The 57,671-nt window shown below is 69.9% G+C and carries 47 protein-coding genes and 1 pseudogene (1 of these 48 cut by a window edge); 28 read left to right on the plus strand and 20 right to left on the minus strand.

Translation table 11 applies throughout. The annotated features are described in order from the left end of the window. Positions 1-74: 74 nt before the first annotated feature. The 3 genes from AQI70_RS14600 to AQI70_RS14605 form a co-directional block, all read right to left on the minus strand. Entirely contained in the window at positions 75-1,475 is a 1,401-nt protein-coding gene (locus AQI70_RS14600) for a YcaO-like family protein (RefSeq protein WP_159042661.1), read from the minus strand. 66 nt (positions 1,476-1,541) lie between these two features. Next, entirely contained in the window at positions 1,542-1,676 is a 135-nt protein-coding gene (locus tag AQI70_RS38515) for a YM-216391 family RiPP peptide (RefSeq protein ID WP_107116988.1), read from the minus strand. 129 nt (positions 1,677-1,805) lie between these two features. Continuing rightward, positions 1,806-2,633: a cupin domain-containing protein gene (locus AQI70_RS14605; RefSeq protein WP_244181632.1), complete on the minus strand. Its 828-nt coding sequence runs from the start codon at positions 2,631-2,633 to the stop codon at positions 1,806-1,808. 385 nt (positions 2,634-3,018) lie between these two features. Here AQI70_RS14605 and AQI70_RS14610 point away from each other — a divergent pair, with 385 nt between their 5' ends. Beyond that, positions 3,019-4,488: a 3' terminal RNA ribose 2'-O-methyltransferase Hen1 gene (locus tag AQI70_RS14610; protein WP_062148890.1), complete on the plus strand. Its 1,470-nt coding sequence runs from the start codon at positions 3,019-3,021 to the stop codon at positions 4,486-4,488. Next, a complete protein-coding gene (locus AQI70_RS14615; RefSeq protein WP_062148893.1) occupies positions 4,485-7,061 on the plus strand; it encodes a polynucleotide kinase-phosphatase in 2,577 nt (858 codons plus the stop codon). The genes AQI70_RS14610 and AQI70_RS14615 overlap by 4 nt, the downstream gene beginning before the upstream one ends. A gap of 16 nt (positions 7,062-7,077) precedes the next feature. On the opposite strand, the gene AQI70_RS14620 is transcribed toward AQI70_RS14615, so the two are convergent. Further along, a complete protein-coding gene (locus AQI70_RS14620) occupies positions 7,078-7,977 on the minus strand; it encodes a diacylglycerol kinase catalytic domain-containing protein (protein WP_062148896.1) in 900 nt (299 codons plus the stop codon). Then, positions 7,974-9,044, minus strand: coding sequence for an SPFH domain-containing protein (locus AQI70_RS14625; RefSeq protein ID WP_062148899.1), 1,071 nt, complete (start codon positions 9,042-9,044; stop codon positions 7,974-7,976). Before AQI70_RS14625 ends, AQI70_RS14620 begins: the two co-directional genes overlap by 4 nt. Positions 9,045-9,171: 127 nt before the next feature. Between AQI70_RS14625 and AQI70_RS14630 the strand changes: the two genes are divergently transcribed. After that, complete coding sequence (locus tag AQI70_RS14630) at positions 9,172-10,395, plus strand: arginine deiminase (RefSeq protein ID WP_062148902.1); 1,224 nt, start codon at positions 9,172-9,174, stop codon at positions 10,393-10,395. Between the two features lie 146 nt (positions 10,396-10,541). Beyond that, entirely contained in the window at positions 10,542-11,549 is a 1,008-nt protein-coding gene (gene argF / locus AQI70_RS14635) for an ornithine carbamoyltransferase (protein WP_062148905.1), read from the plus strand. A gap of 31 nt (positions 11,550-11,580) precedes the next feature. Here argF and AQI70_RS14640 read toward each other — a convergent pair whose 3' ends face one another. Beyond that, complete coding sequence (locus tag AQI70_RS14640) at positions 11,581-12,033, minus strand: ATP-binding protein (protein ID WP_062148908.1); 453 nt, start codon at positions 12,031-12,033, stop codon at positions 11,581-11,583. A 320-nt stretch (positions 12,034-12,353) separates the two neighbouring features. Here AQI70_RS14640 and AQI70_RS14645 point away from each other — a divergent pair, with 320 nt between their 5' ends. Beyond that, the gene (locus tag AQI70_RS14645) at positions 12,354-13,181 is read left to right on the plus strand and encodes an enoyl-CoA hydratase family protein (protein ID WP_062148911.1); all 828 of its coding nucleotides are present in this window, start codon (positions 12,354-12,356) and stop codon (positions 13,179-13,181) included. A gap of 3 nt (positions 13,182-13,184) precedes the next feature. Continuing rightward, on the plus strand, positions 13,185-15,578 hold the full coding sequence (locus AQI70_RS14650; protein ID WP_079051300.1) for a bifunctional salicylyl-CoA 5-hydroxylase/oxidoreductase: 2,394 nt from the start codon (positions 13,185-13,187) through the stop codon (positions 15,576-15,578). A 132-nt stretch (positions 15,579-15,710) separates the two neighbouring features. Here AQI70_RS14650 and AQI70_RS14655 read toward each other — a convergent pair whose 3' ends face one another. Continuing rightward, complete coding sequence (locus tag AQI70_RS14655) at positions 15,711-16,523, minus strand: PaaX family transcriptional regulator (RefSeq protein WP_062148914.1); 813 nt, start codon at positions 16,521-16,523, stop codon at positions 15,711-15,713. Positions 16,524-16,538: 15 nt separating this feature from the next. Then, positions 16,539-18,248, minus strand: a complete 1,710-nt coding sequence (locus AQI70_RS14660; RefSeq protein ID WP_208607375.1) for an AMP-binding protein — start codon at positions 18,246-18,248, stop codon at positions 16,539-16,541. 112 nt (positions 18,249-18,360) lie between these two features. Here AQI70_RS14660 and AQI70_RS14665 point away from each other — a divergent pair, with 112 nt between their 5' ends. Both AQI70_RS14665 and AQI70_RS14670 read left to right on the plus strand, forming a co-directional pair. Then, on the plus strand, positions 18,361-19,536 hold the full coding sequence (locus AQI70_RS14665) for an acyl-CoA dehydrogenase family protein (protein ID WP_062148917.1): 1,176 nt from the start codon (positions 18,361-18,363) through the stop codon (positions 19,534-19,536). Further along, positions 19,533-19,931, plus strand: a complete 399-nt coding sequence (locus tag AQI70_RS14670) for a RidA family protein (RefSeq protein ID WP_062148920.1) — start codon at positions 19,533-19,535, stop codon at positions 19,929-19,931. The genes AQI70_RS14665 and AQI70_RS14670 overlap by 4 nt, the downstream gene beginning before the upstream one ends. A gap of 28 nt (positions 19,932-19,959) precedes the next feature. Here the strand turns inward: AQI70_RS14670 and AQI70_RS14675 are convergent, their stop codons facing one another. Next, entirely contained in the window at positions 19,960-20,154 is a 195-nt protein-coding gene (locus AQI70_RS14675; RefSeq protein ID WP_062148921.1) for a DUF5999 family protein, read from the minus strand. A gap of 237 nt (positions 20,155-20,391) precedes the next feature. On the opposite strand from AQI70_RS14675, the gene AQI70_RS14680 reads away from it, so the two are divergent. Further along, positions 20,392-20,847: a DUF6299 family protein gene (locus AQI70_RS14680; RefSeq protein ID WP_062148924.1), complete on the plus strand. Its 456-nt coding sequence runs from the start codon at positions 20,392-20,394 to the stop codon at positions 20,845-20,847. A gap of 183 nt (positions 20,848-21,030) precedes the next feature. Continuing rightward, positions 21,031-21,417, plus strand: coding sequence for a tautomerase enzyme (locus tag AQI70_RS39795; RefSeq protein ID WP_244181633.1), 387 nt, complete (start codon positions 21,031-21,033; stop codon positions 21,415-21,417). 30 nt (positions 21,418-21,447) lie between these two features. Here AQI70_RS39795 and AQI70_RS14690 read toward each other — a convergent pair whose 3' ends face one another. Next, complete coding sequence (locus tag AQI70_RS14690; RefSeq protein WP_062148930.1) at positions 21,448-22,032, minus strand: TetR/AcrR family transcriptional regulator; 585 nt, start codon at positions 22,030-22,032, stop codon at positions 21,448-21,450. 177 nt (positions 22,033-22,209) lie between these two features. Between AQI70_RS14690 and AQI70_RS14695 the strand changes: the two genes are divergently transcribed. Continuing rightward, positions 22,210-22,650: a tautomerase family protein gene (locus tag AQI70_RS14695; protein WP_062148933.1), complete on the plus strand. Its 441-nt coding sequence runs from the start codon at positions 22,210-22,212 to the stop codon at positions 22,648-22,650. Further along, entirely contained in the window at positions 22,643-23,653 is a 1,011-nt protein-coding gene (locus AQI70_RS14700) for a zinc-dependent alcohol dehydrogenase (RefSeq protein WP_062148936.1), read from the plus strand. Before AQI70_RS14695 ends, AQI70_RS14700 begins: the two co-directional genes overlap by 8 nt. A 155-nt stretch (positions 23,654-23,808) precedes the next feature. Here the strand turns inward: AQI70_RS14700 and AQI70_RS14705 are convergent, their stop codons facing one another. The 6 genes from AQI70_RS14705 to AQI70_RS37425 all read right to left on the minus strand — a co-directional run bounded on the left by AQI70_RS14705 (position 23,809) and on the right by AQI70_RS37425 (position 29,321). Continuing rightward, complete coding sequence (locus AQI70_RS14705; protein ID WP_003997090.1) at positions 23,809-25,338, minus strand: helix-turn-helix domain-containing protein; 1,530 nt, start codon at positions 25,336-25,338, stop codon at positions 23,809-23,811. A gap of 64 nt (positions 25,339-25,402) precedes the next feature. Further along, positions 25,403-25,600, minus strand: a complete 198-nt coding sequence (locus AQI70_RS37420; protein ID WP_079051302.1) for a DUF4236 domain-containing protein — start codon at positions 25,598-25,600, stop codon at positions 25,403-25,405. Between the two features lie 209 nt (positions 25,601-25,809). Further along, entirely contained in the window at positions 25,810-27,264 is a 1,455-nt protein-coding gene (gene argG, locus AQI70_RS14710; protein ID WP_062148940.1) for an argininosuccinate synthase, read from the minus strand. 263 nt (positions 27,265-27,527) lie between these two features. Next, a complete protein-coding gene (locus AQI70_RS14715) occupies positions 27,528-28,379 on the minus strand; it encodes an alpha/beta hydrolase (RefSeq protein WP_062148943.1) in 852 nt (283 codons plus the stop codon). A gap of 116 nt (positions 28,380-28,495) precedes the next feature. Beyond that, a complete protein-coding gene (locus tag AQI70_RS14720) occupies positions 28,496-28,693 on the minus strand; it encodes a hypothetical protein (protein ID WP_062148946.1) in 198 nt (65 codons plus the stop codon). Between the two features lie 178 nt (positions 28,694-28,871). After that, on the minus strand, positions 28,872-29,321 hold the full coding sequence (locus AQI70_RS37425; protein ID WP_079051303.1) for a TnsA-like heteromeric transposase endonuclease subunit: 450 nt from the start codon (positions 29,319-29,321) through the stop codon (positions 28,872-28,874). Between the two features lie 369 nt (positions 29,322-29,690). Between AQI70_RS37425 and acnA the strand changes: the two genes are divergently transcribed. The 5 genes and pseudogenes from acnA to AQI70_RS14750 all read left to right on the plus strand — a co-directional run bounded on the left by acnA (position 29,691) and on the right by AQI70_RS14750 (position 36,640). Then, positions 29,691-32,408, plus strand: coding sequence for an aconitate hydratase AcnA (gene acnA / locus AQI70_RS14730; RefSeq protein ID WP_062148952.1), 2,718 nt, complete (start codon positions 29,691-29,693; stop codon positions 32,406-32,408). A gap of 158 nt (positions 32,409-32,566) precedes the next feature. Further along, positions 32,567-32,935 (plus strand): annotated as a pseudogene (locus AQI70_RS14735) (ATP-binding protein); the annotation flags it as partial. A gap of 249 nt (positions 32,936-33,184) precedes the next feature. Beyond that, positions 33,185-34,270, plus strand: a complete 1,086-nt coding sequence (locus tag AQI70_RS14740; protein WP_062148959.1) for a lytic polysaccharide monooxygenase auxiliary activity family 9 protein — start codon at positions 33,185-33,187, stop codon at positions 34,268-34,270. 142 nt (positions 34,271-34,412) lie between these two features. After that, positions 34,413-35,678 (plus strand): glycosyltransferase family 4 protein, encoded by a 1,266-nt coding sequence (locus AQI70_RS14745; RefSeq protein WP_062148962.1) that lies wholly within the window; start codon positions 34,413-34,415, stop codon positions 35,676-35,678. Beyond that, the gene (locus AQI70_RS14750; protein WP_062148965.1) at positions 35,675-36,640 is read left to right on the plus strand and encodes a hypothetical protein; all 966 of its coding nucleotides are present in this window, start codon (positions 35,675-35,677) and stop codon (positions 36,638-36,640) included. The genes AQI70_RS14745 and AQI70_RS14750 overlap by 4 nt, the downstream gene beginning before the upstream one ends. A 12-nt stretch (positions 36,641-36,652) precedes the next feature. On the opposite strand, the gene AQI70_RS14755 is transcribed toward AQI70_RS14750, so the two are convergent. Further along, positions 36,653-37,645, minus strand: a complete 993-nt coding sequence (locus AQI70_RS14755) for an acetylxylan esterase (protein WP_062148968.1) — start codon at positions 37,643-37,645, stop codon at positions 36,653-36,655. Between the two features lie 186 nt (positions 37,646-37,831). Here AQI70_RS14755 and AQI70_RS14760 point away from each other — a divergent pair, with 186 nt between their 5' ends. From AQI70_RS14760 to AQI70_RS14780, 5 genes are read left to right on the plus strand one after another with little or no spacing between them, the layout of a single operon-like run. After that, positions 37,832-38,824: an ABC transporter permease gene (locus tag AQI70_RS14760; RefSeq protein ID WP_062148971.1), complete on the plus strand. Its 993-nt coding sequence runs from the start codon at positions 37,832-37,834 to the stop codon at positions 38,822-38,824. Then, the gene (locus AQI70_RS14765; RefSeq protein WP_062148973.1) at positions 38,818-39,690 is read left to right on the plus strand and encodes a carbohydrate ABC transporter permease; all 873 of its coding nucleotides are present in this window, start codon (positions 38,818-38,820) and stop codon (positions 39,688-39,690) included. Before AQI70_RS14760 ends, AQI70_RS14765 begins: the two co-directional genes overlap by 7 nt. Before the next feature lie 14 nt (positions 39,691-39,704). Then, positions 39,705-41,360 carry an ABC transporter substrate-binding protein gene (locus AQI70_RS14770; RefSeq protein WP_062148976.1) on the plus strand — a complete coding sequence of 552 codons (1,656 nt, stop codon included), beginning with the start codon at positions 39,705-39,707 and terminating at the stop codon, positions 41,358-41,360. After that, positions 41,357-42,043, plus strand: coding sequence for a hypothetical protein (locus AQI70_RS14775; protein WP_062148979.1), 687 nt, complete (start codon positions 41,357-41,359; stop codon positions 42,041-42,043). Before AQI70_RS14770 ends, AQI70_RS14775 begins: the two co-directional genes overlap by 4 nt. Then, positions 42,040-44,058 (plus strand): beta-galactosidase, encoded by a 2,019-nt coding sequence (locus tag AQI70_RS14780; protein ID WP_062148982.1) that lies wholly within the window; start codon positions 42,040-42,042, stop codon positions 44,056-44,058. Before AQI70_RS14775 ends, AQI70_RS14780 begins: the two co-directional genes overlap by 4 nt. On the opposite strand, the gene AQI70_RS14785 is transcribed toward AQI70_RS14780, so the two are convergent. The 3 genes from AQI70_RS14785 to AQI70_RS14795 are packed head-to-tail and all read right to left on the minus strand — an operon-like array spanning position 44,052 to position 50,300. Next, positions 44,052-45,995: an alpha-glucuronidase gene (locus AQI70_RS14785; protein ID WP_062148986.1), complete on the minus strand. Its 1,944-nt coding sequence runs from the start codon at positions 45,993-45,995 to the stop codon at positions 44,052-44,054. The genes AQI70_RS14780 and AQI70_RS14785 overlap by 7 nt on opposite strands. A 3-nt stretch (positions 45,996-45,998) precedes the next feature. Beyond that, on the minus strand, positions 45,999-46,523 hold the full coding sequence (locus AQI70_RS14790) for a hypothetical protein (RefSeq protein WP_062148989.1): 525 nt from the start codon (positions 46,521-46,523) through the stop codon (positions 45,999-46,001). Positions 46,524-46,556: 33 nt separating this feature from the next. Then, a complete protein-coding gene (locus AQI70_RS14795; RefSeq protein ID WP_062150042.1) occupies positions 46,557-50,300 on the minus strand; it encodes a GH92 family glycosyl hydrolase in 3,744 nt (1,247 codons plus the stop codon). Positions 50,301-50,728: 428 nt separating this feature from the next. Between AQI70_RS14795 and ngcE the strand changes: the two genes are divergently transcribed. The 6 genes from ngcE to AQI70_RS14825 all read left to right on the plus strand — a co-directional run. Beyond that, positions 50,729-52,192, plus strand: coding sequence for an N-acetylglucosamine/diacetylchitobiose ABC transporter substrate-binding protein (gene ngcE, locus AQI70_RS14800; RefSeq protein WP_062148993.1), 1,464 nt, complete (start codon positions 50,729-50,731; stop codon positions 52,190-52,192). Between the two features lie 37 nt (positions 52,193-52,229). Further along, the gene (locus AQI70_RS14805; RefSeq protein ID WP_062148996.1) at positions 52,230-53,153 is read left to right on the plus strand and encodes a carbohydrate ABC transporter permease; all 924 of its coding nucleotides are present in this window, start codon (positions 52,230-52,232) and stop codon (positions 53,151-53,153) included. A 13-nt stretch (positions 53,154-53,166) separates the two neighbouring features. Further along, positions 53,167-54,099 (plus strand): carbohydrate ABC transporter permease, encoded by a 933-nt coding sequence (locus tag AQI70_RS14810; RefSeq protein ID WP_062148999.1) that lies wholly within the window; start codon positions 53,167-53,169, stop codon positions 54,097-54,099. A 209-nt stretch (positions 54,100-54,308) separates the two neighbouring features. Then, the gene (locus AQI70_RS14815; RefSeq protein WP_003997070.1) at positions 54,309-55,508 is read left to right on the plus strand and encodes an ROK family transcriptional regulator; all 1,200 of its coding nucleotides are present in this window, start codon (positions 54,309-54,311) and stop codon (positions 55,506-55,508) included. A 133-nt stretch (positions 55,509-55,641) separates the two neighbouring features. Beyond that, entirely contained in the window at positions 55,642-56,739 is a 1,098-nt protein-coding gene (locus AQI70_RS14820) for a sugar ABC transporter substrate-binding protein (protein WP_062149002.1), read from the plus strand. Between the two features lie 210 nt (positions 56,740-56,949). Beyond that, positions 56,950-57,671 carry the 5' portion of an ATP-binding cassette domain-containing protein gene (locus tag AQI70_RS14825; RefSeq protein WP_037886161.1) on the plus strand. It continues 79 nt past the right edge of the window, so only the first 722 of its 801 coding nucleotides appear in the window; it begins with the start codon at positions 56,950-56,952; its stop codon lies beyond the right edge, outside the window.

Below are 57,671 nucleotides of genomic sequence, written 5' to 3' on the forward strand. Positions count from 1 at the left end.
GGCCGGGTCGTGGTCAGGGCCGGGGGTGCGGGCCGGGTCGTGGTCAGGGCAGGGGGTGCGGGCCTGGTACGTAGTCAGGGCAGGGGGTGCGGGAAGGGGTGGGGGTCGGGCGTGGTGCCCGACAGCGCGGCCACGGCCTCGGCGCGGGCGCGATGGGCGCTGCGGAAGCGGTGGGCGCCTTCGAGGCCGTACAGGCCGGGCACGACGACCCGGACGACGGCACAGCCGTCGGCACGCAGGGCCTGCGGACTCATGTCGACGGCGTAGGCGCGGTGCCCCCGCTCGTCGAGCGCCTTCAGGGTCTCGTCGAGGCCGAGGGTCGCCGTCGGCTCGGGGTGGGCCTCGACGCGGACGGGCGCTCCGACGACGTCGAGGAACTCCGGGCGGGCCGTGAGGCAGGCCTTCAGCTGGTCCGGGAACAACGAGTAGAAGGCCGCGCTGCGTTCGAAGGAGCTCACCTCGGCGAAGTCCCCGCCGAAGGTCCACCCCTCGGCGAGGGTGGCGCGCAGATGCCGTACGTAGGGCACCCCTTGCAGGGCCTCCAGGAAAGCCTTGCGCAGGGCGGCCTGGAGGCTGCCCCGGCAGGCCGAGCCCGCGGCCAGGATCGGGCCGGTGGCGTCGGCCACCCGCAGGATCACCAGGCAGGCGGGGACGCCGAGGTCGGAGGTGATGTCGTAGGCGTCGACGGTGCAGCGGTCGTCGAGTTCGGCGGTCCGGGCCAGCTCGCGGGGGAGACCGGCGGTGGTGTCGATCCTGCGCACGGGCAGCTGCCAGTGCCAGGCGAGCACCAGGGCGTCCCGCTCGATCACCTCCCACAGCGCCGAGCGGGCGGCGTGCTCGGGACCGAGCCCGAAGGCGAGGCCCGTGGTGACGGCCGGCAGGACGCGCTCCTCGTCCCGGGACCGGAGGTAGGGAAAGCACACGGCCGGGCCGGGGAGCCACCGCTGCCGTCCGGTCAACAGGTCCTGGCCCTCGTACCACCTGATGTCGCTCTCGGCGGTCAACGGCCGGAAGGCAAAGCCGGGTTCGGCGTACTGCTCCGGCGCGAACGGAGCCCACTTTGCCGGGTCGGCGAAGTCGTCGGGGTGCTCGCTCCAGCGCCCCCGCCGGTAGGGCGCGGTCGTGCTGTAGGTGATGGCGTAAAAGCGCTCCAGCCCCTCGGCCGCCGCCGCGATCCAGCTGTCGGCGGGGTCGAAGCCCGCGCCGCCGCACTTGGTGTACCGGCCGAAGCGGCCGAGCCGTTCCACGGCCGGGCCGGGCAGGCAGGTGTGGCTGTACACAGCCGGATCGCCCGGGACGCGGCGCACCCGGGGCACCGCGGCGAAGACCCGCTCGCGGCGGATGATCCGGTCGAGCAGAGGGTGCGCCTCGGGCAGCGGTGACATCGACGCGCTGCCCGAGGCGCCGTCCGCGCCCTGCGGAGGTCCTTGACGGGGGTCGCGCTGTCCGGTTCCGGGCAATGTGCTCCCCGTCATGCGGGACTCCATTCCATGGGTGCGGTGGTGTGCCGGAGAATTACCGAGGACTTACCGGTTCACCGGTCAGACGGCCTCGGTCTCCTCGGCGGCGACGTCCAGGTCGTCCTCTTCCATCTCCAGGGAACAGCAGGTCGACCCGATGATGAATCCGACCTCGATGTCGACTTCCTCGATCTCGGCGGTCGTGTTCTCGAACATTTCTGTCTCCCGTCTCCGGTCATCACTGACCGGTCAATTGGCTCGGTCCTCAACTGCCGGTGATTCCCCGGGTCTTCGACGACTGGCAATCTCGACCAGCCCGCAGGACCGGGGGATTTCCTCCGGCCTTCAACGACCGCTGACATCGGCGGCCGGGTCCGGTGCCCGGCCCGCCGTGATTTCCCCGGCCAGTGCCCGGTCGAGTTCACCGGACATCAGGTCCGAGATCGCCCCGTCCATCCGCCGGACCAGATCCGCGGGCGCGAACCGCCCGTGGCTCGCGTCCAGCCGGACGGCCGGGGCCCGCCAGTGGTCGGCGGTCAGCAGCCGGAGCCTGAGCCGCTCCAGGAAGACCGCCGACCATGACGGAGTCGCGATACCGAACGACAGCGACACGGAGGGCGTGTGCTCGTGGGCCTCGGTGCCGTGCCAGTGGCCGCGGGGCAGGAACAGGGCGTCCCCGGGCCGCAGATCGACGGTGTCGAGATGCCGCGGCGGCTCGGTCCCGGGGGAACCGGGCCGGTAGTAGCCGGCCAGCTCCCGGGACACATAACGGCTGCCGGCGGCGTAGTTGGCGGTGGGATAGCGCAGCCCGGTGTTGTCGGCGAGCCGCCACCGCTTGACGCCGCTGACCTGGACGACCACCACGTCCTTGTCGTCGAAGTGCAGCGGCAGCCCGCTGCCGACCGGCGACACGAACGCCGAGCAGCCCAGGAACCGCCGCGGGACGCCCAACTCCTCGGCCAGCGCGTCCAGCCAGAGGCCGGCCGCCGGGCAGACCCGGTCGAACTCCTCCAGGTTCACCGAGACCCCGTCGTCGAAGAAGGCGGCGCCCTGCCCGCCGTCGACGACGATGTCGGCCCGGTACCGGTCCGCCGAACGCGTCAGATGCAGCCGTACGCCGTGCGGATGGCGCTGAACCAGGGCGCGGGCCTCGAAGGCCACAGAATCCTTCATTCCGTCGAGGATTTCCGGTCCGCCGCTCCCGGTGATCCGCCGGCCTTCCGCAAAGGCCTTCCGGACTTCCTCCGCCCCGGCCCCGGGAAAGAGAACGGAGAGTGCCCCGCCCTTGACCGCGCGTGCTTCCTCCTCGGCCATGGGTATCTCTGCCCTGTCCCCGCGCTGCACCATCTGCCTGGCCCCCGCCCGTCCTTTTCGGTTTCTGTCCAGGAGATTGCCGCAGCCGCCGGAGTGAAGTCGTTGACGGCGCGTGCGCAGCAGTTGTCTATTTCTGCACATGCCGGCCGGGTCGGCGCACGCGGGAAAATGCGTGCGTACGTATGGACGGTTGGCTGTACGTTGTGGTGTCCGCAGCTCAGACCACATCCAGAGGCAACCCACCGTGTTCCTGACGATCAGTACCACCGGCACACCGGACCGCCCGGCCACCGATCTCGGCTTCCTGCTGCACAAGCACCCCGAGAAGGCCCAGGCGTTCTCCACCTCCTACGGCACGGCGCACGTCCTCTACCCCGAGGCGGACGCCGAGCGCTGCACGGCGGCGCTGCTGCTGGAGGTCGACGCGGTGGCACTGGTCCGGCGCGGCAAGGGCAAGGGCCGGGGCGGCGCCCCCGACGCGGCCCTCGCGCAGTACGTCAACGACCGCCCGTACGCGGCCTCCTCGCTGCTGGCCGTGGCGCTGAGCGGCGTCTTCTCCAGCGCGATGCGCGGCGTGTGCAACGCCCGGCCGGAGCGCGCCGCCCAGCCGCTGCCGCTGCGCATCGAGATACCCGCGCTGCCCGCCCGGGGCGGCCCGGAACTGGTACGACGCCTCTTCGAGCCGCTCGGCTGGGCGGTGACCGCCGAGCCCGTGCCGCTGGACGTGCGGTTCCCGGAGTGGGGCGACTCGCGGTACGTCCGTCTCGTCCTCGCGTCGGACACGCTGACCCTCGCCGAGGCCCTGCGCCATCTGTACGTCCTGCTGCCCGTCCTCGACGACGCCAAGCACTACTGGGTCGCCTCCGACGAGGTCGACAAGCTGCTGCGGGCCGGTGAGGGCTGGCTGCCGGACCACCCGGAGCACAAGCTCATCACCAGCCGGTATCTGTCGCGCCGCTGGTCGCTGACCCGGGAGGCGATGGAGCGACTGGAGCTGGTGCGGCTCGCGGAGGCCGACGACAGCGAGGTCGAGGAGATCGACAACGCCGTCGAGGCCGAGAGCGAGGCCGAGGAGAAGCCGACCCCGCTCGCCGTGCAGCGCCGGGACGCGATCCTGGCCGCGCTCAGGGCGTCCGGTGCCGGGCGCGTGCTCGATCTCGGCTGCGGTCAGGGCCAGTTGGTGCAGACCCTGCTCAAGGACCCGGCGTTCACCGAGATCGTGGGCGTGGACGTGTCGATGCGGGCGCTCACCATCGCCGGGCGGCGGCTGAAGCTGGACCGGATGGGCGAGCGGCAGGCCTCGCGCGTGAAGCTCTTCCAGGGCTCCCTCGCCTACACCGACAACCGGCTCAAGGGCTACGACGCCGCCGTGCTCAGCGAGGTCATCGAGCACCTCGACCTGCCGCGGCTGCCCGCCCTGGAGTACGCCGTCTTCGGTTCGGCCCGCCCGAGGACCGTCCTCGTGACGACCCCGAACGTCGAGTACAACGTCCGCTGGGAGAGCCTCCCGGCCGGACACGTCCGGCACGGCGACCACCGCTTCGAGTGGACCCGCGACGAGTTCCGCGCATGGGCGCGGGCGGTGGCCGAACGGCACGGGTACGAGGTGGAGTTCGTACCCGTGGGACCCGATGACCCGCAGGTGGGTCCGCCCACCCAGATGGCCGTGTTCGGCATGAAGGTCAACGACGAGAAGGAGGCGAAGGCCGCATGACTCAGGCAGCGAACGGGCGTGTCCTGCCCGTCACCGACCTCTCCCTCGTCGTCCTGATCGGCGCCTCCGGCTCCGGCAAGTCCACCTTCGCCCGCAGGCACTTCAAGCCCACCGAGGTCATCTCCTCCGACTTCTGCCGCGGCCTCGTCTCCGACGACGAGAACGACCAGAGCGCGACGAGGGACGCCTTCGACGTCCTGCACTACATCGCGGGCAAGCGCCTGGCCGCCGGCCGCCGTACGGTCGTCGACGCCACCAGCTTGCAGCAGGACGCCCGGCGGCAGCTGATCGACCTGGCCAAGAAGTACGACGTGCTGCCGATAGCCATCGTGCTCGACGTCCCCGAGGAGGTCTGCGCCGAGCGCAACGCGGCCCGCACCGACCGGGCCGACATGCCGCGCCGGGTCATCCAGCGGCACACCCGTGAACTGCGCCGGTCGCTGCGTCACCTGGAGCGCGAGGGCTTCCGCAAGGTGCACGTCCTGCGGGGCGTGGACGACATCGAGAACGCCACCGTCGTCACCGAGAAGCGCTTCAACGACCTGACCCACCTCACCGGCCCCTTCGACATCATCGGCGACATCCACGGCTGCTCCGCCGAACTGGAGTCGCTGCTCGGCAAGCTGGGCTACGTCGACGGCGTCCACCCCGAGGGCCGTACGGCCGTCTTCGTCGGCGACCTCGTCGACCGCGGCCCGGACAGTCCCGGCGTGCTGCGCCGCGTGATGTCGATGGTGAAGTCGGGCAACGCGCTGTGCGTGCCGGGCAACCACGAGAACAAGTACGGGCGTTACCTCAAGGGCCGCAAGGTCCAGCACACGCACGGACTCGCCGAGACCATCGAGCAGATGGAGGGCGAGAGCGAGGAGTTCCGCGCGCAGGTGCGGGAGTTCATCGACGGGCTGGTCAGCCACTACGTCCTCGACGGCGGCCGGCTGGTGGTCTGCCACGCCGGTCTGCCGGAGAAGTACCACGGCCGCACCTCCGGCCGGGTCCGCTCGCACGCGCTGTACGGCGACACCACCGGGGAGACCGACGAGTTCGGGCTGCCGGTGCGCTACCCGTGGGCGGAGGACTACCGGGGCCGGGCGGCCGTGGTGTACGGCCACACTCCGGTCCCGGAGGCCACCTGGCTGAACAACACCATCTGCCTGGACACCGGCGCCGTCTTCGGCGGCAAGCTGACCGCGCTGCGCTGGCCGGAGCGGGAACTGGTCGACGTACCGGCGGAGCAGGTCTGGTACGAGCCGACGAAGCCGCTGCGGACGGAGGCGCCCGGCGGACACGACGGCCGCCCGCTCGACCTGGCGGACGTCCATGGGCGCAGGGTCGTCGAGACCCGGCACCAGGGCCGCGTCTCGATCCGTGAGGAGAACGCGGCGGCGGCCCTGGAGGTCATGAGCCGCTTCGCGGTCGACCCGCGCCTGCTGCCGTACCTCCCGCCGACGATGGCGCCGACGGCGACCAGCCACATCGAGGGCTACCTCGAACACCCCGCGGAGGCCTTCGCGCAGTACAAGGAGGACGGCGTCGAGCGGGTCGTGTGCGAGGAGAAGCACATGGGTTCGCGGGCCGTGGCCCTGGTGTGCCGCGACGCGGAGGCAGCGCGCAGGCGCTTCGGTGTTGGGGGTACCTCCCGCTCGAGCGAAGCCGAGAGTGGGGGAGGCCCGACCGGCTCCCTCTACACCCGCACCGGGCGCCCGTTCTTCGACGACGAGTCGGTGACGGAGACGATCCTGGAGCGGGTCCGGGCCGCGGCGACCGCTGCGGGGCTGTGGGAGGAACTGGAGACCGACTGGCTGCTGCTCGACGCCGAGCTGATGCCGTGGTCGCTGAAGGCGTCGGGCCTGCTGCGCTCGCAGTACGCGGCGGTCGGCGCCGCCTCCGGCGCGGTGTTCCCGGGTGCGCTGGCCGCGCTGGAGGGCGCGGCGGCACGCGGCATCGACGTCTCGGACCTGCTGACGCGCCAGCGCGAACGGGCCTCGGACGCGGCCGCGTTCACGGAGGCGTACCGGCGCTACTGCTGGACCACGGACGGCCTGGACGGCGTACGCCTGGCCCCCTTCCAGTTCCTGGCGGTCCAGGGCCGCAGCCTCGCCGCACTCCCGCACGACGAGCAGCTCGCGCTCCTCGACCGGCTGGTGGAGCACGACGGCACCGGCCTGCTCCAGACCACCCGACGGCTGTACGTCGACACCGGTGACCCGGAGTCGGTGCGGGCCGGCGTGGACTGGTGGCTGGAGATGACCGGCCGGGGCGGCGAGGGCATGGTCGTCAAGCCGCTCGGCGCGGTGGTGCGCAGTGGCGAGGGCCGTCTGGTGCAGCCCGGCATCAAGTGCCGGGGCCGGGAGTACCTGCGGATCATCTACGGTCCGGAGTACACCCGCCCGGACAACCTGGCCCGGCTGCGGCAGCGGTTCCTCAACCACAAGCGCTCCCTCGCGATCCGCGAGTACGCGCTCGGTCTGGAGGCCCTGGACCGCCTGGCCGAGGGCGAGCCGCTGTGGCGGGTGCACGAGGCCGTGTTCGGGGTGCTGGCCCTGGAGTCGGAGCCGGTGGACCCGCGGCTGTGATCCGGGAGGCGCGGTTTCAGCCGGCCAGCCGCAGCCGCTGAGCGCACACGCCCACCCGGACCGTCTGCCCCCAGGTCAGCTCGACCGCGTCCGTCTCCATGCCGTCCCCGAAGGCGACGAGCCGCTCCGACTCGACGGTGAGGCGCAGCCGGGTCGCGGTGGTGAGCTCCCCGGCCACCAGTGAGGTACCGGTGGCCGGGGACGGCCAGGCCTCGCGGACGTACCACAGCAGACGGTCCTCGGTGGGGCGGGGCAGCGGAAGGCCGCTGCCCCGCTCCTGCCACACCGACCGGATCCAGCCGGTCGCCCCCGTCCCGGTGCCGATGAGCACCCCGGACGAGGCCTGGGCCTCGACGACACCCCCGTCGTCCTCCAGGCCCAGGCGGTATCTGGCCGTCTGGTGTCCGACGGCGCCCAGGTAGATCTCGTTGAGCGCCACCAGGCGCTGTGTGTCGTCGGCGACGGCCTCGACCATGGTGAGTTCGTCGAAGTCGCCCCTTCCGGACTGCGTGGCCACGAGCAACTCGGCGGCGTCCTGCGGGCGGTGCCGCACCAGGACGCCCGGGTTGCGGCCGGGGTCGGTGTCGATGCCGAGCACCGGCTGTCCGGCGAGGTACTTGGCGGTGTTCGCCACCAGCCCGTCCTGCCCGACCACGACCACGACGTCCTCCGGGGCGAACAGGAAGCGGTCCAGGTCGGCTCGCTCGACCCGCGCCTGACGCCACGTCACCGGCACGGCCGAGGCGACCTCGGCGAGCGCCCGTCCGGTGCGGCGGTGCCGTTCCGCGACCTCCTCGATGTCCCGGCCACGGGAGGAGAGGAAGAAGGCGGCCTGGCCGTGCGTGCCGTGCCGGGCGACCAACTCCTCGTACTCCGTGGTGCGGTGGACGAGGACGACCCGGGGAGCGAGGCTCACGCCGGCCCCTGTCCACCGAGCCTGGCCAGCAACCCGGTCAGCACGTCCGGCGACACCGTCACGCTGTCGATCCGCGGCAGGTTCTCGGCGACCTTTGTCCCGGCGAGCGCGTGCAGCGTCGCCACGTCCACCTCCGCGTGCACCCGCAGCCAGGCCGCCTGCGCCCGCGCCCGCGCTTCACCGACCTCACGCGCCCCCTCGGCCTCGGCGCGGGCCAGCCGTACGGACCGGGTGGCCTCCGCCTGCGTGAGCCGCACCGTCCGCGCGGCCTCCGCCTCGGCCAGCCGTACCGTCCGCGCGGCTTCCGCCTCGGCCCGCACCGCGTCGGCCGCGGCATGCTCCTCGGCCTCACGCCGCGCGTTCGTCCCCCGCTGCTCCACCAACTGCTCCTCGCGGCGGGCGAGTTCGATCTGGCTGGCCAGTTCGTTCTCGGCGATCGCGCGTTCCCGCTCGACGGCGACCGCGCGCCGCTCGTAGGTCGCCCGGTCGGCCTCCTGCTGGATCTGCTCGCGGGCCGGGGTGCGCAGTGCCCGCTCCACCTCCGGTTCCGGCCGCAGGGCTACGACGCGTACGGCGACCACCTCGATGCCGGTCGCCGGGATCCGGGGCTCCTCGGCCAGGCCCGCCGTGATCCGCTCCCGCACCGCCGCGACCCCGTCGACCAGCGCCGCCGACAGGGGCGTACGGGCCAGGACGTCCAGCGCGTGCTGCTGTGCCGACTCCGTCAGAAGCGTCCCCAGCTGCTCCAGCGGGGTGCCCCGCCAAGCGCCGGTGTCCGGGTCGATGGAGAAGTCCAGCCGCGTCGCGGCCACCGCCGGGTCGCTGATCCGGTAGGTGACCGTCGCCTGGACGGCCACGTCCTGGAAGTCGGACGTACGGGCATGGAAGGTCATCGCCAACTCCCGGTCGTCGACCGGAACTTCGGAGAGCGCTGCGGTCAGGGCCCGGAACCAGAAGCTCAGGCCGGGGCCGTCGTGCAGCAGCTTTCCGGCGCGGTGGTGGCGGATGTGGGCCGTGGGCGCGGCGCGCAGATGGCGCCGGCCGAGGCGCCGGGTGATGTCGGCCATGGAGATGCAGCCCCCTCTTTTTCGTCATGTAGACGATAAGCAGGCGTCCTGGTTGTCGTCAAGGGGACGAAAAGAAGAAGGGGGCAAGCAGGGGGTGAAGGCGGCTCCCGATGGTCAGGATGGAGACATGGGATTCCATGTCGACTCCGAGGCCGGGCGGCTGCGCCGCGTCATCCTGCACCGGCCGGATCTCGAGCTCAAAAGGCTCACCCCCAGCAACAAGGACGCCCTGCTCTTCGACGACGTGCTGTGGGTGCGCCGGGCGCGCGCCGAGCACGACGGGTTCGCCGACGTGCTGCGCGACCGCGGGGTCACCGTCCACCTCTTCGGCGAGCTGCTCACCGAGGCCCTGGAGATCCCGGCGGCCAGGAAGCTCGTCCTCGACCGGGTCTTCGACGAGAAGGAGTACGGGGTGCTCGCCACCGACCACCTCCGTGCGGCCTTCGAGGGCCTGCCCTCACGCGAACTGGCCGAGGCCCTGGTCGGCGGGATGACCAAGCGGGAGTTCCTGGAGGCGCACCCCGAGCCGATCTCCGTGCGCTTCCATGTCATGGAGTTGGACGACTTCCTGCTGGCCCCCCTGCCCAACCACCTCTTCACCCGGGACACCTCCGCCTGGATCTACGACGGCGTCTCCGTCAACGCCATGCGCTGGCCGGCGCGGCAGCGCGAGACGGTCCACTTCGAGGCGATCTACCGGCACCATCCCCTCTTCCGTGAGGAAACGTTCCACGTCTGGTCCGAGGGGCAGGCCGACTACCCCTCCACCATCGAGGGCGGGGACGTGCTGGTGATCGGCAACGGCGCGGTCCTCATCGGGATGAGTGAGCGGACCACCCCCCAGGCCGTCGAGATGCTCGCCCACAAGCTGTTCGCCGCCGGGTCGGCGCAGACCATCGTGGCGCTCGACATGCCCAAGCGGCGCGCCCTCATGCACCTCGACACCGTGATGACGATGGTCGACGGCGATGTCTTCACCCAGTACGCCGGGCTCGGCATGCTCCGCTCGTACACCATCGAACCGGGCGCCGGCGACAAGGAGCTGAAGGTCACCGACCATCCGCCGGAGCACATGCACCGCGCGATCGCCGCCGCCCTGGGCCTCAGCGAGATCCGCGTCCTGACCGCGACCCAGGACGTCCACTCGGCCGAACGCGAGCAGTGGGACGACGGCTGCAATGTGCTGGCCGTCGAGCCGGGGGTCGTCGTCGCCTACGAGCGCAACTCCACCACCAACACGCATCTGCGCAAGCAGGGCATCGAGGTGATCGAGATCCCGGGCAGCGAGCTGGGGCGGGGGAGGGGCGGGCCGCGCTGTATGAGCTGTCCGGTCGAACGGGAGCCCGTGTAGCCGCAGGGTCGAACCGCACGGGTCGAGCCGCACGGGTCGAACCGCTCGGGTCGAACCGCTCGGGTCGAACGCGGGGCCGTATAGAAATTCTGAAGCTCGTATAGACTTCCAGAGTTCCCTGTTCTCGCACCTCTGGAGCGCCCCCCATGGCGACAGTCCCGACCGCCCTCGCCGGCCGCCACTTCCTCAAGGAGCTCGACTTCACCGAGCAGCAGTTCCTCGGGCTGGTCGAGCTGGCCGCCGAGCTGAAGGCCGCCAAGAAGGCCGGGACCGAGACCCAGTACCTGCGGGGCAGGAACATCGCGCTGATCTTCGAGAAGACCTCGACGCGCACCCGCTGCGCGTTCGAGGTCGCGGCCGCCGACCAGGGCGCCTCGACGACGTACCTCGACCCGTCCGGCTCGCAGATCGGGCACAAGGAGTCCGTGAAGGACACCGCGCGCGTGCTGGGCCGGATGTACGACGCGATCGAGTACCGCGGGGACAGCCAGGCCAAGGTGGAGGAGCTGGCGCAGTACGCCGGCGTGCCCGTCTACAACGGCCTCACCGACGACTGGCACCCCACCCAGATGCTCGCCGATGTGCTCACCATGACCGAGCACACGAGCAAGCCCGTCAAGGAGATCGCCTTCGCCTACCTCGGCGACGCCCGTTTCAACATGGGCAACTCCTACCTGGTCACCGGCGCCCTGCTCGGCATGGACGTGCGCATCGTCGCGCCCAAGGAGTACTGGCCGGGTGACGAGGTCGTCGCCCGGGCCCGCGAGCTGGCGGAGGGCAGCGGCGCCGTCATCACGCTCACCGAGGACGTCGGCGAGGGCGTGCGGGGGGCCGACTTCGTCGCCACCGATGTGTGGGTCTCCATGGGGGAGCCCAAGGAGGTCTGGGACGAGCGGATCGCCGCGCTCGGCTCTTACGCCGTGACCATGGATGTACTGCGGGCCACGGGCAATCCCGACGTCAAGTTCCTGCACTGCCTGCCCGCGTTCCATGACCTCGGCACGAAGGTCGGGCGGGAGATCTTCGACAGCCATGGTCTGGAGTCGCTGGAGGTGACCGACGAGGTGTTCGAGTCGGCGCACTCGGTGGTCTTCGACGAGGCGGAGAACCGGATGCACACGATCAAGGCCGTTCTGGTGGCGACGCTCGCCTGAGCGCGCCGGTGGGGCAGCGCCGTCCGGGTCGTCACAGTGGCCGCCGCTGAGCCGGTACGGTCGGCAGCCGGAACCACACCGCCTTGCCGGAGCCGGTGGGGCGGTGGCCGCAGGACGAGCTCAGGGCGCGGATCAGAAGCAGGCCGCGGCCGTGCTCCTGCCAGGGATCGGGCTCACCCGCGAGCGGCCGGGTCAGATTGCCGGGCGGTGCCGGGTCCGGGTCGTGCACCTCGACCTGGCAGCCGGACGGCAGCAGCTCCACCACGAGCTCTATGGGGGCGTCGCCCGTGGTGTGCTCCACGGCGTTCGCCACCAGCTCCGCCGTCAGCAGCTCCGCGGTGTCGCTGTCGGCGGCATGCTCCAGCTCGGCCAGCGCCGTACGGACCAGTGCGCGCGCGACGGGCACGGCCGCGGTGGTGTGCGGCAGTGCGATGCGCCAGGAGGCGGAGGCAGCGGAGCGATCTTGCAAGGTGGGTCCGTTCATGAGCAGGCAGTCCTGCTTTCAACCTGTTGAATGGTACGGCGCCACCCGGCGGCGATGTCCGACGGGCACCGTTCGGGACCGACGGCCCCGACTGCTGGGCGGCTTACCCGGGTGAACGGTCGGCCGCGCCCCGCCGATCCCGCCGTTACGCGGGTGTCGAGGAGCCGTGACGGATGTGACCGGACAAGGTCATACCCCGTCGGCCTATTGCGTACTCATGACGACAGTCAAAGTTAGGTGATAACTTCGAGGGGTAGAGCTCAGTAGGGGCAGAGCTCAGTGAGGCAGTGCCCGCCGTCCGCCCGAGGAGGCCGCACGTCATGAGTCCCTTCACCGGCTCCGCCGCCCGCACCCCCGACTGGAAGCATCTGCGGGTCGAGCACGCCGACGGCGTCGCCACCGTCACCCTCGCCCGCCCCGAGAAACTCAACGCGCTCACCTTCGGCGCCTACGCCGACCTGCGCGATCTGCTCGCCGAGCTGTCCCGGGAGAAGGCGGTGCGGGCCCTGGTGCTGGCCGGCGAGGGCCGCGGCTTCTGCTCCGGCGGCGACGTCGACGAGATCATCGGCGCGACCCTGTCCATGGACACCGCCCAGCTCCTCGACTTCAACCGGATGACCGGGCAGGTCGTGCGGGCCGTGCGGGAGTGTCCGTTCCCGGTGATCGCGGCGGTGCACGGGGTGGCGGCGGGAGCCGGGGCCGTACTGGCGCTCGCGGCCGACTTCCGGGTGGCCGACCCCACCGCCCGCTTCGCCTTCCTCTTCACCCGGGTCGGCCTGTCGGGCGGCGACATGGGTGCCGCGTATCTGCTGCCGAGGGTCGTCGGGCTCGGGCACGCGACCCGGCTGCTGATGCTGGGCGAGCCGGTACGCGCTCCCGAGGCCGAGCGGATCGGGCTGATCAGCGAACTGACGGAGGAGGGAAGGGTGGATGAGGCCGCGGGGGCGCTCGCCCGCCGCCTGGCCGAGGGTCCGGCCTTGGCGTACGCCCAGACGAAAGCGCTCCTGACGGCCGAGCTGGACATGCCACTGGCGGCGGCGGTGGAAATGGACGCCTCGACTCAGGCCCTCCTGATGAACGGTGAGGACTACGCGGAATTCCACGCGGCATTCTCGGAGAAGCGTCCACCGAAATGGCGAGGGAGGTAGGGGATGCTCTCGGCCGAGGGAACCGCACCCACCTCAGGGGCGCGGGCCTGTGCTGAATTTGCGGCTACCGCCGCGCGGGCGCGACCAGCCCCCACAAGGCCGCAGTCGCCGACGACGACCAGCCGTCCCCTACGAGTCGCCGTCGTCGGCGGCGGCCCCGGCGGCCTCTACGCCGCAGCACTGCTCAAACGCCTCGACCCCACACGCGAAGTCACCGTCTGGGAACGCAACGCCCCCGACGACACCTTCGGCTTCGGAGTGGTCCTCTCCGACGAAACCCTCGGCGGCATCGAACACGCGGACCCGGTCGTCTACGAGGCCCTCCAGAAGGACTTCATCCGCTGGGACGACATCGACATCGTCCACCGCAACACCCGCCACACCTCCGGAGGCCACGGCTTCGCCGCCCTCGGCAGGAAGCGCCTCCTGCAGATCCTGCACGACCGCTGCCACGCCCTCGGCGTAGAGCTCCGCTTCCGCTCCGAGGCCCCTTACCCCGCCAGGCTGGCGGAGACATACGACCTGGTCATCGCCGCCGACGGTGTGCACAGCACCACCCGTGAGGCCTACGCCCATGTGTTCCGCCCCCATGTGGCCACCCACCACTGCCGCTACATCTGGCTGGCCGCCGACTTCGCCTTCGACGCCTTCCGCTTCGAGATCGCCGAGACCGAGCACGGCGTGATGCAACTGCACGGCTACCCCTACGCGGCCGACGCCTCCACCGTCATCGTCGAGATGCGCGAGGAGGTGTGGCAGGCGGCCGGGTTCGACGAACTCGACGAGCAGGAGTCGATCGCACGCTGCGCCAAGATCTTCGCCGACGCTCTCGGCGGACGGCCGCTGAAGTCCAACAAGTCGGCGTGGACCACCTTCCGCACCGTCGTCAACGAACGCTGGTCGCACGGCAACGTCGTCCTGCTCGGCGACGCCGCCCACACCGCCCACTTCTCCATCGGCTCCGGCACCAAGCTCGCCGTCGAGGACGCCCTCGCGCTCGCCGCCTGCCTGGAGGAACAGCCCGATGTCGCAAGCGCGCTGAGCGCCTACGAGGAGGAGCGCAAGCCGGTCGTCGCCTCCACCCAGCGCGCCGCCCGGGCCAGCCTGGAGTGGTTCGAGAACCTCGGCCTCTACCTCGGCCAGCCGCCCCGCCAGTTCGCCTTCAACCTGCTCACCCGCAGCCGCCGCGTCACCCACGACAACCTGCGCCTGCGTGACGCCCGCTTCACCGAGGCCGTGGAGCGCGACTTCGGCTGCCCGCCCGGCACGCCCCCGATGTTCACCCCGTTCCGGCTGCGCGGCCTGACCCTGCGCAACCGCGTCGTCGTGTCCCCGATGGACATGTACTCGGCCACGGACGGCGTCCCCGGCGACTTCCACCTCGTCCACCTCGGCGCCCGCGCCCTGGGCGGCGCCGGCCTGGTGATGACGGAGATGGTGTGCGTCAGCCCGGAGGGACGCATCACCCCCGGCTGCGCCGGCCTCTACACCGGCAAACAGGCCGAGGCATGGAAGCGGATCGTCCAGTTCGTGCACGCACAGGCACCCGGCACCGCGATCGGCGTGCAGCTCGGGCACAGCGGGCGCAAGGGCTCGACCAAACTGATGTGGGAAGGCATCGACGAGCCCCTGGAGGACGGCAACTGGCCGCTCGTGGCCGCCTCCCCGATCCCCTACAAGCCGTACAGCCAGACCCCGCGCGAGCTCAGCCGCGCCCAACTCACCGACATTCGCGAGCAGTTCACGGCAGCCGCCTGGCGCGCCGCCCGCGCCGGATTCGACCTGCTGGAACTGCACTGCGCGCACGGCTATCTGCTCTCCGGCTTCCTCTCCCCGCTGACCAACCGCCGCACCGACGCCTACGGCGGATCCCTCGAAAAGCGGCTCCGCTTCCCGCTGGAGGTCTTCGACGCCGTCCGGGGCGTATGGCCCGAGGAACGGCCCATGACCGTCCGTATCTCCGCTACCGACTGGGCCGAGGGCGGCACGACCGCCGAGGACGCCGTCGAGATCGCCCGCGCCTTCGCCGCGCACGGCGCCGACGCGATCGACGTCTCGACCGGGCAGGTCGTGGCCGACGAGGAGCCGGAGTTCGGGCGGTCGTACCAGACGCCGTACGCGGACCGGATCCGTCACACGACCGGCCTCCCAGTGATCGCGGTCGGCGCGATCTCCTCCTGGGACGACGTCAACTCCCTGATCCTGGCGGGCCGCACCGACCTGTGCGCCCTCGCCCGCCCTCATCTCTACGACCCGCACTGGACGCTGCACGCGGCGGCCGAGCAGGGCTACGAGGGTCCGGGCGTCGTCTGGCCGGCCCCGTACCGGGCGGGCAGCCGACGCCCGCAGACCGGACGCACGGACGCCCCGAAGCCCCGCTTGACGCTCGGCAGTTGAGGACTGGTCGTCGTCGCCGAGCCCCTGGTCACCGCATCCACACCGGCCCGCGCTCCGCCGGCAGCGCGTACCCGGCGCACCTCGGAAACCAGCCCCGAGGGTCGGGTGAGTCGCGCAGGGCGGGCGCTTCGGTCACAGGCCCGCGAACTCTGCCCCCGCGTCCCGCAAGCGTTCGTGCAGCCCCCGGAAGACGGCTGCCGAGCGGGCGCCCGGCCAGCCCTCGGGCAGCAGCCGGGCGGGCAGGCCCGGGTCGGTGTAGGGGAGGTGACGCCAGGAGTCCAGGGCGAGCAGGTAGTCCCGGTAGGCCTCCTCGGGCGGGGTGTCCTCCCGTCGCTCCCAGTCGCGCAGCACGCGCGCGTGCCGGTCGAGGTACTCCTCGTGCTCCTTTGCGATCGCGGCCAGGTCCCACCAGCGGGCGACGGCCTCGGCGGTCGGCGCGAAGCCGAGGTGCTCGCCGCGGAAGAAGTCCACGTACTCCTCCAGACGCAGCCGCTGCAGGGTGTGCCTGGCCTCCTCGTAGAGCCGCGCCGGAGCGATCCACACGCCGGGAGCCGCCGTCCCGAAGCCGAGCCCGGCCAGCCGGGAGCGCAGCACATGCCGCTTCTGCCGCTCCGACTCCGGCACCGAGAACACCGCGAGCACCCAGCCCTCGTCCTCGGGCGGCGCGGTGCGGTAGATGCGCCGGTCGCCGTCGTCGAGCAGCTGCCGGGCGTCCGGTGACAGCTCGTACCCGGCCGCGCCCTGCGCCGTGCGGGCCGGCAGCAGCAGCCCGCGCCGCTTCAGCCGGGACACCGACGAACGTACCGAGGGTGCGTCCACGCCGACCGCGGCCAGGAGTCTGATCAGCTCGGCGACCGGCACCGGGCCGGGCATGTGGCGGCCGTAGGCGCCGTAGAGCGTGACGATGAGAGACCGTGGTGCATGCTGGTCGGACACGTTGATCATCTTAGGTCGTACGGATCACTCCCGGTCACCCGCCGGGTCACCACCGTCGCGCAGCCTGAACCTCTGCAGCTTGCCGGTCGCGGTGCGCGGCAGCGCGTCCAGGAAGACGATCTCGCGCGGACACTTGTACGGCGCCAGCTCCGCCTTGACGAACGCGCGCAGCGCCTCCGCGTCCCGTCGCGCACCCTGCCTGAGCACCGCGTATGCCACCACGACCTGCCCGCGCGCCTCGTCGGCCCGCCCCACCACCGCCGTCTCCAGCACGTCCGGATGGCGCAGCAGCGCCTCCTCGACCTCCGGGCCCGCGATGTTGTAACCGGCCGAGATGATCATGTCGTCCGCGCGGGCGACGTAGCGGAAGTAGCCGTCACTCTCCCGGACGTAGGTGTCGCCGGTGATGTTCCAGCCGTCGCGCACGTACTCGCGCTGCCGGGGGTCGGCGAGATAGCGGCAGCCGACCGGCCCGCGCACGGCGAGCAGCCCCGGCTCCCCGTCGGGCTGCTCCCGGCCCTCCGCGTCGACCACGCGCGCGTGCCACCCCGGTACCGGTACGCCCGTCGTCCCGGGCCTGATGCGCTCGTCGGCCGCCGAGATGAAGATGTGCAGCAGTTCGGTGGCGCCGATGCCGTTGATGATGCGCAGCCCGGTCCGCTCGTGCCAGGCCTGCCAGGTGGCGGCGGGCAGGTTCTCGCCCGCCGAGACGCAGCGGCGCAGGGAGGAGATGTCGTGGCCGTCCAGCTCGTCGAGCATCGCCCGGTACGCCGTCGGCGCGGTGAACAGCACGGACACGCGCTGTTCGCCGATCGCGGGCAACAGCTGTTTCGGACCGGCCTGTTCCAGGAGCAGCGCGCTGGCGCCGGCCCGCATCGGGAAGACGACGAGCCCGCCGAGGCCGAAGGTGAAGCCGAGCGGGGGGCTGCCGGCGAAGACATCGCCCACATGTGGTTGCAGCACATGCTTCGAGAAGGTGTCTGCTATCGCGAGCACATCCCGGTGGAAGTGCATACAGCCCTTGGGCCGTCCGGTGGTGCCGGAGGTGAAGGCGATGAGCGCGACGTCGTCGGCCGCGGTGTCCGCGGCGGGGTACGGCGTGTCGGGCGCCGGGCGGCGCAGCAGGTCGTCGGGGGCGTCACCGCCGTACGTCGTGATCCCCAGCCCGGGTATCTCGGCCTTGGCGAGGTCGTCGACGGCCCGCACGTCGCACAGCGCGTGGCGCACCCGGGCGATCTCGCACATGGTCCGCAGCTCGTGCGGCCGCTGCTGGGCCAGCACGGTGACGGCCACCGCGCCCGCCTTCAGCACCGCCAGCCAGCAGGCGGCCAGCCAGGGTGTGGTCGGACCACGCAGCAGCACCCGGTTGCCCGGGACGACGTCGAGGTGGTCGGTGAGCACATGTGCGATCCGGTCGACGCGGGTGCGCAGTGTGCCGTACGTCCAGGTGGCGCCGGACGGGGTGTGGAACACGGGCCGCTCGTCGGGCGGGCCGGCGAGCAGCTCGGCGGCGGCGTTGAGCCGATCGGGGTAGCGCAGCTCCGCAAGGTCGAAGCGGAGCTCGGGCCACAGGTCGGGCGGGGGCAGGTGCTCGCGGGCGAAGGTGTCTACGTGGGCGGAGCGGTGCAGACCGGCCATGGCGGTTCGCCCCCTTGCCTTGTGGGTGCCTCGTGGGCTGCCGTGTGGGCGTCGTGGTGGGCTCGCACAGGGAGCGTATCGTCTTGGTGACGGCAGTCAATGGTGCGCGATACCGTCGAGGAGGTCCGTCGAAAAGGTCCGTCGAAAAGGTCATCGGGAAGGTCTGTCGAGAGGGTCCGTCGCGGACGGTTCCGCAGGGAGGTCGGCAATGCCCGCATTCTCGCTCGATCCGGCGCAAACCGCATGGTGTGCCGAACTGCGTGCCCTGGCCGCCGAACGGCTGCGCCCGCTCGCCGAGAAGGGCGAACCGGGGCACGTCAACCGCCCGCTCGTCGCCGAGCTCGGCCGACTGGGCCTGCTGGAGCGGCTGTTCACCTCCGGGGCGGTCGACCTGTGCCTGATGCGGGAGTCCCTGGCGTACGCCTGCACGGAGGCGGAGACCGCGCTCGCCCTGCAGGGCCTGGGCGCCCATCCGGTCCACGCGTACGGCACGCCCGCACAGCGGGAGCGCTGGCTGCCCCGGGTGGCCGAGGGGAGCGCGGTGGCGGCCTTCGCGCTGAGCGAGCCCGGGGCCGGGTCGGACGCGGCGGCCCTGGAGCTGCGGGCGGACCGGGACACCTCGCGTTCGGGAGTATCGCCGGCCGCCGCACTGGCCGCCGAACCCGACGGCCCCGCCCGCTGGCGCCTCACCGGCGAGAAGTGCTGGATCTCCAACGCCCCCGAGGCCGACTTCTACACCGTCTTCGCCCGCACCACCCCCGGCGCCGGCGCCCGTGGCGTCACCGCCTTCCTGGTCCCCGCCGACCGCTCCGGCCTCACCGGAGCGGGCCTCGACATGCTCTCCCCGCACCCCATCGGCACCCTCACCTTCGACGCCGTACCCGTCACCGCCGACGACGTCCTGGGCGAGCCCGAGCGAGGCTTCCGCGTGGCGATGGGCACCCTCAACCTCTTCCGCCCCAGCGTCGGCGCCTTCGCCGTCGGCATGGCCCGGGCGGCCCTGGACGCGACCCTCGCCCACACCGCCCGACGGGACGCGTTCGGCGGCAAGTTGAAGGACCTCCAGACCGTCGCCCACCAGGTCGCCGAGATGGCCCTGCGCACGGAGGCGGCCCGGCTCATGGTCTACGCGGCGGCGACGGCGTACGACGAAGGCGCCCGGGACGTACCCAAGCGCGCCGCGATGGCGAAACTGCTCGCCACCGAGACCGCGCAGTACGTCGTCGACCAGGCCGTCCAACTGCACGGCGCCCGCGCCCTGCGCCGCGGCCACCTCCTGGAACACCTCTACCGTGAGGTCCGGGCGCCGCGCGTCTACGAGGGGGCGAGCGAAGTCCAACGCGGGATCATCGCCAAGGAGTTGTACGCGGAGGCCCTCCGGTGACCGCCGAACGTGTCAATCCGCCCACCCTGTCCCCGCCCACCGGCTTCTCCCACGCGGTCGTCGCCACCGGCTCACGCGTCGTCTTCCTGGCGGGGCAGACCGCGCTCGACACCGACGGCAAGGTGGTCGGGGAGACACTCCAGGAGCAGTTCGAGCGGGCCCTCGCGAATCTGCTGACCGCCCTGGCGGCGGCCGGCGGTACACCGGCCGACCTCGCCCGGGTCACCGTCTACGCCACCGATGTGGCCGCGTACCGTACCCGGGCCGCCGAACTCGGCCGCATCTGGCGGCGGTTGGCGGGGCGGGACTACCCGGCGATGGCGGTCGTCGAGGTCGTACGCCTCTGGGACGAACAGGCGATGGTGGAGCTCGACGGCTTCGCCGTACTGCCGTAGGGCTCTGCCGTACCGAGGGTGGTCCCGTTCACGCGGCCATGGCGAGTCGCTCGGCCGGCACCCGGTGCGGTGCGACGACACTGCCGTCGGGCAGGAGCTCACCGCTGTCGTCGAACACGATCGCCCCGTTGCAGAGCAGGCTCCAGCCCTGCTCGGGGTGGGCGGCCACCACATGGGGGAGGGGGCTGTCGGAGGACGAGCACGAAGGCCGGTGGGAACACATGGCGCACCTCCACATCGGGCGGACGAGCCGTGTGGGTCGTCCATATGGGTAGACCATCCTCCCGCCGCGAACTCATCGGAACGGCCCGTCATGAACCGTGACAACACGCGGACAACACGCTGACCGATCCACGACGCTCGGGGCGGACTCGCCACCGAAGGGGTGACTATCACACCCATGAGCACACCGGCCGGGTACCAGTGGAGGGCCCCACTCCGCTCATCCGGGAGGTCATCCATGCCCCAGCGCCCCGCTCTACGACCCGCTCTGGCCGCCGCCGCAGGCGCCGCCATGCTCCTGCTGGCCGCCGCGCCCTCGGTCCACGCCGACTCCTCGGCCGCCGCCGACCCGAAGGAGACCGTGACCGTCGACTCCATCGGCCGTATCACCTCGGACGGCACCGTCACCCTCTCCGGCACCTACCGCTGCGTCGACAGCACGGGACTGGCGTTCGTGAGCTCCTCCGTCGGCCAGAAGGCCTCCAACGTCCGGTACGGCATCGGCGGCACCATGGCCGTGTGCGACGGCAAGGTGCACCGCTGGGAGAACACCAGCACGTACTCCCCGACCACCCTCAAGCGCGGCAAGGCGAACGTCGAGGTCAGCATCGTGGAACTGCAGCCCGTGGGGGGCCTGCCGCTGCCCCGCTTCCACGCGGTGGAGACGCAGGAGGTCACCCTCGCGAAGGCGTGACGGCATCCGACCGCACGAAGGCGCCGCGCTCCTGCCGACCGGGGGAGCGCGGCGCCGCGCTTGGCCGCCGTGAGCTACACCTTCGGCTGGTCGAGCGCCATTGCAGAGGCTGGTGCGCAGTGATCTCCGACTGCGCCTGCCCGAAGAGGCTCCTCGGCCGAGACGCTGACGGACGCCGTTCTTGTGCCCGAAGTGGGGCAGCCCGCTCCGGCCGCCCGCGTCGGCTTCCAGGTGCACTTCGTCGAGCGCGACCGGGACATGATGGCCATCGGCGGACGGCTGCTGGCGGACGCCGGGCAGGAGCTCGACGTGATGGTGATCGACCTCGCGGTCATGGACGCCGCCTGGCAGCCGGACGTGCGGGCCGAGGTCATCGAGCGCGTCCTGGCCGCGCTGGCGGCGGCCTGTGGGCTGGAGAAGCCGTCGCCCACGTGGTGGGTCAACTTCCGGGTGATCGACGAGGGCAGCTGGGGGGCGTCCGGCGGCGTGCTGTCCGTCCTGCCGCTCCTTGAGAGCGGGGTCTTCACGGCGGAGAGGGCCAAGGCCGTCCGCGCCGCGCTGGGCGGCTGAGGCCTTCGGAGCCCCGAAGGCCGGCTGCGGTCAGGTCTTGGTCGCGGCGAGGATGAGCGCCTGCAACTGCTCGGCGGTGTGGTCGAGGGGCTGGGCGCTGCGCTGGGCGCGGCACATGGCCACGGTGCCCTCGACGGCCGCGACGATGAGCGTCGCGAGCTGTGCGGCCTGCTGGGGCTCGGCGCCGTGTTCGCACAGGGAGTCGGCCAGCAGGCTCTCCCACTTGGCGAAGACCTCGGCGGCGGCCGCCAGGGCGGTGGGCGTCTCGTCGGTGGGAGGTTCCTCGATGGAGACGGCGAGGACCGGACAGCCGGCCCGGAAGTCGCTGTCGACCACGATCCCGCGCCACAGGGCGAGGAAGGCCTGCAGCCCGGCGACCGGACCCGCCTCCAGCTCCTTGCGCAGGCTGCGCGCGACCCACTCGCCCGTGTACCGGACGGCTTCCGTCGCCAACTGCTGCTTGCCGTCCGGGAAGTAGTGGTACGTCGAGCCGAGCGGCGCCCGGGCGTGCTTGGCCGTCTCGCGGATGCTCGTCGCGTTCAGGCCACGCCGGCTGATCATGTCGGCGGCGCCCGCCACGATCCGCTCGCGCGCCGTCGGGCTGGACTCGGTCACGTACGCGATCCCTTCTGACCCCACTGGCTATAACGGCCGTCATAGTCTAGCCTGACCGCCACTTATAACGACCGTCATAGACCAGTGCCGTCGAAGGACGAACGGAAGAGGGACCGACGACGGCCCGACGACGGCCCGACGACGGCCCGAAGACGAACCGAAGAGAGAGGCACGCCCATGCCGATGATCCGGCTCACCGCCCCGGCCGGCGCCCTGACCGAGCAGGGCCGCAGCAGTGTGCAACGCGACCTGGCCGCCGCACTGCTGCGCTGGGAAGGAGCGCCCGACACGGCGTTCTTCCGCGCCCAGGCCTGGAGCTACCTGGTCGAGCTGCCCGAGGGCGCCCAGACCACCGCCGAGGACGACGCCCCGCGCTTCCTGGTGGAGGTCACCGTCCCGCAGGGCGCCCTGTCCGAGCGCCGCAAGGCGGGCCTGGTCGAGGAGGCGACGAATACGGTGCTGTCCGCGGCCGGCCTCACCCCGCAGGACGCTCTGCGGGTGTGGGTGCTGGTGCACGAACAGCCGGACGGCACCTGGGGCGCGGGCGGCTCGGTCATCCGCTACGCCGACCTCGTCGCCCTGGCTCAGCAGCCCAAGGAGGCCGCGAGCGATGCGTGAACTGACCTATGTCGCCCGGCGCGCCGTGGAGTGGCGCGAGGCACCCGACCCGAAGCTGCGGTCCGACCGGGAGGCGATCGTCGCACCGGTGGCCGCCGCCCCCTGTGACGTGGACTCCGCGATCCTCGCGGGCCACGGCTTCATCGACCCGCCCTTCGCCCTCGGTCACGAATGCGTGGCCCGGGTCGTCGAGACAGGCGACGCCGTCACCGCCGTAGCCCCCGGCGACCTGGTCGTGGTCCCCTGGTCCATCAACTGCGGCACCTGCGACCGCTGCCGGGCCGGGCTGACCGCGCACTGCGCCACCGTGCCCTATATGGCGATGTACGGCGCACCCATCGGCGGCGACTGGGGCGGGCTCTTCTCCGACCTGGTCCGCGTGCCCTACGCCGACGCCATGCTTGTACCGCTGCCCACCGGCCTCGACCCGGTGGCCATGGCCTCGGCCAGCGACAACTGGTCCCTGTCCTGGCGTCTGGTCGCCCCCCACCTCAAGTCCCGCCCCGGAGCCCGGGTCCTCGTCGTCGCCCGGGGCAGCATCGGCCTGTACGTGTGCGACATCGCCCGCGCCCTCGGCGCCGCCGAGGTCCTCTACGTCGACCCCGACCCCGAACACCGGGCGATCGCGCGGGGATGCGGCGCCTCCACGGCCGAAGCCCTGGAACCGGTGCCGCAGGGCTTCGACATCGCCGTGGAGGCCACCGGCCGGGTCGACCAGCTGGCCCTGGCGGTCAAGCGCCTCGCCCCGGAAGGCGTCTGCGAGAGCGCGGGCAACCACTTCCGCCCCGGCGAGCTGCCCTTGCTCGACATGTACCTCACCGGCGTCACCCTGCGCGTCGCCCGCGACAACGTCCGTGCCCACATCCCCGACGCCCTCGCACTCGCCGCCTCCGGCAAGGTCGCACCCGAGAAGGTCGTCTCCCACGTCATCGACTGGGACGACCTGCCGACCGCACTGCCGGAAAAGCACCTCAAGCCCGTCTTCGTCCGGCCCGACGCCTGAACACCCCCGGACCTCGCCGCCCCTCTGGAAGACCAATGACCAGGCCGCTGGCCTGCTGGTCCGCGCTGACGTCGACAGCGCGACGCCGCCGCACCTCCTTCCGGCCTGTGGTCAAGCGGGTCGGCAGGGTGCGGCGGCGTTCCTTCGAAGGGTGCTCAGATGTCGCGGAACGTCTCGATCTGCGCTCCGATCGAGTTGAGCCGCTCGGCGAGATCCTCGTAACCCCGGTTGATGACATACACGTTCCGCAGCACGGACGTGCCCTCCGCCGCCATCATCGCCAGCAGGACGACCACGGCGGGCCGCAGGGCGGGCGGGCACATCATCTCGGCGGCGCGCCAGCGGGTCGGTCCCTCGACCAGTACGCGGTGCGGGTCGAGGAGTTGGAGGCGGCCGCCCAGCCGGTTCAGGTCGGTGAGGTAGATCGCGCGGTTGTCGTAGACCCAGTCGTGGATCAGCGTCTTGCCCTGCGCGGAGGCCGCGATGGCCGCGAAGAAGGGGACGTTGTCGATGTTCAGGCCGGGGAACGGCATCGGGTGGATCTTGTCGATCGGCGCCTCCAGCTTGGAGGGCCGGACGGTGAGGTCCACCAGCCGGGTACGGCCGTTGTCCGCGAAGTACTCGGGCGTGCGGTCGTGGTCGAGGCCCATCTCCTCCAGGACCGCCAGCTCGATCTCCAGGAACTCGATCGGCACCCGGCACACCGTCAGCTCCGACTCGGTGACGACGGCGGCGGCCAGCAGGCTCATCGCCTCGACCGGGTCCTCGGAGGGCGAGTAGTCGACGTCGACGTCGATGGTCGGCACGCCGTGCACGGTGAGCGTGGTGGTGCCGATGCCCTCGACCCTGACGCCGAGCGCCTCCAGGAAGAAGCAGAGGTCCTGGACCATGTAGTTGGAGGAGGCGTTGCGGATGACCGTGACGCCGTCGTGCCGCGCGGCGGCCAGCAGCGCGTTCTCGGTCACCGTGTCGCCGCGCTCGGTCAGCACGATCGGGCGGTCGGGGCGTACGGCGGGGTCCACCACGGCGTGGTACTGCCCCTCGGTCGCCGCGACGTCCAGGCCGAACCGGCGCAGCGCGATCATGTGCGGCTCGATGGTCCGTGTGCCGAGGTCGCAGCCGCCGGCGTACGGCAGCTTGAAGCGGTCCATCCGGTGCAGCAGCGGGCCGAGGAACATGATGATGGACCGCGTGCGTACGGCGGCCTCCGCGTCGATCGCGCCCATGTCCAGCTCGGCCGGCGGCACGATCTCCAGGTCGACGCCGTCGTTGATCCACCGGGTGCGTACACCGATGGAGTTCAGCACCTCCAGAAGCCGGTAGACCTCCTCGATGCGGGCGACGCGGCGCAGCACCGTGCGCCCCTTGTTGAGCAGTGAGGCGCACAGCAGGGCCACGCAGGCGTTCTTGCTGGTCTTGACGTCGATGGAACCGGACAGCCGACGTCCGCCGACAACCCTCAGATGCATCGGGCCGGCGTACCCCAGGGACACGATCTCGCTGTCCAGGGCCTCACCGATCCGGGCGATCATCTCAAGGCTGATGTTCTGGTTGCCGCGCTCGATGCGATTGACGGCGCTCTGTGAGGTGCCGAGCGCCTCGGCGAGCTGCGCCTGTGTCCAGCCACGGTGTTGCCGGGCGTCACGGATGAGCTTGCCGATACGTACGAGGTAGTCGTCTGCCATGGGGTTGAGGCTATCTCAGATATGAGATGGCACATCCCAGGGGGTCCATTCGGGTGACAGACCGTCAACGCCGCCTGGCGGTACGGGTACGCCGCCACCCGAAAGGTCCGGGCAAATCCACCGATGTCGTACGACGTCCAGTGCTGCTGTGGGTGTGTCGCGGCCCGTTCCTGCCGCCGGTGGTGAGGGACCAGGAGCGCCGGTTGATGTTCAGCCGTACGCCGGGAAGGATTTGGAAACTCTTGCGGAATGTGAGGGGCATGCGCGCCTCCCTTCATGGACCGGTGGAGCGTATGTGCCGGTTACCCCGACTCGGCGAACTGATGGCCGGACTCGACAGGTTCCTCGAAGGTGACGGTGAGGAGCTGGGAGCGGGACCGGAAATGGCCGGCTCGACGTCAACGCGTCGAGCCGGCCATTTCCGGTGGTCCGTCCCCTCGGGGTGCCGGGCCTTTTGCTCGGCGGTGCCGCTCAGTCCGTGCCGGACTCCATCGCGGCGCGGTCCAGCAGCGCGTCCTGCTCGGAGACCTCACCGCGGGAGGCGATGGCCTCGGCGCCGCCCTCCGGCAGCTCCGGCATGGTGCCGATCAGCCCGGTCGCGGCCGCCTGGGAGGCGCCGATGGTGGGGCTGCCGCTGCCGATCAGGCCGAGGCCGGCGTACTGCTCCAGCTTGGCGCGCGAGTCGGCGATGTCGAGGTTGCGCATGGTGAGCTGGCCGATCCGGTCCACCGGGCCGAACGCGGAGTCCTCGGTGCGCTCCATGGACAGCTTGTCCGGGTGGTAGCTGAACGCCGGGCCGGTGGTGTCGAGGATCGAGTAGTCCTCGCCGCGCCGCAGCCGCAGGGTCACCTCACCGGTGATCGCGGCGCCGACCCAGCGCTGGAGCGACTCGCGGATCATCAGCGCCTGCGGGTCCAGCCAGCGGCCCTCGTACATGAGGCGGCCGAGGCGCCGGCCCTCGTTGTGGTACTGGGCGAGGGTGTCCTCGTTGTGGATCGCGTTCACCAGGCGCTCGTAGGCGGCGTGCAGCAGGGCCATGCCCGGGGCCTCGTAGATGCCGCGGCTCTTGGCCTCGATGATCCGGTTCTCGATCTGGTCCGACATGCCGAGGCCGTGGCGGCCGCCGATGGCGTTGGCCTCCATCACCAGATCGACGGGGGAGGCGAACTCCTTGCCGTTGATCGTGACCGGGCGGCCCTGCTCGAAGCCGATCGTCACGTCCTCGGTGGCGATCTCGACCGACGGGTCCCAGAACCGCACGCCCATGATGGGCTCGACCGTCTCGATGCCGGTGTCCAGGTGCTCCAGGGTCTTGGCCTCGTGGGTGGCGCCCCAGATGTTGGCGTCGGTGGAGTACGCCTTCTCGGTCGAGTCCCGGTAGGGCAGGTCGTGGGCGACCAGCCACTCCGACATCTCCTTGCGGCCGCCGAGCTCGGTCACGAACTTCGCGTCCAGCCAGGGCTTGTAGATCCGCAGGTTCGGGTTGGCGAGCAGGCCGTAGCGGTAGAACCGCTCGATGTCATTGCCCTTGAAGGTCGAGCCGTCGCCCCAGATCTGGACGTTGTCCTCCAGCATCGCCCGCACCAGCAGCGTGCCGGTGACGGCACGGCCGAGCGGCGTGGTGTTGAAGTAGGCACGCCCGCCCGAGCGGATGTGGAACGCGCCGCACGTGAGCGCGGCCAGGCCCTCCTCGACCAGGGCCGCGCGGCAGTCCACCAGGCGCGCGACCTCGGCACCGTAGGTCTTGGCGCGGCCGGGCACCGAGGCGATGTCGGGCTCGTCGTACTGGCCGATGTCGGCGGTGTAGGTGCACGGGACGGCGCCCTTGTCGCGCATCCAGGCGACCGCGACCGAGGTGTCGAGACCGCCCGAGAAGGCGATGCCGACGCGCTCGCCGGTGGGCAGGGAGGTGAGGACCTTGGACATAGGAAGAGTATGCATGATGGCGCATGATCATGCAAAGGGGTGTGCAAGGGCTCGCGCGGGAGCCCGCGGTTCCTGTGGAGGGTCGCGCGACGAGATGACCAAATGGGATGCGAGAGGGAGGCCGGGTGTCCTGTCTCAGTCGATCCCGGGCATAGCGAGTCCCTGAGCAGGGGTGCCTTGGATGGATTGAGACGCTGACGCTCGCTTCGTCTCAACCCATCTGAGGCAGAGCTCCATGTCCGCCGGATCGCCTGGGGCACGGATCAGCAGTTGCTGTCCGACCGCCACAGCCAGCGGAGGGCATCGGGGAGCAAGACGCCTCCGTGGTTGGGGCTGTGCCCGCCGTCGCCCAGGACGAGGCGGAAGTCATAGCCGGCCTCTGCCAGAGCGGCTGCAACGCGCAAGTTGTTGGCGAGCCAGTTCGATTCGGGCTGGTTCCACCGCAGGTCGCGGTGGCCCGCCTGCATGAAGATGCGCAGTGGCTTGCGAGGAGCGCCGGGAATGAGGCCGGGGTAGGGATTGCCGCCTGGCATCTGGGTGAAGCTGGACAGGAATCCGATGACCCGGCGGAACTTGTCCGGGCGAAGCCACGCCGCCGTGAAGGCGCAGTTGCCGCCGCTGCTGCCACCGCAGATCCCCCACTGCTCGGGCTCGTCGGTGATCGAGTAGCGCGCAGTGACCTCGGGGAGGATCTCGTCGAGGAGGAACGTGACGTACCGATCGTCGAACGCGTCGTACTCGTTGTTGCGGTTCTTCGGGTTCTCGGCGTCGGTGAAGGCACCTGGGTCGACGAAGACTCCGATGGTGACGGGGATGTCTCCGCGGTGGACCAGGTTGTCCAGGACCGTTGCGCCGCGGATCTCCCCGTCGGGGTCCAGGTACCACCATCCGTCCTGGAACACCATCAGCGATGCCGGCTCGGAAGGGTCGTACTGTGCCGGCACGTGGATCCAGAACTTCCGAGCGGTTCCCGGGTAGATTGCGCTGTTGTTCCAGTTGAGCGCGATCGTCTCTCCGGCGGGCACGCCCGGTTGTGCGGACGAGTCGGGCCCATGGGCGTAGCGAACGTCCGTCTGGTCAACCGGAAGCGTCTGGAAAGGGATCTCGGTCGTCACGCGGAGCACCTTAGAAGATCGCTCGACCGTTGCAAGCGGTTTGAATGACTCCTCCCTGCATGCCTTACCGAGGTCTGGCATGGCTGCTGCCGCGGCCTCCCTGATCGTCTGTTGGTTCAGTAGCGGGGAAAGGTCAGGGGGCAGGTGCGGAAGTCTTTCGTCGGCTGGTTGGTGGCGCTGCGGGTTGTCTCGTTGTGCAGGATCAGCGAGAGCTTGTCCCATCCGGCGTGGTGAAGCGCGCATTTGTAGTGGGGCAGGCGGTCCCGGACCCACTTGATGAGGGGATCGTCGAGGTCGTCGGTTTCGTAGCCCACGAGGATGCCGCGGGTGCTGACTTCGCGGATGAAGGGGGCCAGGCCTCCGTCCCGCAGAGCGGTTCGTTCCCAGTGGTCGGAGGCGAGCAGGCCGGCGAGCGTGACGGTCTCGGGGTGGAAACCGGCGGCGAGGGCGAGTTCGTCGGCGATGGGTTTGCCGGAGGGTGGGCCAGGGCTGTCAGGCGCCGGACGATGGCTTCCTCGGGGCCGAACTCGTAGCGTTCCTTCCAGGCGAGGAAGATCTTCTTCGTGTCGCGGAAGGCGAGGTTGACCCAGCGCCGCCCGTGGCGCGCGATGAGGTTGCGGTGAAGTCCGGCGTGTGCGTCAACGGCCCCATCCCGCCGTCCCGCCAGGACAGCGCGAACGGCTGGGCAGCCATGCCGACCACCGCAGGATCGAAGTCGAGCCGCATGAGGTGGTCGCGCTCCAGCCAGGACTCATACGGCACGTGCCCGCCGCCCGTCGCCGACCAGTACCAGCCGGTGAAGTTCCGCTGCCCGCGGTACGAAGGAAACGACCGCGACGGAGGGGCGGCCTCGAACATCACCGACCACATCACGGACAGCGGACCCTCACGCCGGACGCCATCCGACCCCACCAGCCGCACCCAGTAGTCCGCTGCATCCATCCCGGCCCTCAGGACCGAGCGCCGACGCGGTACAGCGACCGTAGGCAAGGCCCGGCAGCGGTACCTCAGAAAGACTGAGACACCGCACTATTTGCCCGAGAAAAGACTGAGACGCAGCCACCGATGCCCCAGAAAAACTGAGACTGCCCCAGGTCCACTGACACACCACAGGAGGCCGGGCATGACCATCCCGGCCCCATGTACTAGAGTTATCTCGACATCGAGATATCTGCCGAGGCGCACCGCAGTCGCACGCCGCCACGGGTCTGGCAGTAAGGCATGCCTAACTTAGCCTTACCTTAGCGGATCGGCCAAGCCGGCGTGGCGGCAGGATGCGGTGGTAAGCGCACCAAAATGAAGGAGACTGTCGTGTCGGCGAACAGCTTCGACGCCCGCAGCACGCTGCAGGTGGGCGACGAGTCTTACGAGATCTTCCGGCTGGACAAGGTGGAGGGCTCGGCCCGTCTTCCGTACAGCCTCAAGGTTCTCCTGGAGAACCTCCTCCGTACCGAGGACGGCGCGAACATCACCGCCGACCACATCCGCGCCCTCGGCAACTGGGACTCCCAGGCCCAGCCGTCGCAGGAGATCCAGTTCACGCCGGCCCGCGTGATCATGCAGGACTTCACCGGCGTGCCCTGTGTCGTCGACCTCGCCACCATGCGTGAGGCCGTCAAGGAGCTCGGCGGCGACCCGGCGAAGATCAACCCGCTGGCCCCGGCCGAGCTGGTCATCGACCACTCCGTCATCGCCGACAAGTTCGGCACCAACGACGCCTTCGCCCAGAACGTCGAGCTGGAGTACGGCCGCAACAAGGAGCGCTACCAGTTCCTGCGCTGGGGCCAGACCGCCTTCGACGAGTTCAAGGTCGTCCCGCCCGGCACCGGCATCGTCCACCAGGTGAACATCGAGCACCTGGCCCGCACGGTCATGGTCCGGGGTGGCCAGGCCTACCCCGACACCCTCGTCGGCACCGACTCGCACACCACCATGGTCAACGGCCTCGGTGTCCTCGGCTGGGGCGTCGGCGGCATCGAGGCCGAGGCCGCGATGCTCGGCCAGCCGGTCTCCATGCTCATCCCGCGCGTCGTCGGCTTCAAGCTCACCGGTGAGCTCACCCCGGGCACCACCGCCACCGACCTCGTGCTGACCATCACCGAGATGCTCCGCAAGCACGGTGTCGTCGGCAAGTTCGTCGAGTTCTACGGCGAGGGTGTGGCGGCCACGAGCCTCGCCAACCGCGCCACCATCGGCAACATGTCGCCGGAGTTCGGGTCCACCGCCGCGATCTTCCCGATCGACGACGAGACCATCAAGTACCTCAAGCTGACCGGCCGCTCCGAGCAGCAGCTCGCGCTCGTCGAGGCGTACGCCAAGCAGCAGGGCCTCTGGCTGGACCCGAAGGCCGAGCCCGACTTCTCCGAGAAGCTGGAGCTCGACCTGTCGACGGTCGTGCCCTCCATCGCCGGCCCGAAGCGCCCGCAGGACCGTATCGTCCTCGCCAACGCGGCCGAGCAGTTCAAGCAGGACGTCCGCAACTACGTGGACTCCGTCGACGAGGCGGGCCAGGAGTCCTTCCCTGCCTCCGACGCCCCGGCCGTCGCCCCGAACGGCGCCCCGTCCAACCCGGTCACCGTGACCGCCCCCGACGGCTCGACGTACCAGATCGACCACGGTGCGGTGACGGTCGCGGCCATCACCTCCTGCACCAACACCTCCAACCCGTACGTCATGGTCGCCGCCGCGCTCGTCGCGAAGAAGGCCGTGGAGAAGGGCCTGACCCGCAAGCCGTGGGTCAAGACCACCCTCGCCCCGGGTTCCAAGGTCGTCACCGACTACTTCGACAAGGCGGGCCTGACCCCGTACCTCGACAAGGTCGGCTTCAACCTCGTCGGTTACGGCTGCACCACCTGCATCGGCAACTCCGGCCCGCTGCCGGAGGAGGTCTCCAAGGCCGTCAACGACCACGACCTCGCGGTCACCTCGGTCCTCTCCGGCAACCGGAACTTCGAGGGCCGTATCAACCCCGACGTCAAGATGAACTACCTGGCGTCCCCGCCGCTGGTCGTCGCGTACGCCATCGCGGGCTCCATGAAGGTGGACATCACCAAGGACGCCCTGGGCACCGACCAGGACGGCAACCCGGTCTACCTGAAGGACATCTGGCCCTCCGAGGCCGAGGTCAACGACGTCGTCGCCAACGCCATCGGCGAGGACATGTTCTCCAAGTCCTACAGCGACGTCTTCGCGGGCGACGCCCAGTGGCAGGCGCTGCCGATCCCGACCGGCAACACCTTCGAGTGGGACCCGCAGTCGACGTACGTCCGCAAGCCCCCGTACTTCGAGGGCATGACGATGGAGACCACCCCGGTCTCGGACATCACGGGCGCCCGCGTCCTGGCCAAGCTGGGCGACTCGGTCACCACCGACCACATCTCCCCGGCCGGCGCCATCAAGGCCGACACCCCGGCCGGCAAGTACCTCACCGAGCACGGTGTGGAGCGTCGTGACTTCAACTCCTACGGCTCCCGCCGGGGCAACCACGAGGTCATGATTCGCGGCACGTTCGCCAACATCCGCCTGCGCAACCAGATCGCGCCGGGCACCGAGGGCGGCTACACCCGCGACTTCACGCAGGAGGGCGGCCCGGTCTCCTTCATCTACGACGCCTCCCGCAACTACATCGAGCAGGGCATCCCGCTCGTCGTGCTCGCGGGCAAGGAGTACGGCTCCGGCTCGTCCCGCGACTGGGCGGCCAAGGGCACCGCGCTGCTCGGCGTCAAGGCCGTCATCGCCGAGTCCTACGAGCGCATCCACCGCTCGAACCTCATCGGCATGGGCGTCCTGCCGCTGCAGTTCCCGGAGGGTGCCTCGGCCGAGTCCCTCGGTCTGACCGGCGAGGAGACCTTCTCCATCGCGGGCGTCGAGGAGCTCAACAACGGCACCACGCCGCGCACGGTGAAGGTCACCACCGACACGGGCGTCGAGTTCGACGCGGTCGTCCGCATCGACACCCCCGGTGAGGCCGACTACTACCGCAACGGCGGCATCATGCAGTACGTGCTGCGCTCGCTGATCCGCAAGTAACAAGTAAGCGGTACGGCAGGGCAGCTGAGGGCCGCATCCCGGGTGACCGGGGTGCGGCCCTTCGCCGTGTCCGTCCCAGGCCATCGCCTGCGCTCAGGCTGAACACAGGGTTCCCCAGCGGGCGGGGACACGATCGGGACATGTCCGCCCCCTCCGGTTCCCGCACCGGCCGCGTCCGCGTCCTCATCGTCGACGACGAGCCCGTCCAGCTCACCGCCAAGGAGTTCGCCCGCCCGGGCATCGCGCCCGCACTCCTGCCCGCCGTCTTCGAACACTTCACCCGCGCCGACGCCTCCCGGGCCCGCCGCGGCCCGCACGACGGGGGATCCGGTCTCGGCCTCGCCGTCGTGGCGGCGATCGTGTCCGCGCACGGCGGCCGTATCGGCGTCCAGAGCGAGCCGGGCCGCACGGAGTTCACGGTCGAGCTGCCCCACGCGGGCGCCGAACCACCGCCGCTGGACACCCCGTCGGGCCCCTCCGCTCCGGCACCGGCGCGATCGACCCGGACGTTCGCCCGCAACCGCTGACACAGCCGCGCCCGTTTACGACCACGCCCGTTCACAGCCGCCGCGTCGGTTACAGCCACCCCCGTTTACAGCCACGCCCGTTTACAACCACGCCACTCGGCGCTACTTTCCGAACCAAGTGGTGGTGGGAGCGCTCCCACACCGACGGACCGGAACCCGCCCGTGTGCCGCTCCCACCCCACCCGTCCGCACCGCATCCGCACACACGCATCCGCACGGCCCGTACCTGAAGGAACGGACTGGACTGTCATGATCATGACAACCTCACGCGCCTCGGCGCGCCGATTAACACTTCCCGCTCGCGCCAGAGCCCTCTTCCTCGTCCTGGTCTCCCTGCTCGCGACCATCCCGGCCGTGGCGCTCGTCATGAGCACCGGCGGCGAGGCGGAGGCCCACGGCACCCCCATGAAACCGGGTAGCCGCACCTTCCTGTGCTGGCAGGACGGCCTCACCGACACCGGTGAGATCAAGCCGGTCAACCCGGCCTGCCGGGCCGCCCAACAGGTCAGCGGCACCACACCGTTCTACAACTGGTTCTCGGTGCTCCGCTCCGACGGCGCCGGCCGTACCCGCGGCTTCGTGCCCGACGGCGAACTGTGCAGCGGCGGCAACACCAACTTCACCGGCTTCAACACGCCGAGCAAGGACTGGCCGCTCACCCACCTCACCTCGGGCGCGACGGTCGACTTCTCGTACAACGCCTGGGCCGCGCATCCGGGTTGGTTCCACGTCTACATCACCAAGGACGGCTTCGACCCGACCCAGACCCTCACCTGGGACGACATGGAGGAGCGGCCCTTCCTCTCCGTCGACCACCCGCCGCTCAACGGCTCCCCGGGCACGGTCGAGGCCAACTACTCCTGGACAGGAAAGCTTCCTGACAACAAGTCGGGCCGCCACACCATCTACATGGTCTGGCAGCGCTCCGACAGTCAGGAAACCTTCTACTCCTGCTCCGACGTCGTCTTCGACGGCGGCAACGGCGAGGTGACCGGCATCAAGGAGCCCGGCAACCCCACCGACCCGGTGCCCGGTGAGTGCTCCGCCAGCCGCCGCACGACCGGCAGTTGGAACGGCGGTTACCAGTCCGAGGTGACCGTCACCAACACCGGTGACGTCCCGATGCTCGGCTGGATGGTCGACTGGACGCTTCCCGCCGGCCAGAAGGTCGAGAGCCTCTGGAGCGGCAACGCGACCTACAACGGCCAGGCGGTGATGGTCCACAACGCCAACTGGAACGGCTCGCTGAGTCCGGGTCAGAGCGCGACGTTCGGCTACGTCGTCTCCGGATCCGGCGGCGACACTACGACGACCTTGCCCTGCCGGGTGGGCTGAACCGCCCCTCGGCGCGGGCCCGGTGGGCGTCTGGCCGTCACCCACCGGGCCCCTCGCCGTTCCGCGCCGAAGAGGTGTTTGACAGGAGAACGAACTGATAACAGCAGGCAACCGAAGGACAGTCGGCCGGGTCTAGCCCGCCATGAAGATCTCTTTCCTGCTGCACAACGCCTACGGGATCGGAGGCACGATCTCCACCACGTTCAACCTGGCCCAAGCGCTCGCCGAGCGGCACGAGGTGGAGATCGTCTCCGTGCTGCGGCACCGGGCCCGCCCCAACCTCGCCCTGGACCCGAAAGTCGCCTTACGGCCACTGGTGGACCTGCGCCACGAGAAGGAACATCCCCTGCATCTGAGACCGGCGAGAGTGTTCCCCGCCGCCGAGTACCGCCACCACCAGTACAGCGAGCTGACCGACCAGCGGATCGGCGAGTGCCTGGCGGCGACCGACGCCGACGTCGTCATCGGCACCCGGCCGGGACTCAATGTGCACCTCGCGCTCCAGGCGCCGGAGCATGTCGTCCGCATCGGGCAGGAACATCTCTCCCTCGACAACCATCCACCCCGACTGCGCGCCGCGCTGCGCCGGGCCTACCGCCGGCTGGACGCCCTCACCACCGTCACACAGGCGGACGCCACCGCCTACCGGCGCAGGATGCGGCTGCCGGGCGTCCGGGTGGAAGCACTCCCCAACAGCGTCCCCGATCCGGTGCTGCCCGCGGCGGACGGCACCGCCAAGGTGGTGGTCGCGGCGGGCCGGCTGGGCCCGGTGAAGCGGTACGACCTGCTCATCGAGGCGTTCGCCCTGGTGGCCGCCGAACACCCGGACTGGCGCCTGCGCATCTACGGCAAGGGAGACGAACACGCCCGGCTCCAGGAGATCATCCAGCGTCTCGGCCTGTGCGAGCACGTCTTCCTGATGGGCGCGGCGGCCCCCATGGAGGCGGAGTGGGTCAAGGGCTCCATCGGCGTGGCCGCGTCCGACTTCGAGGCGTTCGGCATGACCATCGTCGAGGCGATGCGCTGCGGCCTGCCGGTCGTGAGCACCGACTGCCCGTACGGACCGGGCGAGATCATCGAGGACGGCGTCGACGGCCGACTGGTGCCGGTCGGCGACCGCGACGCGCTGGGCGCCGCCCTGCTGGACCTCGTCCGCGACGACGAGCGGCGCCGGCGGATGGGCCGTACGGCCATGGAGAACGCGCGACGGTTCGCCCCGGTCCCGGTCGTGGAGCGGGCCGAGCGGCTGATCGACGAGGCGCTGACGCTGCGCAGGGCCGGACGGCGGGTGGCACCTGACCCCGGCCGAATACGCAACCTCCTGGTCAGTCAGGCCTTCGCCGCGCGCGACACCGCACATGCCGCCGCCTCCCAGGCGCTGCACACCGTACGGAGGGGACGGCGATGACGACAGAAACCGGCGCCTCGCGCGACACCCGCCTGCGTGCCGACTGCACGATCGACCCGGACGGCCGCATCGCCTTCGCCCTCCGCCCGCCGGCGGCCGTGGACTTCCGGTCGTCCCGGATGCTGCTGCGGCTGCGCCCCAAGAAGGGACAGCCCGAGAAGGTCGTGCACGTCCTCGACCTGGAACCGGCGGACGACGGAAGCCTGCGTGCCGTCCTGGAGCCGCAGCCCCAACTGGCCGAGGGCCGCTGGGACGTGTACGTCCTTGCCGAGCCACGGGAGTCCGGAGATCCCGGCGATTCCACCGATTCCGGCGATTCCATCGAGTCCATCGAGTCCATCGAGTCCGGAGATCCCGGCGATTCCGGAGACACCGGAGGGCTCGGAGATCCCGGCGCGCGACGGCAGCGCATCCGCCCCGGTCTGCGTGATCTGCGGGTCCTCGTCGACGGGCAGTCCCGTGACCGGCCGTCACCGGTGGCCGTGCGGGTTCCGTACGCCACCAAGGACGGCTACCTCGCGGTGCGGGCCTGGCTGCGCACCGCCCACGCGGAGGTAGAGGGCGTCGAGGTCACGGACCGGTCGATGACGGTCCGGGCCCGGCTGCACGGCGCCACGCTCGCCGACGGAGCCACCGTACGCCTGCGGCTACGGGGTGGGGACGGCGTCGTACGGACCCTGGAGCCCCGGGCCGCGAGCGACGGCCGGGCGTTCTCCTTCACCGTGGACTACGGGGAGTTGGCCGCGGGCCACGGCACCGGAAGCCGAGTCTGGGACCTCTCCGTCCAGCCCCGGCCCGCTGCGGGAGCCCCGCCGGTGCGGATCGGCCGTCTGCTGGACGACGTGGCGGACCGCAAGGAGATCTTCGTCTATCCGCAGGCCGCGGTCGGCGGTGTCACCGTGCGTCCTTACTACACGGTCGACAACGACCTCTCGGTGGAGGTGACGGCCGTAAGACCGTGATGTCCGTCCCGCTCAGTCGGACTCCAACACCCCCTTCAGCCAGTCGAGTTGGCGGCGCACATGCACCGCGTCGCCGCCCTCGTGCCCGTTGAACGGATAGGCGTGGATCTCCTTGCGCGGGTCGGCGCCCGACAGCTCCGCATAGCGGTTGAAGGCGCCGTACGCCCCGCTCGGCGGGCACACCGTGTCACGCAGGCCAACCCCGAAGTGGGCCGGGGCGTGGGCGCGCCGCGCGAAGGAGATCCCCTCCAGGTGGGCGAGCGTGTCGTACGCGGCCCGCTCGGCGCCCCGGTGCACGGAGAGGTACGCGGTGATCTCGCCGTACGGTGACGCGTCGGTGAGGTCGAGCGCGCGCCGGATGCCGCACAGGAACGGGGCGGTGACCAGCAGCGCCGCGAGGTCGGGGACCAGTCCCGCGACGGCCAGGGCGAGCCCGCCGCCCTGGCTGTTGCCGACGGCGGCGACCCGTGAGCCGTCCACGCCCGGCAGTGCGCGCACCGCCGCGACCGCCCGTACCGCGTCCGTGACGAGCCGGCGGTAGTGGTGGTCCCGCGGGGACAGCAGGCCGCGCACCACGGGGCCCGGCCCGCCCGGCGCCGTGGAGTGCGGGTCGGGCGTGGCGCCGCCGTTGCCGTACTGGTCGCCCTGGCCCCTGTTGTCCATCAGCAGATGTGCGTACCCGGCGTTCACCCAGGTCAGCCGCTCGTGGGGGAGCCCGCGGCCACGGCCGTACCCGGCGTACTCGACGACGGCGGGCAGCGGCTCACGTACCCCGGCCGGTCTGCTGAACCAGGCCCGCACCGGGTCGCCACCGAACCCCCGGAAGGTCACGTCCCAGGTGTCGGTCAGCCGCAGGCCGGTCGCCACCGGGTGCGCCGACACCAACACCTCGGGCTGCGCCGCCTCCTTGAGGGTGTCGTGCCAGAACTCGTCGAAGCCGGCGGGCTCCTGGAGATCCGGGCGGTAGCGCTTCAGGTCTTCCCACGGCAGGTCGAACGCGGGCACGGCATCGCCTCCGATAGTTGCGCTGCTACATCAGAATGTTTCGCATTGCTCGGCTCGCTCCAGCAACGGCCGCCTCAACTGGCCTTCCCTGCCAGCACCATTGACAGCCATTACACCCGCCCCTAACCTCGCCGCAAAGTTGCCGGTAAGATCCCGAAACTTTCGGTGCCACCGGGAGGCCACCGTATGAGCACCTCCACCACGTCGGCTCCACCGCCCGGCACCCAGGAGCCGCCGCCGACTAAGGCCCCACCGCGGCGCGGACGGCGTCCGGCGCGCACCGGCCGGCGGCGGGCGCTGCGCAGGGACTGGCAGCTGTACTCGCTGGCCGTGCTGCCGCTGCTGTTCTTCCTGGTCTTCCGCTATCTGCCGATGATCGGCAACGTGATCGCCTTCCGGCGCTTCGAGCCGGGCGGTTCGATCTTCGGCGAGGAGTGGGTGGGGCTGCGCTATGTCGAGATGTTCCTCAGCGACCCCACCTTCTGGCAGGTGTTCCGCAACACCCTCTGGCTCGGCGGGCTCACGCTCGTCTTCTGCTTCCCGATCCCGATCGTGCTGGCGCTGCTGCTGAACGAGGTGCGCCGACGTGCGCTGAAACGGTTCGTGCAGTCGGTGTCCTACCTTCCGCACTTCCTGTCGATCGTGATCGTCGCGGGCATCACCATGCAGATGCTCGCCACGGTCGGGCCGGTCAACCACGTCCTGGGATGGTTCGGGCACGACCCGATCCGGTTCGTCCAGGAACCCGAGTGGTTCCGCACCATCTACGTCGGCTCGGAGATCTGGCAGACCGCCGGCTGGGGCACGATCCTCTACCTCGCCGCGCTCACCACCATCGACGAGGACCTCTACGAGGCCGCGCGCATCGACGGCGCCAACCGCTGGCAGCAGATCTGGCACGTCACCCTGCCCGGCATCCGGCCCACCATGATCACGCTGCTGATCCTCAACATCGGCACGTTCATGGCGGTCGGCTTCGAGAAGGTCCTGCTGCTGTACAACCCGCTGACCTATCCCACCGCCGATGTGATCTCGACGTACCTGTACCGCGCCGGCGTCGAGTCCAACAGCTTCAGCTACGCCGCCGCCATCGGCCTGTTCGAGGCGATCATCGGCCTGGTGCTGATCACGTCCGCCAACCAGCTCTCGCGTCGCACAGTGGGGACCAGCCTGTGGTGAAGCCGAGCCGCTCCTACCGCGTCTTCCAGGGCGTCAACGGCGTCATCCTCACCCTGGTCGTGGTCGTGACCCTGTATCCGTTCGTCAACATCATCGCCCGCTCGTTCAGCGGGGAACGCCAGATCCGGGCCGGCGAAGTGACGCTGTGGCCCGAGGGGTTCAACCTCACCACGTACAAGATCGTGTTCCAGGACTCGATGTTCTGGCGGAACTACGGCAACACCGTGCTGTACACGGTCGTGTCCACCGCCGTGGCCATGGTGCTGACCACGTGTTATGCGTACGTCCTGTCGAAGAAGCACCTCAAGGGGCGCGGCGCGCTCGTCGGCATCGCCGTGTTCACCATGTTCTTCACCGGCGGACTGATCCCCAACTACGTCCTGGTCACCAGCCTCGGCCTGAAGAACACCGTCTGGGCCATCGCGCTCCCGAACGCCATCAGCGTGTTCAACCTGCTGGTGATGAAGGCCTTCTTCGAGAGCCTGCCGACCGAGCTGGAGGAGGCCGCGCAGATCGACGGCCTGAGCACGTACGGCATTCTGCTGCGGATCGTGCTGCCGCTGTCGAAGGCGGTCGTCGCCACCATGGTGCTGTTCTACTCGGTGTCCTTCTGGAACTCCTGGTTCAGCGCCTTCCTCTACCTGGACAGAGCCGAGCTGATGCCGGCCACCGTCTATCTGCGCAACCTCATCTCGGGCGCCACCACGGGCGGCAACGCCGGCGCCGTCGACGCCCAGCTCAGCCAGGTGGGGGCGAACATCCAGGCGGTCACGATCGTGCTTACCTCGCTGCCCATCCTCTGTGTCTACCCGTTCGTCCAGCGCTACTTCGTCTCGGGCGTGATGCTCGGCGCGGTCAAGGGCTAACCAAAGGAGCAACCGTGAAGAACACAGGACAGCTGTCGCGGCGTCAGATCCTGGCCGCCACCGGTTTCCTCGGCCTCGCCACCCTCACCGGCTGCGGCAGCGGCGACGACGGCGCGGAGTCCAAGGACCTGTCGAAGAAGAGGGACGGCGCGATGAAGGAGTACCGCGCCGGCCAGCAGTTCAAGGCGACCGAGCCGCTGTCCTTCTCGGTCCTGCACAACAACAACCCCGTCTACCCGATGAAGAACGACTGGCTGTTCTGGCAGGAGCTCACCAAGCGCACCGGCATCACCCTGAAGCCCGTCGCCGTCCCCCTGGTCGACTACGAGAAGAAGCGCAGCGTCCTCATCGGCTCGGGCGACGCCCCCTTCCTGATCCCCAAGACCTACCACCCCTCCGAGGTCGCCTTCGTGTCGTCGGGCGCGATCCTCCCGGTCAGCGACCATGTGCACCTGATGCCCAACTTCCAGGACAAGGTCAGGCGTTGGAAGCTGGAGCCGGAGATCGACTCCATCCGGCAGTCCGACGGCAAGTTCTATCTGCTGCCCGGCCTGCACGAGAAGGCCAGAGCCGGCTACTCGCTGGCGCTGCGCACGGACGTCCTCGACCGGCTGGGGCTGAGCCTGCCCACCACCTGGGACGAGGTGTACGAGGTCTTCGGGGCGATCAAGGAGGAGTACCCGGACCGCTACCCCTTCTCCGACCGCTGGAGCAAGAACACGCCCTACCCGGCCGCCGCCCTCTTCAGCTACCTCGGCCAGGCGTACGGCGTCCGGGCCGGCTGGACGTACGACAACATCAGCTGGGACGCGAACGCGCAGAAGTACGTCTTCACCGGAGCGACGGACGCCTTCCGGCAGATGATCGAGTACGTGCGCAAGCTGGTCGCCGAGAAGCTGATGGACCCGGAGAGCTTCACCCAGACCGACGACGAGGCCGCGCAGAAGCTGCTGGGCGAGAAGTCGTTCGCGATCAGCGCCAACCCGCAGGTACTGGTGCAGGAATACCGGTACAACCTGCGGAAGCAGGTCAAGGGCGCGAAGATCGAGATGATCCCGGTACCGCTGGGACCGGCCGGTCCCGTGGTGCTGGGCGGCGTCCGGCTGGAGAACGGCCTGATGATCTCCAGCAAGGCGCTGAAGAGCGACAGCTTCGTCGCGATGATGCAGTTCGTGGACTGGCTCTGGTACTCGGACGAGGGCCAGCGGTTCGCCCGGTGGGGCGTCGAGGGCGTGACCTACACCCGCTCCGGGAGCCAGTACAAGCCCAAGCCCGGCATCAGCCTCATGGGCTCCGTCCCGGACGCCCCGAAGGACATGCAGAAGGACTACGGCTTCTACAACGGCGTCTTCGCCTACGGCGGCAGCTGGGAGCTCGTCTCCTCCACGTTCAGCCCGGACGAGCAGAAGTTCCAGGACGCCATGTCCCAGCGCGAACAGACGCCCATCGGCCCGGCCCACCCGCTGCAGTCGTTCGAGCAGGAACAGGCCTCCCTGTGGGAGACCCCGCTCAGGGACCACGTCACCCAGAACACCCTGAAGTTCGCCCTCGGCAAGCGCCCCCTGTCCGAATGGGACGCCTACGTCTCGGAGTTGAAGGCGAAGAACATGCAGCGCTTCGTCGACCTGCACAACAAGGCCTACGAGCGCTACAAGAAGGAGAACGGGTGAGCAGCGGCGTCCGCACGGCCGACTTCGGCACCGGAGTCCTCTCCCGCGCTGCCGCCCTGATCCACACCCTGGTCACCGTAGAGGCCCTGCTGCTCCTCACCGCCTCACCCGGACTGGCCGGCCTGCTCCTGCTCGGCCCCGACCCGGCCAACCTGCCCCTGGCCGCCGTATGCCTGCTGCCGCTGGGCCCCGCCCTGTCCGCCGCTCTCTACGCCCTGCACCACCGCACCGCCGACCTCACCGACCTGCACCCGGCCCGCGCCTACGCACGCGGCTGGCGCCTCAACGCCCTCGCGGCCCTGAAGCTCTGGACGCCCCTGCTCGGCTGGCTGACCCTCATCGCGTTCACTCTCACCCACTTCTCCGCCACCGGCCTGCCCGGCTGGTGGGCCGTGCTGCTCGGGGTGATCGGCGGCGGCTCCCTGCTGTGGGGCGCGCACGCGCTGGTCCTCACTTCGCTGTTCGCCTTCCGGGGCCGCGACACCGCCCGCCTCGCCGCCTACTTCCTCTTCCGGCACGCCCGCGCCACCCTCGGCGCCGCCTCCCTGCTGGTACTGGTGGCCGCGTCGACCGCCCTGCTCACCGAGGCCATGCCCGCCCTGCTGGCCGCCCCGCTGCTGCTCTCCCTGCTGCACAGCAGCCGCCCGGTGATCGCCGAGACCCAGGAGGACTTCACGGTATGACCGCGCCGCGCACTCCGAAGATCCCGTACGGCGGCGACTACAACCCCGAGCAGTGGCCCGAACCCACCTGGGACGACGACCACCGGCTGTTCACGCAGGCCGGCATCGACACCCTCACCATCGGCGTCTTCTCCTGGTCCCTCACCCAACCCGCCCCGGACACCTACGACTTCACGGTCCTCGACCGCATCGTCGGCCGCGCCGCCGCCGAGGGCCGCCGGATCTGCCTCGCCACCGGCACCGCGGCCCTGCCGCCCTGGCTCGCGAAGAGCCACCCCGAGGTCAACCGCACCGACTTCGAGGGCCGCCGCCACCGCTACGGCCAGCGCCACAACTTCTGCCCCAGCTCCCCGGCGTACCGCGGCCACGCCACGGCCATGGCGGCCCGCCTCGCCGAACGCTACGCCGACCACCCGGCCCTGCTCGCCTGGCACATCAACAACGAGTACGGCGGCGCCTGTTACTGCGACCTGTGCGCCGAGGCGTTCCGGGAGTGGCTGAGGGACAGGTACGGCACTCTCGACGCCCTCAACGACGCCTGGTGGACCACCTTCTGGTCCCACCGCTACACGGACTGGGCCGGGATCGAGCCGCCGAACGCCCTCACCGAGCACTGGCGCGGCCCCGACCACACCGCCTTCCAGGGCATCACCCTCGACTACTTCCGCTTCACCACCGACGCCCTGCTCGGCTGCTTCCTCGCCGAGAAGGAGGCGATCCGGCGGCACGATGCGGCGACCCCCGTCACCACCAACTTCATGGGCATGTTCCGCCCCCTCGACTACCACCGCTGGGCGCCCCACCTCGACTTCGCCTCCTGGGACAGCTACCCGCCCCTCGACGCCCCGCCGACCTGGCCCGCCCTCGCCCACGACCTGATGCGGGGCCTGAAGGACGGTGCCCCCTTCTGGCTGATGGAGCAGACCCCGTCCACCACGGCCTGCCGTGACGTCAACCCGCTGCGGCGCCCCGGCGAGCTCCGCCTCGCCACCTTCCAGGCCATCGCCCACGGCGCCGACGCCGCCCTCTACTTCCAGATGCGCGCCTCCCGCGGCGCCTGCGAGAAGTACCACGGCGCGGTCATCGGCCACGCGGGCCGTGCCGACACCCGCGTCTTCCGCGAAGTGGCCGACCTCGGACGCGAGTTGGTGCTGCTCGGAGACGCGACCCTCGGCGCCCGCACCCCCGCCCGCACCGCCCTGCTCTTCGACTGGGACAGCTGGTGGGCCCTGGAGATCTCCGACGGCCCCTCCCGGCTGGTCAGGTACCAGGACGTGCTGCACACCTACTACCGGGCCGCCCGGGCGGCCGGCGCGGACGTCGACGTCGTACCGGTCACCGCCGACCTCACGCCGTACGACGTAGTCCTTGCCCCCGTCCTGCACATGATCAAGGGCGACCTGGCAGAGCGCCTCGAAGCCGTCGCCGCACGCGGCGGCACGGTCCTCACGACCTTCCTCTCCGGCCGCGTCGACGAACACGACCGCGCCTTCCCCACCGACGTACCCGGCCCGCTGGCCCCGCTCATGGGCGTCCGCGTCGACGAGTGGGACGCACGGCCGCCGGAGTTCGTCCAGCCCGTCCCCGAGCTGACGGCAAAGGCGCGGCTCGTCTTCGAGATCGTGCTGCCGCGGGGCGCCGAGCCGGTCGCCACATACGGCGCCGACTTCTACGCGGGCACCCCCGCCGTGACCCGGAACCGGTTCGGCGGGAGCGGGGGAGAAGGCTGGTACGTCGCCACCGCCCTCGACCAGCCGGGCGTCGACGAGGTGGTACGGCGCGTCCTGGCCCGCCACGACCTGCTCGGCCCGTACGCCGAGCACCTGGGTCTGGAGACCGCGACCCGCGTCACCCCCGACGGCACCCGCCTCCTCTTCCTCCTCAACCACGCCCCCGAGCCGGCCCGCCTGACCGCCCGCACCCCCGCGACCGATCTGCTGACCGGCAAGCGGGTCGAGGAGGGCGAACCCCTGACCCTCGACCCGCTGGGCACAGCCGTCCTGCGCCTTCAGTAGATGCGCCGCCCATGTGCGTCGGGCACACCCGACTTGCGGAAGAAGTAGCTGTTGACCTGATCGCGCCACTCGCGGGCGCTGCGGAGCTGCTCCTCGAACCGCTCCGCCACCCGCGCGTGGCGCGCCGGATCCACCAGCCCGGCCAGCGAGGCCCATACCTCCCGGGCCGCCTCCACCTCCTCGACACCCTCGAAGTGCGTGTCGTATATGTGCTGGATCACCGTCTTACCGCTGTGCAGTGTGTGCCCGTACGACACGTGGTGGAAGAACAGCAGAAGCTCGTCGGGACAGGTCTCCGGCGACTCGTACAGCTCGGCCCACGGCTTGGGGTACTGCCCCGCGAAGCCGGTACCGGTGGCGCGGCTGCGGTCGACCCCCACTCCGTCCCGGTCGGCGAAGTGATACGTCCCCCACGGGCTGTACTCGTATCCGTCCACGCTCGGCCCGTAGTGGTGTCCCGGCTGCACCATGAAGCCCACCCCGAGCGGCGCCGTGTACTTCTCGTACGTCCGCCACGAACCCTCCAGCACCGCGCGCAGCCCCGCCGCGGGTTCCGGGCCGAAGGTGAGCCGGATCCACTCGTCGAGGATCCCGCCCGGATCGGCGTCCGGCTGCCAGGCGAGCCGTCCGAAGGTGTAGAGGTTGGCCTGCGCGAGCGGATGCCCGGTCCAGAACGGGTCGGCCCCGACATTGGAGACGGCCACGAGGGCGTCGGCGAGACCCCCCACCGGCACTCCATCGGGCCGGAACCGCAGCACCTCGCTCCACATCGGCCCCAGCCAGCACACATGTCGCTGCTGCCCGGTGTACTCCTGCGTGGCCTGCAACTCCACCGCGAGCCGGGTCCGCGGCATCGCGCCGATCAGCGGTGAGACGGGCTCGCGCACCTGGAAGTCCATCGGCCCGTGCTTCACCTGCAGGACGGCGTTGTCGGCGAACTCGCCGTCCAGCGGCGCGAAATGGTCGTACGCGGCCCGCGCCCGGTCCGTCGTCCGGTCCCGCCAGTCCTGGCGGTGGTCGTAGACGAAGGCCCGCCAGTGGACCGTGCCGCCGTGCGGGGCGAGCGCGGCGGCCAGCATGTTGGCGCCGTCCGCATGACTGCGGCCGTACGCGAACGGCCCCGGCTGCCCCTCCGAGTCGGCCTTCACCACGTACCCGCCGAAGTCGGGTATCGCCTCGTACACCCGCGCGGTCGCCTCCGTCCACCACGCCCGCACCCGCTCGTCCAGCGGATCGGCCGTGGGCAGGCCGCCCAGCACCAGCGGCGCGGCGAAAGTGACCGACAGGTGCGTCCGGACGCCGTAGGGCCGCAACGCCCCGGCGATGTCGGCGACTTCACCGATCCGGTCGGTCAGCAGGTGCGCCTCGGTCTCGTGCACGTTGACGTTGTTCACGGCCACGGCGTTGATCCCGCAGGCCGCGAGCAGCCTGCCGTACCGCCGCACCCGCTCCAGCTCGCCGCGCGCCCTGCCGTCCGCCCAGAACAGCGATCCGCCCGCGTACCCGCGCTCCACCTGGCCCATGACCGGGTGCACGGCCACGTTGTCCCAGTGGTCGAGCATGCGCAGCGCGAGGGCCGGAACGTGCGTCTTTCGGGGCCGCCGCCCGCGGAAGGCGTCCTCGCCGAGCCGCACGACATGGAACAGCCCGTACAGCAGCCCGGCCCCACCGGCCGCGCTGACCGTCGTACGGCCGTCCTCGCGCCGGCAGGTGAACCCCTCGTCCCCGAGCCGGTCCGCGTCATCGCCCAGTTCGAGCACCAGGTCGCACGGGCCGCCGTCCGTGCCCCGCGCGACGCTCCCCCCGAACCGGCCGCAGGCGGCGGCCAGTTCGCGGTACACCGTGTCCACGAGCGGTCCCGCCCCGCGGACGAGCGTGTGCCGGCTGCCGACCGCCCGGAAGGCGGCGGCCGGCAGCCATGCCGGGTCCGGTTCCATGCCTCAGGCGATCGCCGCGCCGGTGCCGCGCGCGGCACCGATCAGATCGGAGCGCTCGGCGTCGTCGTAGACCGAGATGTCCACGTAGGCGCCCTCGGGGATGTCGAGGTTCGCCACCGTGACGTCCACGGTCTGAGAGGTGCCCGGAGCCTGGAAGGTGCCGACGTAGTGGTAGGAGCCGCCGGAGGTGTAGCTGACGGAGACGACGAACGTGTCGCCGTCGTTCTTCGTGTCGTAGACCCAGAGCTTCTCGTCGTACGGGTGGAACTCCACCTTGCCGATGAACCAGCCCGCGTCGGACATCTCCATCTTCACGGCCAGCCCGCCGGCGTCGTACGAGAAGTACGTGCCGTCGAACGGGTCGGTGAGATTCCCGCCGCTGCACGGACAGCTGTCCGTGTCGTAGTAGTACTTGCTCAGGCCGGGATTCGGGCTGTACGCCTGGGCCGGTGCGGCCGTGCCGAACAGGGCGCCGACCGCCAGGACCGCTCCGAGGAGCAGTCCCACGAACCGTCTTGTGCCGCTCATCCTCGCGTCTTCCCCTCCCTCGGATGGCCCGGTTCAGGACAGCAGCTCGACCTCCGAGAGCGTGGCTTCGCCGTCCAGCACCAGGCGGTACCTCCCGTACGTACCCGGCGATCCCACGGTGAACGCGCGTGTCTGCCTGTCCCAGGCGAAGGACTCCCCGGAACGCCGGTCGAGGGTGCGCCACGTGGTCCCGTCGGACGAGCCCTGGAGGGTCCAGCCGGCCGGCGCCTTCGCCCGGTCCGACGACGACGTCAGGGTGTACTGCACGGCCTCGGTACGCCCGGACACCGGCAGCTCCAGCGCGGTCACGCTCGCGTCGGTCGCCGAGGTGTCGTCGAACAGCGCCCCATCGCCGTTGAGTACGTCCGCCCTCGGCACCGGCACCTTGTCGTCCTTGGTGATCGACACCGGCGCCGCGTGCCTGCCGGTGCCCCACGACGACGGTCGCGGCCCCATGTCGAACTCCAGCACCCCGCCCTTCGCGATCAGCGAGTGCGGCAGCGAGGTCGACGACCACGGAACCCCGTTGACCTTCAGGCCCTGCACGTACACGTTTCGCGCGCTGTTCCTCGGCGCCTTGACCACCAGGTCCCTGCCGTTCTCCAGATGGACCGTCGCCCTGGTGAACAGGGGCGAGCCGATGGCGTACTCACCACTGCCCATCACCAGCGGATAGAAGCCCAGCGCGGAGAACAGGAACCAGGCCGACTGCTCGCCGTTGTCCTCGTCGCCGTGGTAGCCCTGCCCGATCTCACTGCCGACGTACAGCCGCGACAGCACCTCACGGACGTTCCGCTGCGCCTTCCAGGGCTGCCCGGCCGCGTCGTACATGTAGATGGCGTGGTGGGCGACCTGGTTGGAGTGACCGTACATGCCCATGCGGACGTCCCGCGCCTCCGTCATCTCGTGGATGACACCGCCGTAGGAGCCGACGAAGTCGGGCGAGGCGGTCTCCGGGGTGGCGAAGTACTCGTCGAGCTTGTCGGCGAGACCGTCGCGCCCGCCGTACAGGTTGGCCAGGCCCCGGCTGTCCTGGGGCGCCGTGAAGGCGTACCCCCAGCCGTTCGTCTCCGTGTAGTCGTACCCCCATACGCGCGGGTCGTACTTGGAGGACTCGACGCGCCAGTCGCCCTTCTCGTCCCGGCCCTGGAAGAAGCCCGCCCTGGAGTCGAAGAGGTTCACATAGCCGCGGGCCCGGTTCAGGAAGTACTCCGACTCCTCCTTGTACCGCTTCTCCCCGGTCTGCCTGTACAGGGCCTGGCCCATCCGCGCGATGCCGTAGTCGTTGAGGTAGCCCTCCAGCGCCCACGACAGGCCCTCGTGCGTCTCGGTGCCGGTGTAGCCGAGGAAGGGCGAGGTCGTCATGCCCTTGCGGCCCACGCCGGACGAGGGCGGTACGACGGTCGCGTTCTTCACGGCCGCGTCGTACGCCGACTTCGCGTCGAAGTCGACGCCCTTGACGTACGCGTCGGCGAAGGCGACGTCCGAGGAGGTGCCGGTCATCAGGTCCGCGTAGCCGGGGGAGGACCAGCGGGAGGTCCAGCCGCCGTCCTTGTACTGCTGCACGAAGCCGTCGACCATCTCGCCCGCCTGGCCGGGTGTCAGCAGTGAGTACGCGGGCCAGGTCGTCCGATAGGTGTCCCAGAAGCCGTTGTTGACGTACACCTTGCCGTCCACGATCTTCGCGCCGGTGTGCGTCGGGGTGTCGGGCTTCGGCATCGGTGAGAACGGTGACGCGTACTGGTACTTCTCACCGACCTTCTCGAACCCGGAGTTGGGGTACAGGTAGAGCCGGTACAGGCTGGAGTAGAGGGTGGTCAGCTGGTCCGGGGTCGCGCCCTCCACCTCGACCTTGCCGAGGAGGCGGTCCCACTGGCGCTGGGCACGTGACTTGACCGTCTCGAAGGAGGTGCCGTCGGGGATCTCCTGGCGCAGGTTGTCCTTGGCCTGGTCGACGCTGATGAGCGAGGTGGCCAGGCGCAGGGTGACGGTCCGGTCGGCTCCGGCGTCGAAGCGCAGGTGTCCCTTCACCCCGCCGGCGGAGCCCTCGGTCACGGGCTTGTCGAACACGCCGTACACGAACAGCCGTGTCGCTCCCGTCGACAGCCCGGACTTCACGTCCGAGTACCCGGTGACGGTCCCGTTCTCCTTGTCGAGGGTGAGCCCGGCCTGGTCCGTCACATTGTCGAAGAGGACGCTCGCGTCGTCGCCGGGGTAGGTGAAGCGCAGCGCCGCCGCGTGGTCGGTCGGCGCCATCTCCGCCTTCAGCCCGTTCTCGAACCGCACCCCGTAGTAGTACGGCCGCGCGATCTCGTTCTCGTGCCGGAAGGCGAGCTCCCGTGCCTCACGGCCCAGGTCCGGGGTGCCGGAGACGGCCGACGGCATCACCTGGAAGGTCTGCCGGTCGCCCATCCAGGGGCTGGGCTCGTGGCTCGCGCTGAACGCCTGGATCGTCGGCAGGTTGTCGTCGTTGTTCGCGCGTGCGTAGTCGTACAGCCAGCTCAGCGAGGCCGCGTTCGTCACCGGCGTCCAGAAGTTGAAGCCGTGCGGCACGGCGGTCGCCGGGAAGTTGTTGCCGCGTGAGAAGCCGCCGCTGGAGAGGGTGCCGCGGGTGGTGAGCGCGTAGTCGGACGGGTGGGCCTTGGGCTTCTCGGGCGGCACGCGCTTCAGCGCGATGTCGTCCAGCCAGCCGCGGAACTTCGCCGGGCCCTCCGGGGAGTCGTACGCCACCAGGATCCGGTCGACCGTCTTCCCGGCCGCGACCGACCCGATCCGTGAGACCACGTTGTTCCACTGGTTGACGTACAGCACCTTGGCCGCGCCCTGCCCGCGCGGGGACAGCGGGAAGCCGTGCTGGTCGGTGGCGCCGAGGTCGCTGAGATGGGTGCCGTCGGTGAAGGCCAGGTCGACCGAGACGTGCGTGGCGTCGTAGTCGCGGTCGCCGTCGGCCATCGACGGGAAGACCCGGTAGGAGAGCCGGGTGTCGCGGCCGACGGCCACGTTGACGTCGTAGACCTTGTTGTACGAGTACGCCCGCCCGTCCGCCGTGTGACGTCCGGCGTATCGCAGGGCTCGCTTGCCGGTGAAGCCCGCGCCCGCCTTCGCGGTCGGGGAGCCGCTCGGGCCGCGGTCGACGAGGGAGAGCATGTCCTGCGGCACCGGGCCGTCGCTGCCGCCCGTGGAGAACTGGACGTCGGCCAGTTGCAGGATGCCGGAGGCGCCGTTGTTCCTGGTGACCTCCAGCCGGAAGCGCTGGTACTCGGCCGGTTCGGTGATGTCGTACGTCTTTGTCTGGAACCGTTCGGTGAACGCCTCACCGGTGCGGGTGTCGAGGGTCTTCCAGTCGGTGCCGTCCGTGGAGCCCTTCAGGGTCCAGTCCTGCGGGTCCCGCTCGGCGTGGTCATTGGCCGAAGTGAGCGCGTATTTCGCGATTTTTACTGTTTTGTCCAGGTCGAACTCCAGCCACCCGGTGGGTTCGAAGACCAGCCACTTGCTGCTCGGCTCCCCGTCGACGAGGTTCTCCTTCACCTCCCCGCCGCCGGTGTTCTCGCCGCTCGCCCGTACGTCCGTGACATGGTCGGTCACATTGCCCGGAATGCCGCTGCTGTAGCCGCCGTCCACACCCGAGGCACGCTTGGCGCCGTCCGGGGCGGTGTCGACGGTGTTGAGCCAGTCGGGTGCCGGGTCGGCCGCCTCGAAGGAGGAGGTGAACTCCTGGTCGGGCGTCGCGGGAGCGTCCGGCAGGGCCACCGCCGCCCCCTGCGCGCTCACGGCCAAAGCGAAGGCGGCCGCCGACACGACCGCCGTTTCAACCCATCTGTGCCGAGCTCTCTGCTGCTTCAACGGGTACCCTCCCTGCGCACGGGACAACGTTGTCAACTTCGATGCGCAAGGATCAGTTGTGACCCAAGTGCTCAGCCATGTCAAGGGTGTTGGGTGTGACATTCGGGCCCAGGGACAGGGATTTTTCCGCCAAGGAACACACAGGCCGCTCATATTTCCGGCAGGTCTCAACTCGGAAAAGACCGTCGGCCAACCTTGCATTCGATCTTGCTCCGTTGGCGGGAAGTGGACTATACCTGTCGGCGATTCACACGATCCGCACTTCCTGCACGACCCAGCCTGCACGACCAGCTCGACCCGACCGCGGTGCCGGGGAGGATCCGGTTCACCGCCTGAGTCCTGGAGAAGGCGAGGACTTGAGCATGGGATCCACTTCCGCCGAGAACCCCGAGAACAACGGCTCCGCAGGTGTCGGACGCCGCGATCTGATCAAGCGGTCGGCCGCCCTCGGTCTGATCTCCGTACCGACGATGAGCTTCCTGTCCGCGTGCGCCACCGGCGGGGGCGGCGGCAACGAGGAGCCGACCAAGGCGCCGGGTGGCGCGAAGTCCGCCACCAACCCCCTCGGGGTCAAGGAGGGCCTCGCGCTGGAGGCGTTCATCTTCAAGGGCGGCCTGGGTGACCAGTACGCCAAGGACGCCGAGGCCGACTACAAGGCGAAGTACAAGGCCGAGGTCAAGCACACCGGCACCCAGCAGGTCGGCCCCAAGCTGACCCCGCGGTTCGCCGGCGGCAACCCGCCGGACGTCATCGACAACTCCGGCGCCGACCACCTCGACATGAACAAGCTGTCCACGCAGGGGCAGCTCCAGGACCTGCAGGCGCTGCTGGACGCGCCCTCGATGGACGACGCGAGCAAGAAGATCTCGGACGTCATCCACCCGAGCACCATCGAGAAGGGCAAGCACGGCGACACCTTCGACGTGCTCTACTACGCCTTCACCATCTACGGCACCTGGTACTCCCAGAAGGCCCTCGACGACAACGGCTGGGAATACCCCAAGTCGTTCGACGAGATGGTCAAGCTCTGCGGCGAGATCAAGAAGAAGGGCATCGCGCCCTGGACGTACGCCGGAAAGTATCCGTACTACGTCCACTTCAACCTGTTCGCCCAGATCGCCAAGATCGGCGGCATGGATGGCTGGATCGCCATCGACAACCTGGAGCCGAACGCCTGGACCAGCAGCGACGCGGTCAAGCAGGTCGTCGAGCACTACGAGGAGCTGGCCGCCAAGAAGTACTTCCTCCAGGGCAGCCAGGGCCTGACGCACATTCAGTCCCAGACCGCCTGGAACAAGGGCAAGGCCATCTTCATCCCCAACGGCTCCTGGGTGGAGAACGAGGCCGCCCCGACCACGCCCAAGGACTTCCAGATGTCCGTCGGCGCCCTCTTCGACGGCTCTGGCGACAAGATGCCGCACGGCACCCTGCGCGCCGAGCCCAGCGAGCCGTACATCGTGGCCGGCAAGGGCAAGAACCCGACGGGCGGCATGGAGCTGCTGCGCATCATGCTCTCCAAGAAGCACGCGCAGAACTTCGCCACCAAGGTCAAGTCGCTCACCTGTGTGGTCGACGCCACCGAGGGCATGACTCTCTCGCCGGGCCTCGCCTCGGCGAGCAAGGCCTTCAAGGACGCCGGCGACAACATCATCAGCCTCCAGCTGCAGGAGTGGTACCCCTCGCTGACGGACGAGAAGATCGGCGGTCTCACCGGGCAGCTGCTCACCGGCGAACTCAAGGCGGCCGACTGGATCAAAAGGACGCAGCAGTACGCCGACGCCGTCGCCAAGGACGACTCCGTCAAGAAGTTCAAGCGCGAGAAGTAGGCCGGGCACATACGAGAGGGAAGGGCCGGGAAGCAGCATGCAACACGGCAAATACCGATTCATCGTGGGCTTCCTGGCCCTGCCCGTCATCGTCTACGCGGTCTTCGTGATCTCGCCGTTCGTCCAGGCGTTCCAGATCTCGCTGACCGACTGGTCGGGGCTGGTCGGCACGGCGAAGTTCGTCGGCCTGGAGAACTTCGAGAAGCTGTGGCACAACGAGGATTTCTGGAACGCGCTGTGGCACAACGTCTACATGCTGATCGCGGTGCCGATCGTGACGCTGGGCCTCGGTCTGTTCTTCGCCTTCATGCTCAATGTGGGGGGAAAGCGCCGTAAGAACGAAGTCATCACCGGCGTCGCGGGCTCGAAGTTCTACCGTTTCGTCTTCTTCTTCCCGCAGGTCATCTCCATCACCATCATCGCCGTCATCTGGTTCAACATCTACAACCCGGACCCGCAGGACGGCATGCTCAACTCCCTGCTGGGCGCGGTCGGCCTGGACAGCCTCCAGAACGCCTGGCTGGGCGAGAAGAGCCTCGCCCTGCTGTGCATCATGGCGGTGATGATCTGGTCCCACGTGGGCTTCTACGTCGTGCTCTTCTCGGCGGCGATGGCGTCCATCCCGCGGGACATCTACGAGGCCGCGCTGCTCGACGGGGCGGGCCGCTTCCCCACCTTCTTCAGGATCACCCTGCCGCTGCTGTGGGACACCGTGCAGACCGGCTGGGTGTACATGGGCATCATCGCCCTGGACGGCTTCGCCCTGGTGCAGATCATGTCGGTGAACATGGGCGGTCCCGACGGCGCCACGGACGTCATGCCGCTGCGGCTGTATCTGACGGCGTTCCGCGACAGCCAGTTCGGCTACGCGTCCGCGATGGGCGTCGCGATGCTCATCGTCACCATGACGTTCGCAGTGCTCACCATGCGCTTCGCGCGGCGTGAGCGGATCGAGTTCTAGGGGTACGGGCGACATGACGACGGACACGAACACCGGCACGGTGACCAAGAGGGACGAGGCGGTCCGTCCCGGCGTCACCAGGAAGCTCGGCCCGACCGACGGCCGCTCCTCGGAGGGCGGCGTACTCCATGTCTTCTCGCACGGCATGCTCGTCCTGTGGGCGCTGATGGTCGGCGTGCCGCTGCTGTGGGTGCTGTGGAGCTCCTTCAAGACCAGCAACGGCATCCTCTCCGATCCCTGGGGGCTGCCGACCACGCTCCACTTCGAGAACTGGGCCAACGCCTGGAACAAGGCGAACATGGGCCAGTACTTCCTCAACACCGCGATCGTGGTGGGCGGTTCGGTGATCGGCACCATGGTGCTGGGCTCCATGGCGGCGTACGTACTGGCCCGGTTCACCTTCCCGGGCAACCGGTTCATCTACTTCATGTTCGTGGCCGGCATGTCCTTCCCGGTCTTCATGCTGGTGATCCCGCTGTTCTTCGTGCTGCGGGACTTCCCCGGCAGCCCGCTCCTCGCGACGTACCACGGGCTGATCCTCGTCTACATCGCCTATTCGCTGCCGTTCACCGTCTTCTTCATGACGGCCTTCTTCCGCACCCTGCCGACGTCGGTCGCGGAGGCGGCGCTGATCGACGGGGCGTCGCACACGCGAACGTTCTTCCAGGTGATGCTGCCGATGGCCAAGCCGGGCCTGATCAGCATCGGCATCTTCAACTTCCTGGGCCAGTGGAACCAGTACCTGCTGCCGATGGTCCTCAACCAGAACGAGGACAAGTACGTCCTCACCCAGGGCCTGGCGATGATCGCCCTCCAGCAGGGCTACGAGAACGACTGGGGCGCCCTGATGGCCGGCATGATGATCGCGATGCTGCCGGTGCTCATCGTCTACTTCATCTTCCAGCGACAGGTCCAGGCGGGACTGACGGCCGGTGCACTGAAGTAAACGCTGTCTGTTCGCCCCGCCGTAAGCACCGCGTCACGCGGTGTCATCCGTGAGCCGTCCCGCCCCGGGGCGGCTCACGTGTGCGTGTACACACCCCCGGATCCGGTTCAACCTCTTGACGGGAGCCAACCCGAACGGCTCAGCTTAGAGTTCACTAGTTGGACATAGACGGGGTCTCATCGAAGCGGCCCCGCGCGCAGGAGGTCGTCGTGGAGACTCCAGGGTCGCAGTCGTCGCTGCACCGAGCCAACCTGGAGCGGGTCGTACGGGCCGTCCGGCTGGCCGGATCGCTCACCCAGGCGGAGATCGCGAGGACCACGGGTCTGTCCGCGGCGACGGTCTCCAACATCGTCCGGGAGCTCAAGGACGGCGGAACGGTCGAGGTCACACCCACTTCGGCGGGTGGCCGCCGGGCCCGCAGCGTCTCCCTGAGCGGTGACGCCGGGATCGTCATAGGGGTCGACTTCGGGCACACGCATTTGCGCGTCGCGGTCGGGAATCTCGCCCACCAGGTGCTGGCCGAGGAGTCCGAGCCGCTCGATGTCGACGCCTCCTCGACGCAGGGCTTCGACCGGGCGGAGGAGCTGGTCAATCGCCTGATCGCAGCAACGGGCGTCGACCGGTCCAAGATCGCCGGGGTGGGCCTGGGCGTCCCGGGACCCATCGACGTCGAGTCCGGCACCCTCGGCTCGACCGCCATCCTGCCGGGCTGGACCGGCACCAAGCCCGCCGAGGAGCTGCGCGGCCGGCTCGGGGTGCCCGTGCACGTGGACAACGACGCCAACCTGGGCGCCCTGGGCGAGCTCGTCTGGGGCAGCGGGCGGGGCGTGCGCGACCTGGCGTACATCAAGGTCGCCAGCGGTGTCGGCGCCGGTCTGGTCATCAGCGGCAAGATCTACCGGGGCCCGGGTGGCACGGCGGGAGAAATCGGGCATATTACTCTTGATGAGTCCGGCCCGGTCTGCCGCTGCGGAAACCGTGGCTGCCTGGAGACCTTCGCGGCGGCGCGCTATGTGCTTCCGCTCCTCCAGTCCAGTCACGGCACCGACCTGACCATGGAGGGTGTCGTACGGCTGGCCAGGGACGGGGACCCGGGCTGCCGTCGGGTGATCGCCGACGTCGGCCGTCATATCGGCAGTGGAGTCGCCAATCTCTGCAATCTCCTGAACCCGAGCCGCGTGGTCCTGGGTGGTGATCTCGCCGAGGCCGGTGAGCTGGTCCTCGGGCCGATCCGGGAGTCCGTCGGCCGCTACGCCATTCCCAGTGCGGCGCGCCAACTGTCCGTTCTTCCCGGGGCACTTGGCGGTCGTGCGGAGGTGCTCGGAGCGCTCGCCCTCGCGCTCAGCGAGATGGGTGATTCAACCCTTTTGGACAGCACGCTGCATGCGGCCACCCCTGCCTTCACTTAGAGAACGGATGGCACCGTTGCCAACCCGTTAAGGATTTACTTCTTGACGTCGCACGTGTGGCCGAGTTGACTTCCAGCCACCTCGGCCGCAGTGTCGCGGCCTCGTCAGGGAGGTTTCTGAAGTGAACACGCGTATGCGCCGTGTCTCTGTTGCCATCGCCGCTGGTGCGATGGCCATCTCTCTCGCCGCCTGTGGCAGCGCTGAGGAAGCGGGTGGCGGCGACGAGACCGCCACCGCGGCCAAGGGCGACGACATCAAGGTCGGTCTCCTGCTCCCGGAGAACCAGACCGCGCGGTACGAGAAGTTCGACCGGCCTTTGATCGAGGAGAAGATCAAGGAGCTGACGAACGGCAAGGCCACCGTTGACTACAACAACGCCAAGCAGGACGCCAACCTGCAGGCCCAGCAGGTCGACACCATGATCACCAACAAGGTCGACGTGCTGATCCTGGACGCCGTCGACGCCAAGGCGATCAAGAACTCCGTGCAGCGGGCCGTCGACGCCGGCATCAAGGTCGTCGCCTACGACCGCCTGGCCGAGGGTCCGATCAGCGCCTACACCTCGTTCGACAACGTGCAGGTCGGCAAGACCCAGGGCGAAGCCCTGCTGACGGCCCTGGGCGACAAGGCCAAGGACGGCCAGGTCGTCATGATGAACGGCTCCGTCACCGACCCGAACGCCGCCCAGTTCAAGGAGGGCGCGCACTCCGTCCTCGACGGCAAGGTGAAGATCGGCAAGGAGTACGACACCAAGGAGTGGAAGCCGGAGAACGCCAACTCCAACATGGAGGCGGCCATCTCCGCGCTCGGCAAGGACAAGATCATCGGTGTCTACTCCGCCAACGACGGCATGGCGGGCGGCATCATCACGGCCCTGAAGGGCGCCGGCATCGACGTCCCGGTCACCGGCCAGGACGCCGAGCTCGCGGGGGTCCAGCGCATCGTCGCCGGTGAGCAGTACATGAGCGTCTACAAGCCGTACGCCCCCGAGGCCAACGCCGCCGCCGAGATGGCCGTCGCGCTCGCCCAGGGCAAGTCGCTCGACTCCATCGCCAAGGACAAGGTCGACAGCGGCAGCGCCAAGGCCATCCCGTCCGTCCTGGTCGACGTCACCTCGCTGACCAAGGACAACATCAAGGACACCGTCATCAAGGACGGCGTCTACACGATCGACGAGATCTGCGCGGGCAAGTACAAGGCTGCCTGCGACAAGATCGGCCTCAAGAAGTAAGCAGCGTCAGGTCCCTTCCAGATGCGGGAACTCCTCCTCGGATTCCCGCACGGGACATGACTGCCCCAGGCTCCTCCGGCGCCCCGCGCATCAGACAGCCCCGCAAGCTCGTGGCGGGGCGCCGGACGGAACTCCCCGCGGTGTGTCCCCCACCCACCCACCCCTGCATTTTCTCTGCACTACCTTCCGCCGGGTCAGGCGGCGAAGGAGATGGTTCACGTGTCCGCTACGCCCGTGCTGGCGTTGCGCGGGGTCTCCAAGCGGTTCGGTGCCGTTCAGGCGCTCACCGACGTAGAGCTTGAGGTCCACGCCGGTGAGGTTGTCGCCCTGGTCGGCGACAACGGCGCCGGAAAGTCCACGCTGGTCAAGACGATCGCCGGCGTGCACCCCATCGATGAGGGCGTCATCGAATGGGAAGGCAAGGCCGTTTCGATCAACCGGCCGCACGACGCCCAGAGCCTGGGCATCGCGACGGTCTACCAGGACCTCGCGCTCTGCGACAACATCGACGTCGTCGGCAACCTCTTCCTGGGCCGTGAGCTCAAGAAGCGCGGCATCCTCGACGAGGTCGAGATGGAGCGCCGCTCCCGCGAGCTGCTCCAGACGCTGTCGATCCGCATCCCCAGCGTCCGTATCCCGATCGCCTCGCTCTCCGGCGGCCAGCGCCAGACCGTGGCCATCGCCCGGTCCATGCTCGGCGAGCCCAAGCTGGTCATCCTGGACGAGCCCACCGCCGCCCTCGGCGTCGAGCAGACCGCCCAGGTCCTCGACCTCGTGGAGCGGCTGCGCGAGCGCGGGCACGCCGTCATCCTCATCAGCCACAACATGGCCGACGTCAAGGCCGTGGCGGACAAGGTCGCGGTCCTTCGCCTGGGCCGCAACAACGGCGTCTTCGAGGTCAAGACGACCTCGCAGGAGGAGATCATCTCCGC

Origin of the sequence: Streptomyces curacoi (assembly GCF_001513975.1) — a bacterium.
GTDB classification, from domain to species: Bacteria; Actinomycetota; Actinomycetes; order Streptomycetales; family Streptomycetaceae; genus Streptomyces; species Streptomyces curacoi.

What these genes read in the sequence shown, in the direction of transcription:
- AQI70_RS14600 (WP_159042661.1), bottom strand. Translation starts at nt 1,475, where the DNA reads ATGACGGGGAGCACATTGCCCGGAACCGGACAGCGCGACCCCCGTCAA.
- AQI70_RS38515 (WP_107116988.1), bottom strand. Translation starts at nt 1,676, where the DNA reads ATGTTCGAGAACACGACCGCCGAGATCGAGGAAGTCGACATCGAGGTC.
- AQI70_RS14605 (WP_244181632.1), bottom strand. Translation starts at nt 2,633, where the DNA reads ATGAAGGATTCTGTGGCCTTCGAGGCCCGCGCCCTGGTTCAGCGCCAT.
- AQI70_RS14615 (WP_062148893.1), top strand. Translation starts at nt 4,485, where the DNA reads ATGACTCAGGCAGCGAACGGGCGTGTCCTGCCCGTCACCGACCTCTCC.
- AQI70_RS14625 (WP_062148899.1), bottom strand. Translation starts at nt 9,044, where the DNA reads ATGGCCGACATCACCCGGCGCCTCGGCCGGCGCCATCTGCGCGCCGCG.
- AQI70_RS14630 (WP_062148902.1), top strand. Translation starts at nt 9,172, where the DNA reads ATGGGATTCCATGTCGACTCCGAGGCCGGGCGGCTGCGCCGCGTCATC.
- argF (WP_062148905.1), top strand. Translation starts at nt 10,542, where the DNA reads ATGGCGACAGTCCCGACCGCCCTCGCCGGCCGCCACTTCCTCAAGGAG.
- AQI70_RS14640 (WP_062148908.1), bottom strand. Translation starts at nt 12,033, where the DNA reads ATGAACGGACCCACCTTGCAAGATCGCTCCGCTGCCTCCGCCTCCTGG.
- AQI70_RS14645 (WP_062148911.1), top strand. Translation starts at nt 12,354, where the DNA reads ATGAGTCCCTTCACCGGCTCCGCCGCCCGCACCCCCGACTGGAAGCAT.
- AQI70_RS14650 (WP_079051300.1), top strand. Translation starts at nt 13,185, where the DNA reads ATGCTCTCGGCCGAGGGAACCGCACCCACCTCAGGGGCGCGGGCCTGT.
- AQI70_RS14655 (WP_062148914.1), bottom strand. Translation starts at nt 16,523, where the DNA reads ATGATCAACGTGTCCGACCAGCATGCACCACGGTCTCTCATCGTCACG.
- AQI70_RS14665 (WP_062148917.1), top strand. Translation starts at nt 18,361, where the DNA reads ATGCCCGCATTCTCGCTCGATCCGGCGCAAACCGCATGGTGTGCCGAA.
- AQI70_RS14675 (WP_062148921.1), bottom strand. Translation starts at nt 20,154, where the DNA reads ATGTGTTCCCACCGGCCTTCGTGCTCGTCCTCCGACAGCCCCCTCCCC.
- AQI70_RS14680 (WP_062148924.1), top strand. Translation starts at nt 20,392, where the DNA reads ATGCCCCAGCGCCCCGCTCTACGACCCGCTCTGGCCGCCGCCGCAGGC.
- AQI70_RS14695 (WP_062148933.1), top strand. Translation starts at nt 22,210, where the DNA reads ATGCCGATGATCCGGCTCACCGCCCCGGCCGGCGCCCTGACCGAGCAG.
- AQI70_RS14700 (WP_062148936.1), top strand. Translation starts at nt 22,643, where the DNA reads ATGCGTGAACTGACCTATGTCGCCCGGCGCGCCGTGGAGTGGCGCGAG.
- AQI70_RS14705 (WP_003997090.1), bottom strand. Translation starts at nt 25,338, where the DNA reads ATGGCAGACGACTACCTCGTACGTATCGGCAAGCTCATCCGTGACGCC.
- AQI70_RS37420 (WP_079051302.1), bottom strand. Translation starts at nt 25,600, where the DNA reads ATGCCCCTCACATTCCGCAAGAGTTTCCAAATCCTTCCCGGCGTACGG.
- argG (WP_062148940.1), bottom strand. Translation starts at nt 27,264, where the DNA reads ATGTCCAAGGTCCTCACCTCCCTGCCCACCGGCGAGCGCGTCGGCATC.
- AQI70_RS37425 (WP_079051303.1), bottom strand. Translation starts at nt 29,321, where the DNA reads ATGGATGCAGCGGACTACTGGGTGCGGCTGGTGGGGTCGGATGGCGTC.
- AQI70_RS14740 (WP_062148959.1), top strand. Translation starts at nt 33,185, where the DNA reads ATGATCATGACAACCTCACGCGCCTCGGCGCGCCGATTAACACTTCCC.
- AQI70_RS14745 (WP_062148962.1), top strand. Translation starts at nt 34,413, where the DNA reads ATGAAGATCTCTTTCCTGCTGCACAACGCCTACGGGATCGGAGGCACG.
- AQI70_RS14750 (WP_062148965.1), top strand. Translation starts at nt 35,675, where the DNA reads ATGACGACAGAAACCGGCGCCTCGCGCGACACCCGCCTGCGTGCCGAC.
- AQI70_RS14760 (WP_062148971.1), top strand. Translation starts at nt 37,832, where the DNA reads ATGAGCACCTCCACCACGTCGGCTCCACCGCCCGGCACCCAGGAGCCG.
- AQI70_RS14780 (WP_062148982.1), top strand. Translation starts at nt 42,040, where the DNA reads ATGACCGCGCCGCGCACTCCGAAGATCCCGTACGGCGGCGACTACAAC.
- AQI70_RS14785 (WP_062148986.1), bottom strand. Translation starts at nt 45,995, where the DNA reads ATGGAACCGGACCCGGCATGGCTGCCGGCCGCCGCCTTCCGGGCGGTC.
- AQI70_RS14790 (WP_062148989.1), bottom strand. Translation starts at nt 46,523, where the DNA reads ATGAGCGGCACAAGACGGTTCGTGGGACTGCTCCTCGGAGCGGTCCTG.
- ngcE (WP_062148993.1), top strand. Translation starts at nt 50,729, where the DNA reads ATGGGATCCACTTCCGCCGAGAACCCCGAGAACAACGGCTCCGCAGGT.
- AQI70_RS14805 (WP_062148996.1), top strand. Translation starts at nt 52,230, where the DNA reads ATGCAACACGGCAAATACCGATTCATCGTGGGCTTCCTGGCCCTGCCC.
- AQI70_RS14810 (WP_062148999.1), top strand. Translation starts at nt 53,167, where the DNA reads ATGACGACGGACACGAACACCGGCACGGTGACCAAGAGGGACGAGGCG.
- AQI70_RS14820 (WP_062149002.1), top strand. Translation starts at nt 55,642, where the DNA reads ATGCGCCGTGTCTCTGTTGCCATCGCCGCTGGTGCGATGGCCATCTCT.